This is a genomic window from Bradyrhizobium sp. LMTR 3, from assembly GCF_001693485.1.
Classification (GTDB): Bacteria; Pseudomonadota; Alphaproteobacteria; order Rhizobiales; family Xanthobacteraceae; genus Bradyrhizobium.
This window is the reverse complement of the sequence record NZ_MAXC01000003.1, coordinates 197,501-242,824: the sequence shown is the minus strand read 5'-3', so window position 1 is coordinate 242,824 and position 45,324 is coordinate 197,501. Positions and strand designations below refer to the sequence as shown.

37 protein-coding genes, 1 rRNA gene and 1 riboswitch are annotated in these 45,324 nt (G+C 63.1%); of the genes, 19 read left to right on the top strand and 19 right to left on the bottom strand.

The window, feature by feature from the left end; translation table 11 throughout:
* The first annotated feature begins 292 nt into the window (after positions 1–292).
* Positions 293–481 carry a putative motility protein gene (locus tag LMTR3_RS04260; protein WP_028348190.1) on the top strand — a complete coding sequence of 63 codons (189 nt, stop codon included), beginning with the start codon at positions 293–295 and terminating at the stop codon, positions 479–481.
* A 172-nt stretch (positions 482–653) separates the two neighbouring features.
* Here LMTR3_RS04260 and tlpA read toward each other — a convergent pair whose 3' ends face one another.
* Positions 654–1,331, bottom strand: coding sequence for a thiol:disulfide interchange protein TlpA (gene tlpA, locus LMTR3_RS04255; RefSeq protein ID WP_502686599.1), 678 nt, complete (start codon positions 1,329–1,331; stop codon positions 654–656).
* A gap of 123 nt (positions 1,332–1,454) precedes the next feature.
* On the opposite strand from tlpA, the gene argH reads away from it, so the two are divergent.
* The 3 genes from argH (at position 1,455) to lysA (ending at position 4,528) form a co-directional block, all read left to right on the top strand.
* Positions 1,455–2,852: an argininosuccinate lyase gene (argH, locus tag LMTR3_RS04250; protein ID WP_065743823.1), complete on the top strand. Its 1,398-nt coding sequence runs from the start codon at positions 1,455–1,457 to the stop codon at positions 2,850–2,852.
* Positions 2,853–2,985: 133 nt separating this feature from the next.
* Positions 2,986–3,249 (top strand): LPS translocon maturation chaperone LptM, encoded by a 264-nt coding sequence (gene lptM, locus LMTR3_RS04245; RefSeq protein WP_065743856.1) that lies wholly within the window; start codon positions 2,986–2,988, stop codon positions 3,247–3,249.
* A gap of 13 nt (positions 3,250–3,262) precedes the next feature.
* Positions 3,263–4,528 carry a diaminopimelate decarboxylase gene (gene lysA / locus LMTR3_RS04240; protein ID WP_065743822.1) on the top strand — a complete coding sequence of 422 codons (1,266 nt, stop codon included), beginning with the start codon at positions 3,263–3,265 and terminating at the stop codon, positions 4,526–4,528.
* Positions 4,529–4,610: 82 nt separating this feature from the next.
* Here lysA and LMTR3_RS04235 read toward each other — a convergent pair whose 3' ends face one another.
* Both LMTR3_RS04235 and LMTR3_RS04230 read right to left on the bottom strand, forming a co-directional pair.
* On the bottom strand, positions 4,611–5,513 hold the full coding sequence (locus tag LMTR3_RS04235) for an NAD(P)-dependent oxidoreductase (RefSeq protein ID WP_065743821.1): 903 nt from the start codon (positions 5,511–5,513) through the stop codon (positions 4,611–4,613).
* A 142-nt stretch (positions 5,514–5,655) separates the two neighbouring features.
* Positions 5,656–6,036 carry a carboxymuconolactone decarboxylase family protein gene (locus LMTR3_RS04230; protein WP_065743820.1) on the bottom strand — a complete coding sequence of 127 codons (381 nt, stop codon included), beginning with the start codon at positions 6,034–6,036 and terminating at the stop codon, positions 5,656–5,658.
* Positions 6,037–6,205: 169 nt separating this feature from the next.
* On the opposite strand from LMTR3_RS04230, the gene LMTR3_RS04225 reads away from it, so the two are divergent.
* A complete protein-coding gene (locus LMTR3_RS04225; RefSeq protein ID WP_065743819.1) occupies positions 6,206–8,842 on the top strand; it encodes a TIGR02302 family protein in 2,637 nt (878 codons plus the stop codon).
* A gap of 216 nt (positions 8,843–9,058) precedes the next feature.
* On the opposite strand, the gene LMTR3_RS04220 is transcribed toward LMTR3_RS04225, so the two are convergent.
* Both LMTR3_RS04220 and LMTR3_RS04215 read right to left on the bottom strand, forming a co-directional pair.
* On the bottom strand, positions 9,059–9,436 hold the full coding sequence (locus LMTR3_RS04220; protein ID WP_065743818.1) for a response regulator: 378 nt from the start codon (positions 9,434–9,436) through the stop codon (positions 9,059–9,061).
* Positions 9,437–9,475: 39 nt separating this feature from the next.
* Positions 9,476–10,375, bottom strand: coding sequence for an MJ0042-type zinc finger domain-containing protein (locus tag LMTR3_RS04215; protein ID WP_065743855.1), 900 nt, complete (start codon positions 10,373–10,375; stop codon positions 9,476–9,478).
* Positions 10,376–10,627: 252 nt separating this feature from the next.
* Between LMTR3_RS04215 and ftsE the strand changes: the two genes are divergently transcribed.
* From ftsE to LMTR3_RS04200, 3 genes are all read left to right on the top strand, one after another.
* On the top strand, positions 10,628–11,287 hold the full coding sequence (gene ftsE / locus LMTR3_RS04210) for a cell division ATP-binding protein FtsE (protein WP_065743817.1): 660 nt from the start codon (positions 10,628–10,630) through the stop codon (positions 11,285–11,287).
* Positions 11,280–12,251, top strand: coding sequence for a cell division protein FtsX (locus tag LMTR3_RS04205; RefSeq protein ID WP_065743816.1), 972 nt, complete (start codon positions 11,280–11,282; stop codon positions 12,249–12,251). Before ftsE ends, LMTR3_RS04205 begins: the two co-directional genes overlap by 8 nt.
* Positions 12,252–12,367: 116 nt before the next feature.
* On the top strand, positions 12,368–13,078 hold the full coding sequence (locus LMTR3_RS04200) for a YdcF family protein (protein ID WP_065743815.1): 711 nt from the start codon (positions 12,368–12,370) through the stop codon (positions 13,076–13,078).
* A 79-nt stretch (positions 13,079–13,157) separates the two neighbouring features.
* On the opposite strand, the gene LMTR3_RS04195 is transcribed toward LMTR3_RS04200, so the two are convergent.
* Both LMTR3_RS04195 and LMTR3_RS04190 read right to left on the bottom strand, forming a co-directional pair.
* Entirely contained in the window at positions 13,158–13,607 is a 450-nt protein-coding gene (locus LMTR3_RS04195; protein ID WP_065743814.1) for a c-type cytochrome, read from the bottom strand.
* 226 nt (positions 13,608–13,833) lie between these two features.
* Positions 13,834–14,433: a gamma-glutamylcyclotransferase gene (locus LMTR3_RS04190; protein ID WP_065743813.1), complete on the bottom strand. Its 600-nt coding sequence runs from the start codon at positions 14,431–14,433 to the stop codon at positions 13,834–13,836.
* Positions 14,434–14,560: 127 nt separating this feature from the next.
* Between LMTR3_RS04190 and LMTR3_RS04185 the strand changes: the two genes are divergently transcribed.
* Positions 14,561–15,748 carry a DUF2125 domain-containing protein gene (locus LMTR3_RS04185; protein WP_065743812.1) on the top strand — a complete coding sequence of 396 codons (1,188 nt, stop codon included), beginning with the start codon at positions 14,561–14,563 and terminating at the stop codon, positions 15,746–15,748.
* A 262-nt stretch (positions 15,749–16,010) separates the two neighbouring features.
* Here the strand turns inward: LMTR3_RS04185 and LMTR3_RS04180 are convergent, their stop codons facing one another.
* Genes LMTR3_RS04180 through LMTR3_RS04170 form a run of 3 tightly spaced genes read right to left on the bottom strand, consistent with a single transcriptional unit; the run spans position 16,011 to position 18,923 of the window.
* Entirely contained in the window at positions 16,011–16,952 is a 942-nt protein-coding gene (locus LMTR3_RS04180) for a prephenate/arogenate dehydrogenase family protein (protein ID WP_065743811.1), read from the bottom strand.
* Complete coding sequence (gene hisC, locus LMTR3_RS04175) at positions 16,949–18,046, bottom strand: histidinol-phosphate transaminase (protein WP_065743854.1); 1,098 nt, start codon at positions 18,044–18,046, stop codon at positions 16,949–16,951. The genes LMTR3_RS04180 and hisC overlap by 4 nt, the downstream gene beginning before the upstream one ends.
* A 28-nt stretch (positions 18,047–18,074) precedes the next feature.
* Positions 18,075–18,923: a chorismate mutase gene (locus LMTR3_RS04170; protein ID WP_065743810.1), complete on the bottom strand. Its 849-nt coding sequence runs from the start codon at positions 18,921–18,923 to the stop codon at positions 18,075–18,077.
* 211 nt (positions 18,924–19,134) lie between these two features.
* Positions 19,135–19,214, top strand: a riboswitch (SAM riboswitch).
* Between the two features lie 82 nt (positions 19,215–19,296).
* Between LMTR3_RS04170 and metX the strand changes: the two genes are divergently transcribed.
* Entirely contained in the window at positions 19,297–20,499 is a 1,203-nt protein-coding gene (metX, locus tag LMTR3_RS04165) for a homoserine O-acetyltransferase MetX (RefSeq protein WP_065743809.1), read from the top strand.
* 1 nt (position 20,500) lies between these two features.
* Positions 20,501–21,169, top strand: coding sequence for a methionine biosynthesis protein MetW (gene metW / locus LMTR3_RS04160; RefSeq protein WP_065743853.1), 669 nt, complete (start codon positions 20,501–20,503; stop codon positions 21,167–21,169).
* Positions 21,170–21,471: 302 nt separating this feature from the next.
* Here metW and LMTR3_RS04155 read toward each other — a convergent pair whose 3' ends face one another.
* Complete coding sequence (locus LMTR3_RS04155; RefSeq protein WP_065743808.1) at positions 21,472–22,344, bottom strand: alpha/beta fold hydrolase; 873 nt, start codon at positions 22,342–22,344, stop codon at positions 21,472–21,474.
* A gap of 253 nt (positions 22,345–22,597) precedes the next feature.
* Here LMTR3_RS04155 and LMTR3_RS36065 point away from each other — a divergent pair, with 253 nt between their 5' ends.
* Positions 22,598–23,479, top strand: coding sequence for a TIGR02594 family protein (locus LMTR3_RS36065; RefSeq protein ID WP_065743807.1), 882 nt, complete (start codon positions 22,598–22,600; stop codon positions 23,477–23,479).
* Positions 23,480–23,632: 153 nt separating this feature from the next.
* Here LMTR3_RS36065 and LMTR3_RS04145 read toward each other — a convergent pair whose 3' ends face one another.
* Positions 23,633–23,908: a hypothetical protein gene (locus LMTR3_RS04145; RefSeq protein WP_065743852.1), complete on the bottom strand. Its 276-nt coding sequence runs from the start codon at positions 23,906–23,908 to the stop codon at positions 23,633–23,635.
* Between the two features lie 1,217 nt (positions 23,909–25,125).
* On the opposite strand from LMTR3_RS04145, the gene LMTR3_RS04140 reads away from it, so the two are divergent.
* Both LMTR3_RS04140 and fsrB read left to right on the top strand, forming a co-directional pair.
* Complete coding sequence (locus LMTR3_RS04140; protein WP_141686462.1) at positions 25,126–27,381, top strand: TonB-dependent siderophore receptor; 2,256 nt, start codon at positions 25,126–25,128, stop codon at positions 27,379–27,381.
* 97 nt (positions 27,382–27,478) lie between these two features.
* The gene (gene fsrB / locus LMTR3_RS04135) at positions 27,479–28,771 is read left to right on the top strand and encodes a siderophore utilization protein FsrB (protein WP_065743806.1); all 1,293 of its coding nucleotides are present in this window, start codon (positions 27,479–27,481) and stop codon (positions 28,769–28,771) included.
* Between the two features lie 149 nt (positions 28,772–28,920).
* On the opposite strand, the gene LMTR3_RS04130 is transcribed toward fsrB, so the two are convergent.
* Positions 28,921–29,448, bottom strand: coding sequence for a universal stress protein (locus tag LMTR3_RS04130; protein WP_176721819.1), 528 nt, complete (start codon positions 29,446–29,448; stop codon positions 28,921–28,923).
* 18 nt (positions 29,449–29,466) lie between these two features.
* Positions 29,467–30,699, bottom strand: a complete 1,233-nt coding sequence (locus LMTR3_RS04125) for a putative Na+/H+ antiporter (protein ID WP_065743850.1) — start codon at positions 30,697–30,699, stop codon at positions 29,467–29,469.
* Between the two features lie 289 nt (positions 30,700–30,988).
* Between LMTR3_RS04125 and LMTR3_RS04120 the strand changes: the two genes are divergently transcribed.
* The gene (locus LMTR3_RS04120) at positions 30,989–32,530 is read left to right on the top strand and encodes an MASE1 domain-containing protein (protein ID WP_210184671.1); all 1,542 of its coding nucleotides are present in this window, start codon (positions 30,989–30,991) and stop codon (positions 32,528–32,530) included.
* Positions 32,527–33,129: a response regulator transcription factor gene (locus tag LMTR3_RS04115; RefSeq protein ID WP_065743803.1), complete on the top strand. Its 603-nt coding sequence runs from the start codon at positions 32,527–32,529 to the stop codon at positions 33,127–33,129. Before LMTR3_RS04120 ends, LMTR3_RS04115 begins: the two co-directional genes overlap by 4 nt.
* An 822-nt stretch (positions 33,130–33,951) precedes the next feature.
* Here the strand turns inward: LMTR3_RS04115 and LMTR3_RS04110 are convergent.
* Positions 33,952–34,737 (bottom strand): MOSC domain-containing protein, encoded by a 786-nt coding sequence (locus tag LMTR3_RS04110; RefSeq protein ID WP_065743802.1) that lies wholly within the window; start codon positions 34,735–34,737, stop codon positions 33,952–33,954.
* Between the two features lie 323 nt (positions 34,738–35,060).
* Here LMTR3_RS04110 and clpB point away from each other — a divergent pair, with 323 nt between their 5' ends.
* Positions 35,061–37,700, top strand: a complete 2,640-nt coding sequence (gene clpB, locus LMTR3_RS04105) for an ATP-dependent chaperone ClpB (RefSeq protein ID WP_065743801.1) — start codon at positions 35,061–35,063, stop codon at positions 37,698–37,700.
* Between the two features lie 72 nt (positions 37,701–37,772).
* Here the strand turns inward: clpB and LMTR3_RS04100 are convergent, their stop codons facing one another.
* The gene (locus LMTR3_RS04100; protein WP_065743800.1) at positions 37,773–38,036 is read right to left on the bottom strand and encodes a hypothetical protein; all 264 of its coding nucleotides are present in this window, start codon (positions 38,034–38,036) and stop codon (positions 37,773–37,775) included.
* A gap of 77 nt (positions 38,037–38,113) precedes the next feature.
* On the bottom strand, positions 38,114–38,473 hold the full coding sequence (locus LMTR3_RS04095; RefSeq protein WP_065743849.1) for an SPW repeat protein: 360 nt from the start codon (positions 38,471–38,473) through the stop codon (positions 38,114–38,116).
* Between the two features lie 188 nt (positions 38,474–38,661).
* On the opposite strand from LMTR3_RS04095, the gene LMTR3_RS04090 reads away from it, so the two are divergent.
* Positions 38,662–39,069 carry a hypothetical protein gene (locus LMTR3_RS04090; protein ID WP_065743799.1) on the top strand — a complete coding sequence of 136 codons (408 nt, stop codon included), beginning with the start codon at positions 38,662–38,664 and terminating at the stop codon, positions 39,067–39,069.
* A 42-nt stretch (positions 39,070–39,111) separates the two neighbouring features.
* Here the strand turns inward: LMTR3_RS04090 and LMTR3_RS04085 are convergent, their stop codons facing one another.
* Both LMTR3_RS04085 and LMTR3_RS04080 read right to left on the bottom strand, forming a co-directional pair.
* Positions 39,112–40,737 carry a Vgb family protein gene (locus tag LMTR3_RS04085; RefSeq protein ID WP_065743798.1) on the bottom strand — a complete coding sequence of 542 codons (1,626 nt, stop codon included), beginning with the start codon at positions 40,735–40,737 and terminating at the stop codon, positions 39,112–39,114.
* 159 nt (positions 40,738–40,896) lie between these two features.
* Complete coding sequence (locus tag LMTR3_RS04080; RefSeq protein ID WP_065743797.1) at positions 40,897–42,966, bottom strand: M23 family metallopeptidase; 2,070 nt, start codon at positions 42,964–42,966, stop codon at positions 40,897–40,899.
* A gap of 840 nt (positions 42,967–43,806) precedes the next feature.
* On the opposite strand from LMTR3_RS04080, the gene LMTR3_RS04075 reads away from it, so the two are divergent.
* Positions 43,807–45,295: ribosomal RNA gene (locus LMTR3_RS04075) — 16S ribosomal RNA — on the top strand.
* Positions 45,296–45,324 lie beyond the last annotated feature (29 nt).

The window sequence follows — 45,324 nt, the reverse complement described above, 5'->3', positions numbered from 1 at the left end:
GCATAATACTCCATGGTCGTCTCTCCCTGATGCTTGGAGCGAGGCTCATCCCTCTGACTCCGTAACACCATCAATGTGAGGGACGACCGCCCGCCTTCCAGGCAGGCCGCGCGAAGCGCGCCACCAATGGCGCCGTAGCAAGCGCGGCTTGCCTGGAAGGCAGACCGGGGCCCGTTACCCCATCTACAGATTCGTCGGTTGCACTCGGCTGACCTCTCCACCGCTCAGTTTCGCCAAGCATTCATTAACCGGTGCCGGGGTACGGTGCCCTCAGGTTTGAGGAGTGCTGCGTATGGATATGATGGCGATGGTTTCGAGCATGCTCGCGATGCAGGCGGCGGGCACGCAGCAGCAGATCCAGACCTCGATCATCAAGCAGAATGCGGATGCCGAGAAAGCCGCGGTTCAGACGCTGCTCGGCACGCCCTCGACCGCCAATCTCGCCCCCGGCGTCGGCGGCAACCTCAATATTGCGGCCTAAGCCAGCCCCCGACTAACCGTTAAACCCTCATGGTGAGCAGGCGCTTTAGCGCCGTCGCGAACCATGTGGCCCCGCTGGTGCCATTCATCCTTCGAGACGCCGCTAACGCGGCTCCTCAGGATGAGGTCTGACAGGGGAGACCGGGGGCAATGCCGCCGCCACTGCGTGGCCCCTAAGACCCCGCCTTCTTCGGCTGCATCGCGCCCGTGATCAGCTTGATCGCGTCCTCGCTGGCCCATTCGGCGGGGCCGGCAAGGGTGGCGATCTCGCAGCCCTGGGCGTCCACCAGCACCGAGGTGGGCATGCCCAGCGCCTTGCCTATGTTTTTAAGATCCTGAAAAACCTTGGCTTTCTGGTCGGCGAAATAGCCGAGCCGGGTCAGATTGGCCTCCTTGAGGAAGTTCTTCGGCTTCTCGGGGTCGCGGGTGTCGATGTTGATGGCGACCACCTCGAAATCCTTGCCGCCGAGCTTGGCCTGCAGGTTCTCCAGCGCCGGCATTTCCTTGCGACAAGGCACGCACCAGGTGGCCCACAGGTTCACCAGCACGGTCTTGCCGCGCCACTCCGACAGCTTCCTCGGCTTGCCCTCGGCATCCTCGAAGGCGAGGTCGGGCAGCCGCAACGGCGTCGTCGCCATGGTCAGCGCGGCCACCTCGCCATGCGCCAATGGCGATATCTTGCGGGCCAGTTCGACGGCTCCCGCACAGGACGGGTCGCCGCCCGTCCCGCGCTTGAAGCTGCCGAGCCCGTAAAACGCGCCCAATCCGACCACGCCCGCAGCCGCCACCGCACCGATGGTGATCGGGATCCGGCGCCGCGTGGTGGGGCGGGGCGGGGACATTTCGGGCATATCGTTTGTCATCCTGTGTCAGATATGGCTATGCAGGGCTCAAGACTACGGTCGAGTTACGGCCGAAACCGGCGCGGCGTTTCGTATGGGCTCGACGATATAGATGGCAGGGCTTGAGAAGTCATGAGCAACAAGATGTGGGGCGGCCGGTTCAGCGAGCGCCCCGATGCGATCATGGAGGAAATCAACGTCTCGATCGACGTCGATCGTCACCTCTATTCCCAGGACATCGCCGCGTCCAAGGCCCACGCTGCAATGCTGGCCGCGCAAGGCATTATCACCGCGAGTGATGCGAAAAATATCGGCAAGGGTCTAGACACGATTTTGTCAGAAATCGGCAAGGGCTCGTTCGACTTCAAGCGTGCGCTCGAAGACATCCATATGAATGTCGAGAGCAGGCTTTCCGAACTGATCGGGCCGGCCGCCGGGCGGCTGCACACCGCGCGCTCGCGCAACGACCAGGTGGCGACCGATTTCCGGCTCTATGTCCGCGACACGATCGACGAGGCGGACGCGGCGCTGGCTGCCTTCCAGCTCGCGCTGGCCGAGCGGGCCGTGGAGCATGCCGCAACTGTGATGCCGGGCTTCACCCATCTGCAGACCGCCCAGCCCGTCACCTTCGGGCATCATCTGCTCGCCTATGTCGAGATGGCGGCGCGCGACCGCGGCCGTTTTGCCGACGCGCGCAAGCGGCTGAACGAATCGCCGCTCGGCGCCGCGGCGCTCGCCGGAACCTCGTTTCCGATCGATCGCGCTGCCACCGCCAAGGCGCTCGGCTTCGACCGCCCGATGGCCAATTCGCTGGACGCGGTATCGGACCGCGACTTTGTGCTCGAAACCCTGTCGGCGGCGTCGATCGCGGCCGTGCACATGTCGCGCTTTGCCGAGGAAATCGTGATCTGGACTTCGCCGCTGGTGGGGCTGGTGCGGCTCTCCGACAAGTTCACCACCGGCTCCTCGATCATGCCGCAGAAGCGCAATCCGGACGCGGCCGAACTGGTGCGCGCCAAGACCGGCCGGGTGATCGGCGCGCTCAACGGGCTTTTGATCGTGATGAAGGGGCTGCCGCTCGCCTATCAAAAGGACATGCAGGAGGACAAGCAGGGTGCGATGGAGGCGTTTTCCGCGCTCTCGCTCGCGATTCGCGCCATGACCGGCATGGTCCTCGATCTCGTCCCCGACGAGGCGCGGATGAAGGCCGCGGCCGGCGAGGGCTACGCCACCGCTACCGATCTCGCCGACTGGCTGGTGCGGACGCTGAAGATGCCGTTCCGCGACGCCCATCATGTTACCGGGCGAATCGTGGCGCTCGCGTCGAAGCAGGGCATGGCGCTGCACGAATTGCCGCTCAAGGCGATGCAGGAGGTCGAGCCTGACATCACCGCGGACGCCCTGCGCGTGCTGTCGGTGGAGGCCTCGGTGAAAAGCCGGACCAGCTATGGCGGCACCGCGCCGAAGAACGTGCTTTCGCAGGCCAAAGCCTGGCTGAAGCGGCTGGAAAAAGAGCAAAAATCGGGCTGAGCGAAATTTTCGCTGCAATTTCTTGGGTTTTTCCTTGAGTTTCCTTGGGTTTTTCTTGGGTTTCCGTGGCCGATCGGCACTCGCCAGACTGCGGCAACCTTTGTATGGTGCGGCGCGCATTGGGGATTTCGTCGTGATCAATAACTACCGCCCGTCATCGTCGGGATGGGCCATTATCGTGCTGAGCGTGACCGCGCTCGCGCTCGGCGGCTGCGGACGCAAGGGCGGGCTCGATTTGCCGCCAAGCGCGCCGCCGCAGGCGCAGGCCACGTCGGATACCGAGGCCGAGCGCGCGGCACAGCCCGGCGTCTTCAATTCGACCAACGGATCCGAGGCGGGCCCCAGCGCCCCCAAGGGCGGCAAGAAGAAATTCGTTCTCGATCCGCTGCTGGACTGAGACTGAGCACGCCATGAATCACTTCGACTATCGCAACGGCGTGCTGCACGCCGAGGCCGTGAATCTGTCCGAGCTCGCGGATGCCGTCGGCACGCCGTTCTATTGCTATTCGACGGCGACGCTGGAGCGTCACTACCGCGTTTTCACCGAGGCCTTTGCCGGCGAGAAGACGCTGGTCTGCTACGCCATGAAGGCCAATTCCAACCAGGCGGTGCTGCGCACCCTGGCGAAACTTGGTGCCGGCGCCGACGTCGTCTCCGGCGGCGAGTTGAAGCGGGCGCTGGCGGCGGGGATTCCGCCCGGCAAGATTCTGTTTTCCGGCGTCGGCAAGACCGAGACGGAGCTGCGCGCGGCGCTCGCGGCCGACATCCTCTGCATCAACGTCGAGTCCGAACCCGAACTGGAACTGCTGTCCAGGCTCGCGGTCGAGACCGGCAAGACCGCGCGGATTTCGTTGCGGGTCAATCCGGACGTCGACGCCGGCACGCATGCCAAGATCGCCACCGGCAAGTCCGAGAACAAGTTCGGCATTCCCATTGCACGCGCACGCGAGGTCTATGCCCGTGCGGCCAGCTTACCGGGGATCGAGGTGACCGGCACCGATATGCACATCGGCAGCCAGATCACTGACCTCTCCAAGATGGAGACCGCGTTCCGGATTCTTTCCGATTTCGTGCAGACGCTGCGCGCCGACGGCCACAAGATCGAGCATATCGATTTCGGCGGCGGGCTCGGCATACCCTATCACGCCGACCGCGAGGCGCCGCCATTGCCGTCGGCCTATGCCGCGATGGTCAAGCGGGTGACGCACAATCTCGGCTGCACGCTGATGTTCGAGCCCGGGCGGATGATCGTCGGCAATGCCGGCATCCTCGTCTCCCGCGTCATCTATGTGAAGCCGGGCGAAGCCAAGAACTTCGTCATCATCGACGCCGCGATGAACGATCTGATCCGCCCGACGCTTTACGAAGCCCACCACGACATCCTCCCGGTTCGCGAGCCGGCCAAGGATGTGCGGACGATCACGGCCGACGTGGTCGGACCCGTCTGCGAGACCGGCGACTATCTCGCGCTCGATCGCAATTTGCCCGAGCCCAAGCCCGGCGATCTCCTGGCGATCATGACCGCCGGCGCCTATGGCGCGGTGCAGTCCGGCTTCTACAATACGCGGCCTTTGGTGCCGGAAGTCCTGGTCAAGGACGACCGGTACGCCGTGGTCCGCCCCCGCATCGAGGTCGAGGAATTGATCGCGATGGACAAGCCTGCGCCGTGGTTGTGATTTCGTAGGATGGGTGGAGCGAAGCGATACCCATCACGTTTCCGCACCGGGATTGATGGGTATCGCTTTCGCTCCACCCATCCTACGCACTACCTCCCTTCGCGCCGCCGACCACCACCCCCGCTGCCTTTTCGATCGGCTTGATCGCCGCGGTGAAATCCGACTCCGCGCCCTCGTCGCGGATGATGACTTCCCACAAGCGCCCGACCGCTTCGGCGACTTCCATCGACAGCCCCAGAGATTTCATCTCTTCCAGCGCGAGCCGCACGTCCTTCACCATCAGTCCGGTGGCAAAGCCGAAATCGAAACTGCGCGGCAGCACCGAGCGCGGAAACTTGTCACGGCTCGCCGTGTTGAGCCCGGAACCTGCATTGATGACGTCGATCATCACGGCCGGATCGAGCCCCGCCTTGACGCCCATCACAACCGCCTCCGACGTCGCCACCATCGCGGTCGCCGACAGGAAGTTGTTCGCCAGCTTCATCGTTTGCGCCGAGCCGGGCTTTTCGCCGATGAAAAACACTTTTCCGATCACGTCGAGCGCGGGTTTTGTCAGCTCGTAATCGGCGCGCGGGCCGGAGACCATCACGGCCAGCGTTCCCTTCTCGGCGCCGCCGACGCCGCCGCTGACGGGGCTGTCGATCTGCACGATGTTGTTCTTCGCTAGAAGACCGTGAATCTTGGCCGCCATTTGCGAGCCGACGGTAGAGAGATCGACGAAGCGTTTGACGCGGCTCCCCTCGATCACGCCGCCCGCGCCGGTCGCAACCTCGAGCGAAGCCTGCAGCGACGGCAGGCTCGCCAGCACCGTCTCGCAGCGATCGGCGATATCCTTTGGCGACGATCCGGCCTGCGCGCCGAGCGCGACGAGCTTGTCGATGGCTTCCCGCCGCGTATCGAACACGGTGAGTTGATGCCTGGCCTCGATCAGGCGGCGCGCCATCGGGAAACCCATTTTCCCGAGGCCGATGAATCCGATTTCCATGGTGATGTTTCCTGAATTGTCGGGAGGCGGTCCTCATCCTGAGGAGCCGCGTGAGCGGCGTCTCGAAGGATGAATGGCACTAGCGGGGCCACATGGTTCGAGACGGCGCTTGCGCGCCTCCTCACCATGAGGGGCGAGAGCCTCAACCCTTGTCCAACTCCGCGAACACCTCGCGCGCGATGCGAAAGCTGTCGACGCCGGCGGGGATGCCGGCATAGATCGAAACCTGCATGAAGATCTCGCGGATCTCGTCGCGACTGACGCCGTTGGTCAGCGCGCCCTTGATGTGTGCTTTCAGTTCATGTGGGCGGTTCAGGATCGAGATCATGGCCAGATTGAGCATGCTGCGGGTCTTGCGCGGCAGTTCCTCGCGGCCCCACACCGCGCCCCAGCAATATTCGGTGACGAGTTCCTGGAACGGCTTGTTAAAACTGTCGGCGCTCTTCAGCGCGTTGTCGACATAGGCCTCGCCGAGCACCGCTTTGCGAATTTCCAGTCCCTTGTCGTGTGTCTTCTGGTCCATGTCGCTTCCTCGTAGTTTTACGGTTCGGCGCGGACGTTACGGGGAGGGACGCCCGCAGTCACGCCTTCGTGTTATGTTATGCGTATTTCCGGGTATGGGTTACCCCGGGAACGGGTGCCTCATTGCCGCCGTTGTGCTAGGCTGACTTACCGACAACCCGGAGAGATTGTTGAGCGGCGCTTCCCCCGACCCCACAAAGCCAGCGCGCGAGCCGGATGCCGTCGCGCGGCTTCAACTGACGCAGGCTCTGCAACGGGCCCAGTACGCGATTGCGTGGGAACGTACCTGGCCAGGGCTCGTCCGGTTTCTGAGCGTCATTGGGCTGTTCCTGGTGGTGTCCTGGGCCGGATTATGGCTGGCGCTGCCGTTCCTTGCACGCGCGATCTGCCTCGGCCTGTTCGCCCTCGCGGCGCTGGCCGCATTGTTCCCGCTCGCGCGATTTCGCTGGCCGAGCCGCGAAGAGGCGTTGAGCCGGCTCGACCGCGGCACCGGCATTCGCCATCGCCCGGCGACCGCGCTGACCGATACACTCTCGACCAGGGATCCGATCGCGCAGGCGCTGTGGCGGGAGCAGCGCGAGCGCACGCTGGCCTCGATCAAACGGATCCGCGCCGGGCTGCCTTCGCCGCGGCTGGCGATCCACGATCCCTGGGCGCTGCGCGCGCTGGTCATGGTGATGCTGGCGGCTGCCTATGTCGCCGCCGGCGACGAGCGCCGGCTACGAATTGCCGCGGCGTTCGACTGGAACGGCGTGCTGGCGCCGGCCAACGTCCGGGTCGATGCCTGGGTGACCCCGCCGCTCTATACCGGCAAGCCGCCGGTCATTCTGTCTGCCGCCAACAGGGATGCAGCTTCTCCCGAGAGCGGGGCACCATTGCCGGTGCCTGCAGGCAGCACGCTGCTGGTGCGCTCCAGCGGCGGCAATATCGACGTCGTGGTCGGCGGCGGCGTGACCGAGGTCGCGCCCAGCGAGCAGGCGCCGAAGGGCACCAACGAACGGCATTTCAAGATCACGGGTGACGGCACCGCGCATGTCCGCGCGCCCTCCGGCCAGCCGCTGTGGCGCTTCGCGGCGACGCCCGACCGTGCCCCGACCATCTCGCTGGCGAAGGATCCGGAGCGCCAGGCCCGCGGCTCGCTGCAGACGTCCTACAAGCTCGAGGATGATTACGGCGTCACCGAAGCGCGCGCGCAATTCGCCGTCCGTGTTCCCGATTCCGGCAAGGATGGGAATAAGGAAGGCAACAAGGAAGACAAGAGCAAGGAGGCCGACAAGGCCGAGCCACGGCCGCTGTTCGAGCCGCCGCAGTTTGCGCTGGTGCTGCCGAATGCGCGCACCCGCAACGGCGTCGGCCAGACCGTGAAGGATCTCAGCGAGGATCCCTATGCCGGCGCCGACGTGACGCTGACGCTCACGGCCAAGGACGAGGCCGGCAATGAGGGCAAGAGTGCGCCGTTCAACATGCGGCTGCCGGAACGGCTGTTCGCCAAGCCCCTCGCGCGCGCCCTGATCGAACAGCGCCGCATTCTGGCGCTCGATGCCAATCAGAATTCGCAAGTCTTTACCGCCCTCGATGCGCTGATGATCGCGCCGGAATTGTTCACACCCGAAGCCGGTCACTATCTCGGTCTCTTCAGTGTCAAGCACCAACTGGAGGAGGCGCGAACCGATGCCGCGCTGCGCGATGTCGTCGCCAGCATGTGGGCGCTTGCCGTCACCATCGAGGACGGCAACATCACCGATGTCGAGAAGGCGCTGCGTGCCGCGCAGGACGCGCTCAAGCAGGCGCTGGAGCGTGGCGCCACCGACGAGGAGATCAAGAAGCTGACGGATAATCTGCGCGCTGCGCTGGATAATTTCCTGCGCCAGCTCGCCGAGCAGTTCCGCAACAACCCGCAGCAACAGGCGCGCCCGCTCGATCCCAATACCAAAATGCTGAGCCAGCAGGATCTCAAGAACATGCTCGACCGGCTGGAGCGGATGTCGCGTTCGGGCGACAAGGATGCCGCCAAGCAGCTATTGGAACAGCTACAGCAGATGCTGGAAAACCTGCAGATGGCGCAGCCCGGCCAGGGCGGCGACAACGAGATGGAGCAGGCGCTGAACGAACTCGGCGACATGATCCGCAAGCAGCAGCAGTTGCGCGACAAGACCTACAAGCAGGGCCAGGATTCGCGGCGCGACCGCAATCGCGGCAAGCAGGGCGACCAGAGCATGGGCGACCTGCAGCAGGACCAGCAGGGCCTGCGCGACCGCCTGAAGAAGTTGCAGGAAGAGCTCGCCAAGCGCGGCATGGGCCCGGGCCAGCGCGGCCAGCAGGGCCAGCGTGGCGACCAGCAGGGGCAGCAGGGCCAACAGGGGCAGGGCCAGCAGGGTCAAGGTGGCGAGCAAGGCGACGGCGAGGACGGGCTCGATCAGGCCGATTCGGCCATGGGCGATGCCACCGGCCGGCTCGGCGAAGGCAATGCCGAGGGCGCGGTGGACTCGCAGGGCCGCGCGCTCGACGCGCTGCGCAAGGGCGCCCAGAGCCTTGCGGAAGCCATGCAGCAGGGCGACGGCGATCAGGCCGGCGACGGGCCCGGCAATCCCAGGGGCCGCCAGCAGGGCGCCGCGAACTCGACCGATCCGCTCGGACGGCCGATGCGCCATAACGAATTCACCGACGACTATACGGTGAAGATCCCCGGCGAGATCGACGTGCAACGGGTCCGCCGGATTTTGGAAGAACTGCGCCGCCGTCTCGGCGATCCGGCCCGGCCCCAGATCGAACTCGATTACATCGAGCGGCTGTTGAAGGATTATTGAGGGGCTCGGCTCAACCGGCGGTCATCACCCCAACTGTCGTCACCCGCGAAGGCGGGTGACCCAGTATTCCAGAGACGCCAGCGAGAGAGTTGAGAAGCTGCGGCGTACTGGATCCCCGCCGGAGCCTGTCATCGGGCGCGCTTCGCGCGACCCGTTGGCGGGGATGACGAGTTGAGGGCGCGCGGTGCTTACCGCTGGGCCTCACTCGCTTTGCAACTACCCAGCCTTCCGCGCCGCCAGCGCGTCCGCCACCGCGGTACGGATGTCGTGCACCGAAAACGGTTTCGTCACCACGTCGTGCACGATCGCATTGAGGCCGGAGGCGCGTTCGCGCTGGTCGGCGAAGCCCGTCATCAGCAGGATCTTCAGGTTGGGAAAATCGCGCGCCGCCGTCAGCGCCAGCGCGATGCCGTCCATGACCGGCATCTGGATGTCGGTCAAGAGCAGGTCGAACAGGCCTTGCTCGCGCGTCAGGATATCGAGCGCGTCGGCGCCGTCCTCGGCGGTGACGGTCTCGTGGCCATCCATGGCGATGGCGCGTGCCACCAGCGAGCGCATGGAGTCTTCGTCATCGGCAATCAGCACGCGTGGCATGAAGTCTTGATCTCTCGACTTGCGGAAGCGCGGCCAGGTTCAGGCGTGGCCGGCCAGATCCCGCTTGTTGAAAAAGCGTACGTCAATATTACGGCCTTCGGGCGGCGGCGAAGCCAGCCGCGACTTGAAATGGGCGCGCTCGCCGGGCTTGAGCACCGGCTGTTCCAGCACCGCGTTCCAGGCGTAGATCTCGGCGCCCTGCGCGTCGCGGACGGAGAAGCGCAGCCGCGGCAATTCGACCGGCTTCTTGGTCTCGCCGACGATCACGCCCTCGATGACCAGGACCGGCTTGCCGTCCACGGTCTCGTTGGTGATCTTGATGTCCTTGAACGCCAGCCCGCGCAGGTTCACTTCCAGCCCGACCATCTTGTAGAACGTCGCGGTTTGCGGTAGCAGCCGCACGATTTCGGCGCGCCAGATCATCAGCGCCAGTATCAGCGCGCCCATCGCGGCGCAGGCGGTCGGCAGGCCGACGGAGGCGATGAACGGAATACGGGGCAGGGAGGGCAGCCGGAAAAGACGGGCCAGCCGCTCGCGGTGCGTGGTGATCGGGATATCCCCATGGTCTTCCGCATCCCGCCGGGCAACCGATGGCCAGTCGCCGCCCCTGTCGCCACCTTGGCTCGACCCTTCGCCCTCGGCCGGCCAGCCTGCCGAAATCGAGGGACTGTCGACCACCGGGGTGTCCTGTTCCTCTTCCTCGCGCGCCATCGCCTCCCATTCGGCCGCGGCATCGTTTGCGGCCGGTTGGCTCGATTGCGCCGAAGCTGGCGGAGCGCTTGGCATGGCTGCCGGCATGGCGGCCAGTTCGATCGCGTCCTCGGGCCGCGCCAGCCAGGTTTCCTTGCAGCGGGAGCAGCGGACGGTGCGCCCGCCGGCGCCCAGGGTGGCCGGATTGATGGCGTAAGATGTTGTACAATGGGGACAAACGATATGCATGGAGCCCATCTCACCAGTGTCTTCGCCCGGATGCTACATACCGACCGTTAACGAATCGGAAACCATAACGGCCGCAAAACCGTTTTGTCCGGTTGGCGCCCAAACCAGCGGGCCACGAGCCCAAAGTTCAGGTTCGGGTCCAGGTTCAGGTTCACGTCCGGGGTTTCCGGCCACGGTCCACGCCGAGCGGAACTCGGCTACCGTCCATGCCGAGCGGAGCTCGGCCATGGTACATGTCGAGCGGAGCTGAGCTTGGTTCGGTTCGAAAATGTCGGTTTGCGGTACGGGCTCGGCCCGGAGATTTTGCGCGACCTCTCCTTCCTGATTCCGGCCCACTCCTTCCAGTTTCTCACCGGGCCCTCGGGCGCGGGCAAGACCTCGCTGCTGCGGCTGTTGTTTCTGTCGCTGCGGCCGACCCGCGGCCTCGTCAACCTGTTCGGCCAGGATGTCTCGCTGCTCGGCAAGGACCAGATCGCCGACATGCGCCAGAAGATCGGTATCGTGCTGCAGGATTTTCGTCTGCTCGACCACATGACGACCTACGAGAACGTGGCGCTGCCGTTCCGCGTGATGGGCCGTGACGAATCCAGCTATCGCCGTGAGGTGATCGATCTCCTGAAGTGGGTCGGTCTCGGCGAGCGCATGGACGCGCTGCCGCCGATCCTGTCGGGCGGAGAGAAGCAGCGCGCGGCGATCGCGCGCGCGGTGATCTCGCGGCCGCAATTGCTGTTGGCGGACGAGCCGACCGGCAGCGTCGATCCGACGCTCGGCCGGCGCTTGCTACGCTTGTTTATCGAATTGAACAGGCTGGGCACCGCGGTGATCATCGCGACCCACGACATCACGCTGATGGACCAGTACGAGGCGCGGCGGATGGTGCTGCACCAGGGACGGCTGCACATCTATGAGTAGGGCCGGTGACGAGCATGGGCCGCTGGTGGACCTCGGCAACGAACGTCCGCAGGTGCCGGCGCGGGCGCGCAACATGTCGCCGATCGTGCCGCGGGCGTCGATCTCCGGCCGAGCGCTGGTCGCCGTCGTCGCGATCATGACGTTCCTCGCTTCCATCACCACCGGCACCGTGCTGCTCGTCAGCGCGTCGGCAGCGGAATGGCAGTCCGAAGTCGCCAGCGAAATCACCGTTCAGGTGCGACCGCAGGCAGGGCGTGATCTCGAGCGCGATGCGGCCGCGGTGGTGGAGGCGATGCGGACGCAGCCCGGCATCGTCCAGGTCAAACCGTTCAGCAAGGATGAATCGGCCAGTTTGCTGGAGCCGTGGCTCGGCAGCGGGCTGTCGATCGAGCAATTGCCGGTGCCGCGCGTCGTCGTGGCGCGGGTCCAGCCCGGCACCACGCTCGACCTCGCGGCATTGCGCTCCAGGGTGACGCAAGTGGCGCCGTCGGCGAGCGTCGACGATCACCGCGCCTGGATCGAGCGCATGCGCTCGATGACTGGCGCCACCGTGTTTGCCGGCGTCGGCATTCTCGCACTGGTGATCGTGGCGACGATCATTTCGGTGTCGTTCGCGACCCGCGGCGCGATGGCGGCGAATCGCCCGATCGTCGAGGTGCTGCACTTCGTCGGCGCCGGCGACCGCTATATCGCCAACCACTTCCTGCGGCATTTTCTCCGGCTCGGGCTGGAGGGCGGGGTGATCGGCGGCGGCGCCGCGATGCTGGGTTTCGGCTTCTCCGAATCGATCGCCGGCTGGTTCTCGGGCACCCCCGTCGGCGATCAGTTCGCAGCGCTGCTCGGGACATTTTCGCTGCCGCCATCCGGCTATCTGGCGCTGGCGGTACAGGCCGTGGCGATTGCCGCCATTACCGCCTGGGCGTCGCGGCGGACGCTGTTTGCGACGCTGGACGATATCGATTGATTTGGGCCATTGGTATTTTCAAGTGAAGCAAGTCACGGACTTGACCCGCGGACCGGGACTCCACTTCGCCTGAAAACGTTCTAGAATTATCCGTGGGACGAGGATTGCCGGACGATATGGATTTGCAGCACGACGATAGCACGCCGAGGGCGGGTGCGGCGCGGCCGCGCGGATGGCTGCGTGCGGCCATCGTCGGTTCCATGGCGATCCTGTTCGTCGGCGCGGCGGTAGGCTTCATCGCCTTTCTCTCGCAATTGCGCGGCGCCGAAATCAAGCCGGCGCGCAGCGCCGACGGGATCGTGGTCTTCACCGGCGGCTCGTCGCGGGTGTCGGATGCGATGGAATTGCTGGCCGGGGGCTACGGCAAGCGGCTGTTGATTTCGGGCGTGCATCCGACCAACGCCGCGCGCGACATTTCGCGCTCGCTGCCCGACAACCAGTCGCTGCTCGGCTGCTGCGTCGATCTCGACCGCTCCGCGGTCAACACGCGCAGCAATGCCGCCGAGACGCGGCGCTGGGCGCGGGAGCGCGGCTTCAAGTCGCTGATCGTGGTGACGTCGAACTACCACATGCCGCGGGCCATTCTGGAACTGTCGCATGCGATGCCTGATGTCACGCTGATTCCGTTCGCGGTGATCGGCGACAAATGGCGCGACGAGCCGTGGTGGACCAGCGGCGCGACGCTGCGTCTGTTGCTGTCGGAATATGTGAAATATGTCGCCGCCGAAGTGCGCGTGCGGCTGGCCGATGTCGGCATCGAGGTGATACCGGAAGCCGATCAGCCTACGCCGGCGCCGCGCCCGCCGGCGACCGCGCAAGCCAACTAGGCGCGTAGCTTCCGGCCTCTGTTGTCGAGCGAACGAGGCCCTCCGGCCGGGGGACAAGTAATCTGATGCGCGTCGGTGGCTACTTTCGCTGAATACGATTCAGATAATCGATAACAGCGAGGATGCGCGCTCGCACGACAACTTCCGGGCTTTTCTCCGGTCCGGCCATCCTCCAGTAAAATGGATCAACAGCGTGAGGCAAGTTGATAATGGGGTTGAATCGTTCTCCCCAAATTGGCATTTCACGCGTGCCGTGAGCGGGAATTGTTTTCGATCCATATATGGTTTCATAAACAGCATTCGTGGGAAAGACCCCGTTGTTGTTTTTGGCCAACATCGTCAAATCGGAAGGCGGTACCTTGAGCTGCTCGCTGACAGGTCCTTTGCCCTTTCCATCCGTGCCATGGCAGCTCGCGCACGAAGACTGAAATTCTGACTTACCGATGTCGACGTCTTCGGCCTGAGCCGCACCAGCAAACCCGGCAGTAAGGCCGGCAATCATCAACCGCTTCAGGCAACTGGTGATCATATCATGCCCTCGCCCGCAGTTTTCGGATAAATCTTACTAGCAGTCTTGGGTTTGGTTCAGTTTGACGCAGGTCAATACGACCTACATCCCGGATCACCACGACGCGCGTCAAAGAAGGGCTTCAAAGACGTCCGGTCGGAACAGCGATACCTTCGAAAATCGCCATACATGATCGTCCAACCGCACGTCAGACATTTCAGTCGGCTTTATGAGTACACACCCCAGTTCAACGGTCGCTGTCCTCTGTGGGAAGCGGCAGCGGATGCTGGTCGTGCAGCATCGCCGCGAGCCGGTGCAGTTGGGAATCGCGAAAGCCTTCCGCCTCGATCGCCTTGACTGTTGCGATAACATAGTCGCGGTTGACGCCGGACTGGCCGTGTCCCTGCAGTACATGGCGCAACTGCTCGGCGAGCGACAGCCGCCCGGCATATTGCACGTGGCCGCGATCGACCACGTAGACAAGCGCGCTGACGCGCTGGCGCGCCTCGTTCTCCAGCCACAATGAGCGCTTCACCTCGCGATAGACCGAGGTGACCTGCTCGCGCTCGCGCAAATAGGCGATGGTCGCTTCGCTGTTCTTTTCCGCGACCCGGAACGCAATGCCGCGGCAGGCGCCGCCGCGGTCGAGCCCAAGCACGAGGCCGGGCTTTTCCGGCGTGCCGCGGTGGACGAAGGAGTAGACGCAGAGCGCGCGGTGCTCGCCGATCAGCCGCGCCGGAACCCGTTCGATGAATTCGAAGCCCGGGCGCCACATCAGGGAGCCGTAGCCGAACACCCAGAGGTCGCCTTTCGAGAATTCCGTATCGTTGAACTCAATTGCGGACATGCCGGGTGCACCGCTATCAGAACGGCGCGACAAAGCGAAGTGGATTCAATGCCTTTTGTTGCGACGAGCGGATACTTACATTCGCCAAAATCGTTAGCCACCAAAATCGTTAGCCAAAGGACGCCGCATGCCCGACATGACCCCTGCGCCGCGCCGGCGCCCGCTGTGGCGCCTGTTCATCGCGCCTGCACTGCTCCTTGTTGTTGCCGCGGCATGGAGCGCATTCTGGTTCTATGCCGCTTCGGAAGTCGGCGTGCGCGCCGATGCGTGGGCGCTGCAGGAGGCAAAGGCCGGCCGGGTCTATGCGTGCGGCAAGCGTTCGGTGGCCGGCTTCCCGTTCCGCTTCGAAGTCCGCTGCGACGACGCCAGCGTTTCGCTGGTCTCGCAGACCGCCGGCGCGCAGATGCCGTTTACCGCGCGACTCGGCGAGATCATGGTGATCGCGCAGATCTACCAGCCGAGACTCTTGATCGCCGAATTCAAGGCGCCGGCTACGCTCGCCGATCGCGGCCAGCCGCCGTCGATGAAGGTGAACTGGACCTTGGGCCGCAGCAGCGTGAGCGGATTGCCCGATGTGCCGCAGCGCGCTTCCATCGTGTTCGACAATCCCTCGATCGACCGCGTCAACGGACCGGTCGAGACGCCGCTGGCGCGCGCCCGCCATGTCGAGCTGCACGGCCGTCTTGCCGAAGGCTCGACCAGGGATCAGCCCGTGATCGAGGCCGTGCTGCAGATATCGGGCGGCAACCTGCAGGAAGTGCACCCGGTGCTGGCGCAACCGTTCGACGCCGACATCCAGACCAAGCTCACCGGTTTGAAGGATTTTACGCCGAAGCCGTGGCCCGAACGTTTCAGGGAATTGCAGGCGGCGGGCGGTCATGTCGAGATCGTCCGCTCGCGGATTCAGCAGGGCGATCTGATCTCGCTGGCTGCCGGTACGCTGCGCCTCAATGCGCAGGGGCGGATCGACGGCGAATTGCAGATGACGGTGACAGGACTGGAGCGCGTGATTCCGGCGCTCGGAATCGAGAAGATGCTGGAAGAGGGCGTGCCGCAGGCAACGCTCGATCGCGTCGCGCCCGGCGTCAAGAGCCAGGACCTCAACAATCTATTCGGCGCGCTCGACAGGGCGATCCCGGGGCTCGGCAAGGTCGTCAAGCAGAACGCCAATGCCGGCGTCACCGCCAGCATCAACGCGCTTGGCAAGGAGGCGGAGCTGGAGGGGCGGAAAGCGCGCGCCTTCCCGCTGCGTTTTGTCGATGGCGCGGTGTTTCTGGGCCCGATAAAAGTAGGGCAGGTGCCGCCGCTGTTTTAAAGCGCAGGCTACCTGTAGGATGGGTAGAGCGAAGCGAAACCCATCAATCCTTGCGCGGAGCCATGATGGGTATCGCTTCGCTCCACCCATCCTACGGGACTGTCATCGTCCGCGGCGGACGATCCAGCATTCCAGAGACGGTCGTGATTGAAACGATAGGCCGCGGCGTACTGGATACCCCGCATGCGCGGGGTATGACGAGGTGGTGTGGAGCGGCACCTCGACTCCATCGCGAGGTCCGAATTGAACGATGACGTACTCCTCACTCAGCCTTCTTTTCCAGCGGCGGATGCGGCCGGCCGAAATCCGGTGCTGCCGAATCCTGGCCGATCTCGACGATGCCGCGGCGGATGGCGCGGGTGCGGGTGAAATGCTCGAACAGCGCTTCGCCGTCGTTGCGGCGGATGGCGCGGGTGAGTTTCGAGAGGTCCTCGTTGAAGGTGCCGAGCATTTCCAGCACGGCCTCCTTGTTGTTCAAGAACACGTCGCGCCACATCGTAGGATCCGACGCTGCGATGCGGGTGAAGTCGCGAAAGCCGCCGGCCGAGAATTTGATCACTTCCGACGACGTCACCTCTTCGAGTTCGTCCGCGGTGCCGACGATGGTGTAGGCGATCAGATGCGGCAGATGGCTGGTGATCGCCAGCACCAGGTCGTGATGATCAGGCGTCATGGTCTCGACCTTGGCGCCCATGCCGGCCCAGAACGCGCGCAGCGTTTCTACCGCCATGGGGTCGGTGCCCTCGGGCGGGGTGAGAATGCACCAGCGGTTGATGAACAGTTCGGCGAAGCCGGAATCAGGACCCGAATGCTCGGTGCCGGCGACCGGATGGGCCGGAACGAAGTGAACATTATCAGGCAAATGCGGCGCCATTTCGCGGACGATGGCGCCCTTCACCGAGCCGACGTCGGAAACGATCGCGCCCGCTTTCAGGAACGGCGCGATCTCCTGCGCCACCAGCCCGCAGGCGCCGACGGGGACGCAGAGGATCACGAGGTCGGCGTCGCTGACGGCCTCCGCGTTGGTCTCCAGCACGCGATCGACGATGCCGAGCTCGGTAACCCGCGCACGGGTTTTCGCCGAGCGCGCGGTGGTGACGATTTCGCTGGCGAGCCCCTGAGCCCGCACCGCGCGCGCGATCGAGCCGCCGATCAGGCCAAAGCCGATCAGCGCGACGCGTCGGAAGATCGGCACCGTACTCACTTGGCCGCCATGAAGTCGCGTAGGGCGTCGACGACGAGGCGGTTGGCCTCCTCGGTGCCGATGGTCATGCGTAGTGCGTGCGGCAGGCCGTAATTGTTCAGCGCCCGCAGCACCAGGCCGCGTTTGGTGAGGAACGCGTCCGCATCCGCCGAGGTCCTGCCCTTCTCGGTCGGGAAGTGGATCAGCACGAAATTGGCGACGCTCGGCGTCACCTTCAGTCCGAGTTTGCCGATCTCCTCCGTCAGCCAGTTGCGCCACTCCTCGGTGAACGCCTTCGACTTCTGGATATGCGCGGTGTCTTCGATCGCGGCGACCGCCGCCAGCATCGCCGGCGTCGAGACGTTGAAGGGACCTCGGATGCGGTTGACCGCATCGATGATGTGCGCCGGGCCGAACATCCAGCCGATGCGCAGCGCCGCCAGCCCGTGAATCTTGGAGAAGGTGTGCGTCATCACGGTGTTTTCTGTGGTGGCCACCAGCTCCAGGCCGAGCTCGTAATCGTTGCGCGACACGTAGTCGGAGTACGCAGCGTCGAGCACCAGCAGCACATGCGGCGGCAGGCCGGCGCGCAACCGCTTGACCTCGTCGAACGGCACGTAGGTGCCGGTCGGGTTGTTCGGGTTGGCGAGCCACACCAGTTTCGTGCGCGGCGTCACGCGCGCGAGAATGGCGTCGACGTCGGCGGTAAAATTGGTCTCGGGCGCGACAACGTTCTTGGCGCCGTTTGCCATCGTCGCGATCGGATAGACCAGGAAGCCATGGGCGGTCGAGATCGCCTCATCGCCCTGGCTGAGATAGGTGTGCGCCAAGAGATTGAGGATTTCGTCCGAGCCGGCGCCGCAGATGATGCGGTTGGGATCGAGCCCGTAGGCGCGGCCGATCGCTTCGCGCAGCACGCGCGAGGTTCCTTCCGGATAGTCCTCCAGATGATCAGCCACGTCTTTGTAGACTTCGATTGCCTTCGGCGACGGCCCGAACGGGGTCTCGTTGGCCGACAGCTTGAACACCTTGCGGCCCGGCTCCGGCACCGGGGTCTTGCCGGGCGTGTAGGGCGCAATATCGAGAATGCCGGGATTCGGCACGGGGCGGTTCATCTTCAACTCCGGAATTTCGGGCGGCGTTTTAAGGCTTCGCCGACCCGTTCGGGGGCACCGTATAGCGTGTTGCGTGGCTGCCGACGAGAGCCGACGAGCGCACCGAGGCGCCGGCCTGGATCAGGGCGGTCTTGATCTTTTCGAACCCGGTGCCGGCATCCGATACCAAAAGCGCTGCGCCGTCGAAAGCGGTATCGGGCACGGCGACGATTTCGGCGAGCGGGGCGAGCGCGCGGGCGATATCGGCGTTCCACCCGGAGACGCGGACGCTCCACATCTGCACCTCCGTCACCATGGCATCATCGGCCACGCGCGAGATCACGAATACCGGCAGCGCGGCCGGATGATCGGCGCGTTCGAGGAACGGCAGCCGGGCAATGATTTTTGGCGCGCCTTCGGCTTCCAGCGCACTCCACCACGGCGTGCGGCTCGAGACCGCCGAGACCAGCGCCAGATCGCCCTTCGATTTCGCCACGGCTTCAACCGCGGCCTGTGCGCTGAAATGGCCGACATAGGGCACGACAAAGCCGAAGTGAAACCGCGCCGAATCCCGCATCGCGGGCTCGCCGATCGAGACGTCCGCATGCACCGAGAACGGCGCCTGGACGTAAGTAAAGGTCGAGATGATGACGCGCCAGATGCTCTCGATGGTATCGAGCGGCAGGATGCCACGATGGCGCTCGACCAGGCTGCGCATCATGCTGGCCTCGCGCGCGGGCCGGAACGCCGAGCCCACCTCCTGGGTCTGCTTCACCTGGATCAGCCGGTCGATGATGTCGCCGCGCGCCATCAGCAGGCGATGGACCTGCTCGTCGATCGCGTCGATCTCCTTGCGCAATTCCTGCAGCGAGGGCGGAGCCGGGGGAGCCTTGGACATTTGGCATAACCTGATGAGAGCTTTACCTCATCCCTGCATAACGGCTTCGCCGTTATTGCTGGAGGAGCGGCGCCTCCGCCGCGTCTCGAAGGATGAAGCCCGTTCTCCCTCATGGTTCGCGACGGCGCAAGGGCGCCTGCTCGCCATGAGGCCTGCGAGCCCGGTTAACCATGCGGCTGCCTTGACGGGGGACCTGCTTCGGACTAGCTTTGTTCCATTCCGTGGTCATTTGAGCCGGCCGGCTTGCAGCCACGTTAAACAACTCGCTAAACAGGCCGGGGACAGATTGATCCCGGCCGAACCTTTCGTTCAGGCCGGGTTTTTTACGGCCTGATTTCTGTCCTTAAGGACCTCCGCGAGGAGGAAGGTCGGGATGACACAATTGCAGTCGGTATCCAGTCCGTCGATTCACAGCGAGGACCGCGCCCACGAGGCCGATCATCCGACCTCGCCGGTGGCCAAATTCGGCATCGAGCAGCCCTTGAAGCTCGATTGCGGCGTCGATCTCGCGCCGTTCCAGATCGCGTACCAGACCTATGGCGAGTTGAACGCCGACCGCTCCAACGCGATCCTGATCTGCCACGCGCTGACGCTGGATCAGCATGTCGCCAACATGCATCCTCTGACCGGCAAGGCCGGCTGGTGGGAAATCATGGTCGGTCCAGGCCGCCCGCTCGATACCGACAGATATTTCATCATCTGTTCTAACGTGATCGGCGGTTGCATGGGATCGACCGGCCCGGCCTCGACCAACCCGGCGACCGGCAAGGCGTGGGGACTGGATTTTCCGATCATCACGATCCCCGACATGGTCCGCGCCCAGGCCATGTTGCTCGACCGGCTGGGCATCCAAACATTGTTATGCGTCATCGGCGGCTCGATGGGCGGCATGCAGGTGCTGCAATGGACGGCCGCCTATCCGGAACGGGTGTTTTCGGCGCTGCCGGTCGCCTGCTCGACGCGCCATTCGGCGCAAAACATTGCGTTTCACGAACTCGGCCGGCAGGCCGTGATGGCCGATCCGGACTGGCACCACGGGCGCTATTTCGAACGCGGCACGCATCCGCATCGCGGGCTGGCGGTGGCGCGGATGGCAGGGCACATCACCTATCTTTCCGACGCCGCGCTGCATCGCAAGTTCGGGCGGCGGATGCAGGATCGCGAACTGCCGACGTTTTCGTTCGACGCGGATTTCCAGGTCGAAAGCTATCTGCGCTATCAGGGCTCGTCCTTTGTCGAGCGCTTCGATGCCAACAGCTATCTCTATCTGACGCGCGCGATGGACTATTTCGATATCGCCGCCGACCATGACGGCGTGCTGGCGGAAGCGTTTCGCGGCATCAAGACCCGCTTTTGCGTGGTGTCGTTCACCTCCGACTGGCTGTTTCCGACCTCGGAATCGCGCGCGCTGGTGCATGCCCTGAACGCCTCCAGCGCGCGGGTGTCGTTCGCCGAGATCGAGACCGATCGCGGCCACGATGCCTTCCTGCTCGACGTGCCCGAGTTCTTCGACATTTCCCGCGCCTTCCTGGAATCCGCGGGCAAGGCGCGCGGCCTCGATGGTACAGGCGGTTGATATGGCCCGTCAGGAACAAGCCTTGCCGCTCGGCGGTATAGCGCCCGATCGCACGGGCAAGTATCGCACCGATCATCTCCTGGTCGCCGAGATGATTTCGGCCGGCTCCAAAGTGCTCGACGTCGGCTGCGGCGACGGCGAATTGCTGCAACTCCTGGAGAGCCGGGGCATCGATGGTCGCGGCATCGAGCTGTCGCGCGAGGGCGTCAACCGCTGCGTCGCCAAGGGCCTCGCCGTGGTGCAGGGCGACGCCGACACCGACCTCGTCAACTATCCCGACGACGCTTTCGATTACGTCATCCTGTCGCAGACGCTCCAGGCGACGCGGCAGCCGAAGCCGGTCCTGGAGAACCTGCTGCGCATCGGCCAGCGCGCGATCGTGTCGTTCCCGAATTTCGGCTTCTGGAAGATGCGGCTGCAACTGCTCGTCGGAGGCCACATGCCGCGTACCGAAAATCTCCCGGCGACCTGGTACGACACCCCGAACATCCATTTCTGCACGATCAAGGATTTCGTGCAGCTCTGCGACGAGATCAACGTCAAGATGGAGCGCGCGGTGGCGCTCGATCTCTACGGCCGCCCCGTGCCGCTGAACCTGCCCTGGTGGGTCTGGAACATGTTCGGCGAGCAGGGCGTGTTCTTGCTGAGCAGGGGCGGGAAGGGGAAGTGACACCGTCATTGCCAACGCACGTGAGGTGAGCACGCCGTTAGGGCTCCCTCCCCCCTTGCGGGGGAGGGTTGGGGAGAGGGGTAGCCCCGGGCTCCTGCCGAAGAGATACGGAGAGCTCGCGCAACACACGATCCGTTGCCATAGAAAGCTTTCGCGGAGGCTTATTCCTGTCCGTCCAACGACGGAGCAAGCGGCCCCCCTCTCCCTAACCCTCTCCCGCAAGGGGAGAGGGAGCCCATCCGCCGGTACGTCCCTCACACGTGGTTGTCACGCTGAGGCGCAACTTGCAGTGACCGTGACAGCTAGACGTGAACCGCCACCATCGACCTCGGATCGCGTGCCGGCCATCGCCCGGCCTCCGCCAGCGCGATGAACCGCTCCACCATCTCGTTGAATAGCGCCGGCTCTTCCAGATTGAGCACGTGGCCCGATTTCGGAAAGAACGAAAGCCCGGCGGCCGGCAAATGCCGCTTCAGGAACAGGCTCGGTTCAATACAATTGTCGTCCTCGTCGCCGCACAGGATCAGCGCCGGCGTCGGCACGCGTCGGATCGCATCCGTCATGGTGTAGATCGACGGTCGCTTGCCCTGAAAGCTGCGCATGGTGTTGGCCGAGCCCCTGGCATCGTGCCGCGCCAGCGCGGCGTAAAAATCGGCGTGGCCGCGCGGGTCTTTCAGCAAAAATGGAATCCGGCTCGGCGCCTCACGCGTCTCCTTGGCGACTTCAACCGATCCGATCGCCTCATACTGCCCGGCATTGGCGGCGCATTGCGCGCGGAAGGCGTTGAGATGTTCGAGTGACGAGCCGGCACCGACCGCGGCGAGCGTCATCGACAGCGCGCGGTCGGCTGCGTTGAGGCCAACCTGCAGCGAGGAATAGGAGCCCATCGAGAGGCCGACGAAATGCGCTTTCGCAATGCCGAGGTGATCGAGCACCGCGAGCGCGTCGGTGTAGAAATACTCGTAGGTGTAGACCTCGGCCGTATCAGGCACGTCGGATGGCGTATAGCCGCGCGCCGAATAGGCGATGCAACGATGGCCGCGCGAGAAGTAGCGCATCTGCGGCTCCCAATTGGTGTGGTCGGCCGCAAATTCGTGCAGGAAGATGATCGGCGTCCCGATTCCGGCCTCTTCGAAATAGAGACGGACGCGATCCTTGGCGGCGGCATAAGGCATTTCGTTTTCCTCTCGATTTTCTTGCTTTTGCGTAACTTCCTTGCGCAGCTAACCCACAAAATTGCAATTAATTCTCGGGGCTGCAATGCGGCAGGTAAGGCTCATTTTCGCCATCGAATCGCCGCGGAATTACCCCGAAATTGTTTCCTCTCCGCCACATAAAATCTTCCTCTCGTCACACCCCGCAACGCAAAACGCCGGCCGCGTTCGTTCGTAGACGAACGCAAAGTGTGGGAGTGTTAGAGGACCAAGTATGAGTCAGTTGTTTGCGTTTCGCCAGTCGCTTCGTTTCGTCGCGCTGGCACTGTGTTCGGCTTCCATTTTCGTATTTGTCTCTCCGGCTTTAGCAAAACCAAATCACGGCGCAGGGCGACACGCTCGCGCTCACGCCGGCCATCACGTCAAGCATCATTACGCCTACCGCCACCATCGCCATGCTCTCAGGATGTCGCGCTGGGAGCGCAGGGCTGCACGCATGCAGGCGGGCGGCTTTGTCGAGAACAACCCGAGCTTCATGGGAACGAGCTTCATGGGAAACCGCGCCGAGATGGCGACACCCGGCGGCTTCGTCTCGTCCAGCACAGCAAAGGCAGCGCGCGCCGATCGCGCCGGCCGTCGTGCCCGGCTCCGGCACGCCGCGCACACATCGCGCTGGGAGCGCGCGGTCACGCAGATGCACGCGCGGGGCCTTGCCGATGCCAACGCCAGCGTCGCGCCGGGAACGAGTGTCGAATCCAATTCAACGGTACCGCCGACCAGCGGCGCGATGGCCTCAGGCTACACCTCATCGAACGTCGTCGCCGAAGCACGGAAATATCTCGGCGGCAACCCCACGGGACGCGGCAGCCTGTGGTGTGCGCGGTTCATGAACATGGTTCTGCAGCATTCCGGCTATCGCGGCACCGGCTCGGACATGGCGAGCTCGTTCGCGAAGTACGGCCAGCGCATTTCCGGTCCGCAGGTCGGCGCGATTGCGGTGATGTCGCGCGGCCGCCGCGGCGGCCATGTCGGCATCATCACCGGCATCGACGCCAAGGGCAATCCGATCATGATCTCCGGCAACAGCGGCAACCGCGTCCGCGAGTTGCCAGTCTCGCGCGGCCGTATCTACGCCTACGTGATGCCGACGAACTGATCGGACAGCATCCAGGACTCGTAGGGTGGGCAAAGCCACCGGGGCGCGCATTCGCGCGACCCGGTGGCTTGCCCACCCTACGCCGCTGACGAGGAGAGATAGCCGCGATCGGAGGATATCCGACGGCGCCCGTTTTGATCGAAGATCATTCGCTTACCGGAGCACTTCGACCTTCGCCGCCATGTCGGGAGCGCGTGTGACGCGGTATGTCGCGTTGCTACATTTGAGGACCCAGACGGCGCGGTCCGGCTGTGAGCGCTTCCTGTCCCTGGCGGCGCCGAGCGCCTTGTCGCAGGTAAACCCCTGCGTACGAATCTGAGCCGACAGCATGGTCTGCGGCGTTTCGGCAGGAGCCTGCTGCGCCTCTACTGGTGGGCTGAAAAGGACAGCAGCGATAGTCAGGAGTAACGATCCCCGTGTTTTGCGCATCACCTCAATCCTCCGAACAGACATCCCGCTCGTCTGAGTGCTGAACTATATGGCAAGAAAGCCGGCGTTGTCTGCCTTGAGTTAATGGGCACCACGTGGGTGAGGGCCACGAACACGGCGCGGACCAGCAGGAACAGCGCTGCGGCCTTCAGTGCGAATGGCAGCCGGTTCGGCCGCCAGGCCAGCAGTCCTGCTGTGAACGTCCCGTAAAATGAACAGGAAGCGTACGTTGAAAGGCCGGACCGGCTCAGCACAAAATCAGTGACGTAGTTGCTGGGATGGACGGTCGCGTAAGTGACGGCAGCGTGGATAGCAATGGAGCTGGCGGCGAGGAAAAATGCGCTCTCGGATAGCGAGCGCAGATCCGCGCGATGCCCAACAGCGTTCGGTAGAGCCGGATGGTATCTTCCATTGCCACTGCCCTCCGTTCGCCAATGCGTAATGCGGGGCGCGCGGCAGCGGCGTATGAACTACGCCACATCTCGGAAACCCGGCCCTTGTTGCGTGGAGTTAAGGTCGGCGCGGCCTATCCCTATGCCGCACTGGCTTCTCAGTTTCGTGAGGACGTTTCGTGGGAACTCTGGGACGTAACAGCAGGGACTGCCGACGAAGTCGTTTTCTCAGTCCGACGAAGACACCTTGAAACAAACCCATGGTTTGATGGATCTCCCCAAACAACCGGAGGCTATCCGAGACTGCCAGGGGCGAGGTTCAGGCTCACGCGAGATTTGCCTGAGGCGGTAGGTGTCGTCATGCGCGAAGATTTTGCTTCATCCAGTTTTCTTGCTGTTATCGTCGTCAGTTTGATTGTGGTTTGTACTGGCCTCATCGCGCTTGGGATCTGAAATCCAGTTCGAGGCGACCTGTGCGTCGGCGCGACGCTGATGTGCGTCACGATTGAAGGCGACGCGATCGCAAGTCTCCCTAGCTGTTGCCATCGGCAGACCGGCGCTTCTCTCCAGTCCCATTGACGTCGATGATGAGAACACCGTCGCACGCGGTGGCTGTCTGCAAGACGACGTGCGCGTATTGAACGATCTCAGGGATATTCCGCAGTCTGGAGCAATTCTAGCAACAGCCCATCGAACTCCGAAGATGCCTGCGCTAGAGCGGGGCATCAAAAATCCTACCGGCCAAGCCGGCAGACTTCGGGGTATCTAAGGGTGACACTGACGGCATTTCATTCGTTTTCCGCCACACGACTTCAACTGACGCGAATGATCTGCCTTGGGGCAGTCAGCAGTTTCACGCTCTCCCTGCCGACAGGCGCTGCGCTGGCGCAGTCGTCACTGCCGCCGGTCACCGTGGACGCGCCGCAACAGCGCGCGCGTCCGGCCGCGGCCCAACCATCCCGCCGTGCTGCGACCACGCGCGCGGCGCGCGTTACTCGCGCCGCCAACCCGCAGGCGGCACCGGCTGCGCTCGTATCGGGCCTAGGTGCCGGCGAGCGCGCCAACGGCCCCGTCCGCGGCTTCGTCGCAACCCGCACCGGCACCGCGACCAAGACCGACACGCCGATCATCGAAACCCCGCAGTCGATCTCCGTCGTCACCACCGACCAGATCAAAAACCAGGGAGCCGAATCGGTCGGCGCGGCGCTCCGCTATACCGCGGGCGTCAGCGGCGACGTCAACGGCGGTTCCGACACCCGCTTCGGCGGGTTGCAGATCCGCGGTTTCGACATGACCATGCCGGGCCTCTATCTCGACGGCCTGCGGGTGCCCAGCAGCCGCTATGTGCACTTCCTCGGTCTGGAGCCCTACGGCGCCGAGCGTCTGGAAGTGCTGAAGGGTCCATCCTCGGTGATGTATGGTGGCAGCGGCACCGGCGGCATTCTCAACTATGTCAGCAAGCTGCCCACGGCCTATCAGTTCGGCGAGATCTCCGTCTCGGGCGGCAGCTTCAATCGCTACCAGGGCCAGTTTGACGTTGGCGGCTCCGCCAACAAGGAAGGCACCGTGTTGTGGCGCCTTACCGGCGTCGTCCGCGACGGCGAAACCCAGGTCGATTTCACCAAGGACAACCGCGTCTTCATCGCGCCCTCGGTGACGATCAAGCCTAACGAAGACACCACCATCACGCTGCTGGCCAACTATCAAAAGGACACCGCCGGCTGGGGCCTGCAATTCCTGCCGCCGTCGGGCACGGTGTGGCCCAACAACGGCCGCATCATCCCGAACACGTTTTTCGGCGGGGAGCCCAATTTCAACCGGTTTGATACCGAACTGGCCACGGCGGGCTACCTGCTATCGCACGACATCAACGAAGCCCTCACGTTCCGGCAGAACCTGCGCTATGCATGGATGCACAACGAACAGCAGAGCTTCTACGGCCTGGGCTACGCCTCGGCGGCTGACGAAGCCGCAGGCCTGATGTCACGCGCCGGTTCTGGCGGTGCAACGACCATCAACTCCTTCGCAGTCGATAACCAGCTCCAGGGCAAGTTCGTCACCGGCATTTTGAGCCACACCACCTTGTTCGGCATCGACTACCGCAATACCTCGTTCCGGGACGTCGCTTCAGGGTACAGCACCGGCAAGATCAACGTGTTCGCGCCTGTCTACACCAACACATGGACCAACACCGGCCCTGCCGACGACCAGAACATCAAGCAGTCGCAGATCGGAATCTACGCGCAGGACCAGATCAAGCTCGGCCGGCTCTCGTTCCTGCTCGGCGCCCGGCAGGACTTCGCCACGACCGATCTCGACGATTTTCTCGCCGCGTCTTTCGCGAGACCCGGGTCTTCCGCGAGAACGAATGACTCGGCATTCACCCGTCGCGCCGCAGTGATGTACAATTTCGACAACGGGATCGCGCCGTATTTCAGTTACGCCGAATCATTCCTGCCGGTGCTCAACACCAACGCCGCGGGCGAGTTGCTGAAGCCGGAAACCGGCGTTCAGTATGAAGTCGGCGTGAAATATCAGCCGGTCGGAATCAATGCGCTGATCACTCTGGCGGCGTTCGATCTGACGCGGTCCAATGTCGTCACCTTCGCCCCTCCGTCGTACACCGCCGAGCAGAGGGGGCAGGTGAACTCGCGCGGCATCGAGCTCGAAGGCACGGCCACGCTGACGGAAGGCTTCAACGTCCGCGGCGCCTACTCCTATATCGACGCCGTGGTCACGGAGGACCCCGTAAACGTCGGCAAGGCGCCGACCACCGTGCCGCTCAACCGGTTCGCGCTGTGGACCGACTACACGCTGCAGAGCGGGCCGCTCGCCGGCGTCCAGGTCGGTGGCGGCGTCCGTTATGTCGGCTCGACCTTCGGCGACGATGCCAACACCTTCAAGGTGCCGGCCTCCACCGCGGTCGACGCGCTGCTGGCCTACACCAAGGACAACTATCGCCTGGCGCTGAACGTCACCAACATCGCCGACACCCGCTATGTCGCGGCCTGCTACGGCTACACGAGCTGCTTCTATGCCGAGGGCCGCAAGGCGATCGCCAAGCTGACCTATCGATGGTAGGTCGGCCGCGAAATGCGACCGATACATCACCGCCGGTCAAATCGACCGGCGGTGATGATGTTTGCTAATTGAGGCACCAACAGCACGGGCGAAAGCCATGAAATCGATCTTCGGGCGACTGCATCGCTGGGCCGGCCTTCTCACCGCCGGCTTTCTGTTTTTTTCCGGCATCACCGGCGCGATCATCTCGTGGGATCACGAGATCGACGACCTCTTGAACAAGCACCTGTTCGACGTCACCAGCAGCGGTCCTGCGATTCCTTCCGTCGAGCTGGTCAAGCTGATCGAGCAGCGCGATCCGCGCGCGCGCGTCGTCCACATGTTCATGACCCCGGAAAAAGGCGAATCGCTGTGGTTCTTCGTGCTGCCGCGGATCGATCCCGCCACCGGCAAGCGATTTAGCCTGGATTACAACCAGATCTTCCTCGATCCCAACACCGGCGCCGAGCTCGGGCGGCGTTACTGGGGCGCGGTATGGCCGGTGACGCGCGCCAACTTCGTCTCGTTTCTCTACAAGCTGCACTACACCATGCACATTCCGGAGTTCTGGGGCAGCGATCGCTGGGGGATGCGGGTGCTTGGCGTCATCGCCATCATCTGGACCATCGATTGCTTCGTCGGTTTCTATCTGACGCTGCCGTCCCGTCGCCGCGCCAGGGCAGAACGGGCGCCTGCCGTTGCGCGCGAACTCGGCCGTGGCTTCTGGGCGCGCTGGGCGCCGGCCTGGAAGATCAAGACCTCGGGCAGTGCCTACCGAATCAATTTCGATATCCACCGCGCTTTCAGCCTGTGGACCTGGGCGCTGCTGTTCGTCATCGCCTTCACGGCGTTCTCGCTCAATTTGTATTTCGAGGTGTTCTCGCCGCTGATGAAGACGGTATCGGACTATACTCCGACGCCGTATGAGCAGCGTCCCTATCGGCATCTCGACGATCCGATCGAACCCAAGGTCACGTATGCCGATATCGCCGCGCGCGCCGCGGCCGACGGCAAGAGCAGGGGATGGACCACGCCTGTCGGTTCGATCAACTACGGCCCGGCCCACGGCGTGTATGCTGCGGCCTTCTTCCACCCCGGCGACGATCATGGCGCCGGCGGTGTCGGTCCGGCGCAGCTTTATTACGACAGCGAGGACGGACGGCCGATCGGCGAGCGACTGCCGTGGGTCGGCACCGCCGCTGATATCTTCGTGCAGGCGCAATTCCCGCTGCATTCCGGACGGATCGTCGGGCTGCCCGGCCGCATCCTGATCTCGGTGATGGGGCTGGTCGTTGCGGCGCTATCGGTGACCGGCGTCGTGATCTGGTGGCGCAAGCGCCGTGCCCGTGTCCGGGTGCGCGAGACCGCTGCAGCACGCCCGAGCAGGGGCCAGCTTGCGCCGGCGGAATAGCTCCATCGAGGTTGTCGGGGCCGCCGAATCCGGCTTCGGGCTATCGAGTTTCGATGCGGCGCGCGACTGTTGCAGAACAGCTTGATCGCGTAGTTGGGGCACATTAGTGAAGTCGCGGTGAGCCCTGTTAATCCGGCAAGTGTGGCGTTCTACTTCACAATGACGACCGGAACCAAGGCGGCCGCGATGACGCGCGATATCAGGGAAGATACAAGCGGCAAGCCCATGGCCCGTATCCAGCGCCGCATGTATTGCGGTTGCGGATCTGCCAGGACGATAACGTCGCATCTGTCTTCGGCCGCGCAACGCAGGATTATCGGCAGCGGATCGCCAATTTTGACCTTCGACAAGCAAACAACGCCCACCTTGCCCAGTCGTTTGGCCACGCCATTGACGATGGGCAATCCGACATCGTTGATCAGACGGTCCTCAATTTCGTCCTTCTTGAAACTCTGATAGCCGCGCAAGCGAGCCTCATAATGTCGATCCTGCACGTTCAGAATGGTGGCCTCCACATTGTCCTTGCCTTGGGCTATGGCGGCCACGAAGTCGACAATGCGATTGGTGCGTTCGCTGCCATCGACGACGGCGAGAAAGCGCATGCCTCTTGTTGCCGAACCGGCGACCTCATGCCCGATGCCGCCGGGGGCAGTTGTTGTTATGGCCGGGTTTGTCATGCACATCTCCGTCTAGATTCACGGGAGCAACAGAAACGCCGCAGCGGCGACGAGGGTTGGAGCGAGCGCAGCCAAGGCAAGGCCGCCTGCGCTGATCGTCCCGTCTTCGAAGCTGTTCTTCAGGATCGCGAATCCTGCCGGATTCGGTGCGTTTGCAATTACCGTGAGCCCACCGCCCGTCACCGCTCCTGCGACCAGGGAGTATTTGAATTCGTCGGAGACGCCGTCCACGAGCGAACCAAGATATGTCAGGGCTGCGTTGTCAGTTATTGCAGTCAACAGGGTGGCGCCTGTGAACAGCATGGTGGGCCCCATGTCACTGAGAAGCGGTTGCAGCCACCATTTCTGCTGGCCGCCGATTACCACCAAGCCGGCCAGGAAAAACGCAACTAGCAGGCCCTCCCGCAGGATGAGTGGCGACTGATAGCGCTTGTACGCCTCGGCAAAGCCGAGAAAGAACATGAAGAGCGCAAGAAACACGATCGGGTGATGATTGAAGGCGACCACCGCGCCGAGAAAGCCGAGATGAACTCCGGAACTCCAGGCCGGGACATCCAGCTTTGCTGGCGACACCGCGAGCTTCCGCAGATGGTTTCGGAACAGAAACGTGACGCCTGCAGCATTGACTGCCACGGCGAGTGCTGCCTTCCATCCGAACGTCTTCAACATGAACGGAAGGTCAAAGCCCCACTGCTCTGCAACCATGAGCACGGGAGGCGCGGCGTAGGGCGTCAGCGTGCCGCCGATGGACACATTGACAAACAGGACCCCGACCGTGGCGTACATGAACTTCCTCGGCGCTCCGCCAGCAAAATACTGGTCGCGGAGCAGGAGCGCCGTCAGCGTCATTGCCGCAGGTTCCGTGATGAAGGAGCCGAGCAATGGACCTACCGAGAGCAGCGAGAGGTAGTACGCGGTGGGTTGCGACAGGGGAATCAGGTGCGAGACGAGGCGAAGCAGGGCCGCCGCCATCTGGATGACCGGTCGGCTCGCGGCAATGACCATAACCACGAAGACAAACGCCGGCTCTGTAAAATTGCGGCTTTCAAGATAGGCGAGCGCGCTGGTGCTGCCCATCTTCACCACCATGAAGGCAATCAGAACTGCCGCCCAGAATCCGAATACCACCTCGACTTCCGCGAGCAGATGCCAAAGCCCGGCATGGCGTGGTTGAATATGCGCCATGCGTTCGAACGAGCGCGTCGAGAAGGTATGCAGCACAGCTATGGCAAAGATTGCCGCCGCCACCATCGCGACTTCGAAGGGCGTTTCATCCGGCACCGAGTCTCGCCTTTTGTGCGCTTCTGATCGGGCTAGACTGACGGCCAAGCCGCCGCCGGACAATTCGGTGCGAAACCGTCGGGGCTTTTGCGGTGTGGTTGTTCCCGGAGTAAAACTACCTAATCGCGCACATCATGCGCCGCGGAGTAATGTGATCATGCGGCAACTGGGCTTCGAAAACATGGACTCAGGCGGGCCGCTGGTGCTTCGGATGTCGCGCTGGTATCTTGCGGTCGGCTTGGGCTATCTTGTCAGTTACGTGCTGCTCGACTGGATCAGCTACGTCCATCCGTTCGCCACGTTCGGCATCACACCCTGGAATCCGCAAACCGGCCTCAGCTTCGCATTGATCCTGCTGTTCGGCGGCGCGTACATGCCTTGGCTGTTTGCGGCGCCACTGATTGCCGATCTGATTGTTCGCGACCTGCCTCTTCCGCTCGGCGTCGAGCTGCTTGTCGTGGCGATTACCGGCCTCGGATATGGTTCGGCTGCGCTTCTGCTGCTGGACCGTCGCTTCGGCTTCGATCGTTCATTGTCGTCCCGCAGCTCCCTGCTGTGGCTCGTGACGATAGCTGCCGCCAGCATTGCGCTCGTGTCGATTGGACACGCACTTGTTCTTGTGCTGCATGGGATCATTGCATCACATGATTTCGTACAGGTATCGCTGCGAGCTTTCATCGGCGACTTGATCGGCGTGATCGTTTTCACGCCGTTTGTTCTCATCGTGTTCACGCGGCGGAGGTTTCCCGTGGTCTCGTGGGAAGCCGCGGCCATTCTTCTCCTAGTCCTTGTCGGGCTCTGGGGCGTATTCGGTTTCACCGAGGCGCTCCGTTTCCAGCTTTTCTATGTGTTTTTCGTTCCCGTGGTCTGGATCGCGGTGCGCTTCGGTCTGGAAGGCGTGACGCTCGGCCTCGCCGTCATTCAGATTGGATTGATCGCTGCGATCGAGCTATCGCATGAAAGCGGAACTGATGTCGTTGCCTATCAGGCGCTGATGACTGTTCTATCGGCGACCGGCCTTGCCATAGGAGTGCTGGTTTCGGAGCAGCGGCGCACACAACATCAGCTCCGAATACACCAGGACGCCCTTCATCGAGCGTGGCGGCTCGCAACCATGGGAGAATTTGCTGCCGCAGTCGCGCACGAGATCAACCAGCCGCTCACCGCGATCGGCAACTATGTCCGGCTTGCCAAGCGGGCCGTCGAGAAAACGCCACCTGATACTGCAGCCGCAGCAACAGCATCAGCGGAGGCGATCGTGCAAGTCGATAGAGCGGGAGCCGTCGTGAATCGCTTGCGCGATTTCATCCGGCTTGGGAGCATCGAGACGAGCGCCGTCGGTGTCACAACGCTCGTAGCAGAGGCCGTCGCGGTGTTTGGTCCCGAGCTGGAGCGGCGCGGCATCGGGTGTCAAACGTCGGTTGCACGGGATGTCCCACCGGTGCTTGCGGATGGCTTGCAGATTGAGCAGGTCATTTTGAATCTTGTCCGCAATGCCGCCGAAGCGCTGGCCGGCGCGGGCCGGTATGATGGCAAGATCGTTATCGAGGGTGTGACAGGACCGAATGGAAAGGTCACGATCCGGGTGAGTGACAATGGTCCCGGAATTGACCCCGATCTCGGGGACGACGCAATCTCTGCTTTTGCGACGACGAAGCCGGATGGATTGGGATTAGGTCTCTCGCTTTCACGATCGGTGATCGAAGCTCATGGCGGCGAGCTTCGGATTGAAAGCACAAAGCACGGCACTACAGCATCGTTTACGCTGCCAGCCGTGCACAGTTCGGACGCGGCTGCATGACGATAGCTCTGATCGACGACGACAACGCAATTCTGCATTCTTTGAGCATGCTCCTTGAGGGACGGGGGATTCCCGTGCGCGCGTATTCGTCAGCGGAGAGCTTTTTGAACGCGCTGGCCACCGAACCGCCCCAATGCGTCGTTTCGGACATTCGCATGCCAGGGATGTCAGGTATCGAGCTGCAACAGAAGCTGAAGGAGCATGCAGGAGCGATACCGCTCATTTTCATTACCGGGCACGGTGATGTCACGATGGCTGTGCAGGCGATCAAGCAAGGCGCTTTCGATTTCATCGAGAAGCCGTTGGACGATGAACGGCTGATCGCCAGCATCTCGCAGGCGATCGAAAGCGGAAACCGCCTTAGAAGCGAGCACAGAGAACGCGCGGCCCTTCAAGCGCGTGTGGCCGAGCTGTCACCGCGCCAGGTCGAAGTCATGCAGCTTGTGGCGGAGGGTTTGTCAAATAAGGAAATCGCGCACAAGCTGGGGATCAGTACTCGGACTGTGGAGAATTATCGCGCATGGGTGATGGAAAGGATGGGCGCCAACGGCCTCGCCGATCTCGTTCGAAAGGTAATTGCCCTGACATCCCGAGCCTGAATCTGATCGATAAGCGCGCCGCTTACCGCTCCTCGTCTCTGCTCTTACGGACCGGAAAATCCGCTGCGCGTAAAACTCGATTTGCACAAGCATTTCAAGGCGATTTGGGTCGTCCAGCCGCCGACGAGAAAATAATTCCCTTCTCCGCCGACCCAAATCAGTACTAGGAATCCCGCCGTCTCATCCCTCACGAGGGGCGGATCGCGATCGTCACGGACGCGGGATGGGATGCGGTGGACGCGCAGCGTCGGCGCGAGAGGTGTTCGCAGGGCGATTTTTCGTGAGCGAGCACGGCGCGCAGGACGTACGGCGCTTGTTGCGTACGGCAAAACCGTGTGGTCCCGACACCCGTGGCTGGTGCCAAGCTGCCGGTGGCGACTTCGATCCAACCGGATCGGAGCGCCATCAAGCCGGCAGCGATGGAGGCAAGAGGAATTCGTCTCCAGGGAGAGCGCGGCATAAGCCGTAAAACCATTGCGCAGGGAAGGCCGGGATGCTCCCGCTGTACCTGTATGCTCGTGTGCGTGTTCTTCTGCGCACTTTGCACACGAGACCGCGGGTGCGGCGCGCACCCGGTCTTCCCTGCTCCCTCCGATTGGGGGGAAAGGAATTCAGCAAACCTCGGGCGCAATGCGTCGCGAGAAGGCGGACCGCATACTCAGTTGTCATCGCCCGGCCTTGTGCGCAATTGCGCACTGGGACCGGGCGCCCAGTATCCCAGAGACGTCAACGATTGAAACGAGAAGCTGCGGCGTACTGGATCCCCGCCTTCGCGGGGATGACGATCACGTGTGCGCCGTATTCGCAATGACGGCAGAAACGCTACAACAACTCGGCCTGCTCCGCCGCGATCGCGTCGCCGGTGCTGATGCTGCCGCCGGTGATCACCTCGGCATAGATCCCGCAATCGCCGTGGCCGAGTTGGCGCTGCAGCGCCGGGGGAATCGCGAGATCGCGCTCGGCCGTATCGGGATCGACATTGACGGCGGCGCAGCGGACGATGCGCTTCACCACCTTCAGCCTGATATCGCCGATCGCAAGCGTGCGGTCGAGCAGGTCGAATTCGTGCCAGGCCGGCCAGCCCTCGACATAGAGATTGGCGCGGAAGCGAAGCGGATGAACGGGGGCGCCGACGATGTCCTCGATGGCGCGGACGCTGGCGAGGTTGATGATCGAAACGACCTTGCGGGCGACATCCGAAAAGCTGTGGCCGGGGCTTTCCAGCACCTTTGGCGGGCCCTTGATCTGGCCGGCAAAGGCGGTGGCAAAGAAGTTCTCGATTGTCCGCCGGCCCTCGGCGGTCGTGAGGTCGCCCTGGGCTGCAATCTCGCCGTTCCGGCGGATCGAGAGGACGTTGCTCGCGTCGTCGAAATGGGTGTGCAGGCCGGCCAGCCACTCATCCCGCATCAGCATCAGGAAGTGCGGCTTCGGCAGCCATTTCGGTTCCGCCGGATCGAAACCGGAGGGGCCGTTCTCGATGGCGTAGCGGCGGTCAGCCAAAAGGGTTTGCCCGGGCTTGAGCTCGGTGCGGTCGAGCTGCTCCGGGGTCAGGCCTTTGACGGGGTAACGGTAAATCCCGGCGATCCGGGCGGGGGAGGTCGCGTCCATGCGGCTTATTAAGAGATTCCTTTGGCTCGCGCCACAACTCCGAATTTATGGCTGCGGCTCTTCCGTTTCGCCCGGCAGTGCCCACATTTGCGTCAAGCCTGAAAACAGGGCGACGACCCGCGGCCGGTTGAGGAATATCAACGCGGTCCGCGGATACCCAATGAAGATGCCGCAATCATGCCACGCGTGACCCGCGAAAGTGTGTGCGGTTTCGCGTCAAGGTCACGCGCCAAACATAAATGGGGCGCGATCGGACGCAAAACCGGTGCCCACTTTTGCTGATCGCGCCCCGGGTGGGCGCGGCATGCCGAGGGAAGCAAAAGATGAATATTGAAAAATACACCGAGCGGGCGCGCGGCTTCATCCAGGCTGCGCAATCGCTCGCCATGCGCGATGGGCACCAGCAGTTCTCGACGCTGCATGTGCTGAAAGTGTTGCTGGACGACAGCGAGGGACTGGCCGGCGGGCTGATCGACCGCGCTGGCGGTAATTCCCGTGCCATCCTCAAGGCCACCGAGGACGCGCTGAAGAAGCTGCCGAAGGTTTCGGGCAGCGGCGCCGGGCAGATCTATCTTGCCCCGGATATGGCGCGCGCCTTCGACGCGGCGGAAAAAGCGGCCGAGAAGGCCGGCGACAGCTTTGTCACGGTCGAGCGGCTGCTGCTGGGGCTGACGCTCGAGAAGAGCGGCGAGGCCGGTACCATTCTGAGCAAGGGCGGCGTCACGCCGCAAAACCTCAATGCGGCAATCGAATCGCTGCGCAAGGGCCGTACAGCCGATAGCGCATCGGCCGAAAACGCCTATGACGCGCTGAAGAAATATGCCCGCGACCTCACGCAAGCCGCGCGCGACGGCAAGCTCGACCCGGTCATCGGCCGGGACGAGGAAATCCGTCGCACCATCCAGGTGCTTTCCCGCCGCACCAAGAACAATCCGGTGCTGATCGGCGAACCCGGCGTCGGCAAGACCGCGATCGTCGAGGGCTTGGCGCTGCGCATCCTCAACGGCGACGTGCCCGAGAGCCTGAAAGACAAGAAACTGCTCTCGCTCGACATGGGCGCGCTGATTGCAGGTGCCAAGTACCGCGGCGAGTTCGAGGAGCGGCTGAAGGCGGTGCTGCAGGAAGTTACCTCAGCCGAAGGCTCGATCATCCTGTTCATCGACGAGATGCATACGCTGGTCGGCGCCGGCAAGGCGGACGGTGCGATGGACGCGTCCAATCTGTTGAAGCCGGCATTGGCGCGCGGCGAGCTGCACTGCATCGGCGCGACGACGCTCGACGAATATCGCAAGCATGTCGAAAAGGACGCCGCGCTGGCACGGCGTTTCCAGCCGATCTTCGTCTCCGAGCCGACGGTCGAGGACACGATCTCGATCCTGCGTGGGCTGAAGGACAAATACGAGCAGCACCACGGCGTTCGCATCACCGATTCCGCGCTTGTCGCCGCGACCACCCTGTCGAACCGCTACATCACTGATCGTTTCCTGCCCGACAAGGCCATCGACCTCGTGGATGAGGCCTCGGCGCGGCTGAAGATGCAGGTCGATTCCAAGCCGGAAGAGCTCGATTTGATGGACCGGGAAATCATCCGGCTGAAGATCGAGCAGGAGGCCCTGAAGAAGGAAACCGATCTCGGCTCGAAAACCCGCTTGCAGACGCTGGAAAAAGAACTGGCCGAACTCGAGAAGCAGTCGGCCGACCTGACTTCGCGCTGGAGCGCGGAGAAGAACAAGCTGTCGAACGCGCAGAAGCTGAAGAGCGAACTCGACACCTTGCGCATCGAACTCGCCAATGCCCAGCGCCGCGGCGAATTCCAGCGTGCGGGTGAGCTCGCCTATGGCCGAATTCCCGAACTCGAAAAGAAGCTCGCCGAACTCGAAGCCAAGGAAGACGTGGGCGAGATGATGGAGGAGGCGGTAACCGCCAACCACATCGCACAGGTGGTGTCGCGCTGGACCGGCGTTCCCGTCGACAAGATGCTGGAAGGCGAAAAGGACAAGCTCCTGAAGATGGAGGATAGCCTCGGCAAGCGCGTGGTCGGCCAGGCCGAAGCCGTGCGTGCGGTGGCAACCGCCGTGCGCCGTTCGCGCGCTGGGCTACAGGACCCGAACCGCCCGATGGGCTCGTTCATGTTCTTGGGCCCCACCGGCGTCGGCAAGACCGAACTGACGAAGGCGCTGGCGGAATACCTGTTCAACGACGAGACCGCGATGGTCCGCCTCGACATGTCCGAGTTTATGGAAAAGCACTCGGTGTCGCGGCTGATCGGAGCGCCTCCCGGCTATGTCGGCTATGACGAGGGCGGCGCGCTCACCGAAGCGGTGCGGCGGCGGCCCTATCAGGTGGTGCTGTTCGACGAGATCGAAAAGGCGCACCCAGACGTCTTCAACGTGCTGCTGCAGGTGCTCGACGACGGCCGGCTGACCGACGGCCAGGGCCGCACCGTCGACTTCCGCAATACGCTGATCATCATGACCTCGAACCTCGGCTCGGAGTTTTTGGTGAACCAGCCGGAAGGCGAGGACACAATGGCGGTGCGCGAACAGGTGATGGCGATGGTGCGGGCGCATTTCCGGCCCGAATTCCTCAACCGCGTCGACGAGATCATCCTGTTCCACCGCTTGCAGAAGAGCGAGATGGGCCGGATCGTCGAGATCCAGTTCGCTCGCCTGCAGAGGCTGCTGGAGGATCGCAAGATCACGCTGACGCTGGATGCCGCGGCGCGCGACTGGCTGGCCGCCAAGGGTTGGGATCCGGCCTACGGCGCGCGGCCCCTGAAGCGGGTGATCCAGCGCAACCTGCAGGACCCGCTGGCCGAGATGATCCTCGCCGGCGAGATTGCCGACGGCGACGGCGTCGTGATTTCGAGCGAAGGCAACGTACTGACCTTCAACGGCAAGGCCGCGCAGACCGCGGAGATCGCCCAATTCGAAGCGCCGGTGCCGAAGCGCAAGCTGAATTGAGGCGCCCCCCCAACGCAAAAGCCCCGAACACGCAATGTTCGGGGCTTTTGGCCAAGGGGCCCGTGGCTTGTGTCATTCCGTTGAACTGACGGCAGGCCCCGGCTCACCGGGATCATCGTCCTCGGGCTCGAGCTCCGTCAGTATATCCACGAGTTCGCGGACCCGGCCGGTCGCCAGCGGCCGGCCCGCATTCAGCATCGGCTCGTCATTGGACATCCAGGCTTGAGCTTCCGCCAGCTCATCTACTGTGGCGCCGGTTCCGATGATCTGGGCGATCGTGACTTCGTCAGCCCCGCTGACTGCCTTGATGATGTCGTCCCGGGTAATGCGGTTCATTGCTGCTCATCCCCTTCACGTCGCACCAACAATCGCCCGCCGCCAGCATGCGGCGGGCGGTGCGCAGGCAAGGCGCCTCAGCGGCCCGTAGTAAGCCGCGGCGGGTTTTGCGTCATGATCCAGATTTCGATCGCCGCCAGCACCGCCACGGCAGCGCCGATCAACACGTGCACCGTCATCGCCGTGGTCCCCTGGAAGCCCAGTACCCAAGGCGATACCAGTGCCCATAGTCCGACGATCAGGTTCAGCCACTCCTCCCACACCGCGAACGCTGCCAGCGCCGCTATCGCAATGATCGCGATTACGAGACCAGTGAGATAGGCATTGGTGGAGACCGTTCCGGCCTCAAAGCCGAACATCCAGGGCGAAAAGAACAGTATCGCGCCGAGGACCAGGTTCGCGACGTCGCACAATTTTGCGTTGCTCCAGTTCTCCATGGCATCCTCCATTGAAGATTTTGCCAGTTAGTCAACGGGATAACGGCCGTTCAGGTTCCATCGGGGCCGCGACTGAACGTAAATTAATGAAACCGCCGGACGACGGTGCAATTGCCCTTGCAGGTAGTGTGCGTCGGCTACTGCCGGGAGCAGCGGCCCAGAGCAACCCAGAGACAGGGTTCCCTCCGATGACGAAAGAAATAGTCCTACGCAACAGACGCGTCTTCGATCAGATCCACCCCAGTATCTATGGGGCCGCCGTCGGGCTTGTGGCGTGGTTTGCAGCAGCGGCCTGGATATTGTTCGACCGCCAGAGTGACATCGGACTTCTGCTGGCCATGGTCAGCGTATTGCTGCTGGTTGCCGTCCTGCTTCCGTGGTCGCTGTCGCTGGTCTGGAAGCGGCACGCGAAGCCACATCAACCGCACTCCGACGAGACCTCCTTCCACGATTGGAGACACGGCGATTTCGCAGTCTGGGGCAGCAGGCTTCACGGCACGGATGCGGCCATCGACATGCTGTTGCCGCTGGCCGCCGTTGCCTTCGGACTTACGGCGATCGGAATTGTCTTCCTGATCGCAAGCGCGGCGTCGTAACCGCAAGCCGATCCGGCAAGGCCGAACCGGCCGCGGTTGCAGCTATTTTTTCGTGATCCTATAGATCGCGTTCTCCAGATCCGACGAGAAGTAGATCACCCCCGTCGCTCCGACGCCGACGCCGGTCGGGATGTTGCTCGGCAGGCCGCCGGGCGCGGCCGGCAATCCGATCGGCAGGTTGGCGGCGATCTCGGTGACGGTGCCGTCCTTCGGGTCGATCTGAACAATCCGCCTGGCGCCGACTTCGGCTACGATCAGCTTGCCGTCGGGCGCGACTGCGATGCCCTCGGGGCCCTTCAGATCCTTGGTGACCACGGATTTCTCGCCGTTGGCTTCGACCTTCGAGACCAGTCCGGCAAACGCTTCGGTCAGATAGACCGTGTCGCCCGATCCGACGGCGAGGCCGACCGGGCCTTCGAGGTTGCCGATCACCACGGTGCGGTCCTTGCCGTGCTCGCCGCTGGCCCGGACCAGCGATTTGCTGCCGAGCTCGTTGACGAGGATAGAGCCGTCACCGAGCTTGACGGCGTCGTGCGGCGCCTTGAAGCCGTGCAGCATCTCCTTGGTCTTGCCGGTCTTGCGGTCGATCAGTTGCACCGTGCCGGTGAACCAGCTCGACAACAGCACGTCGTCGCCCTTGGCGGTGGCGCTCATCGGATATTCCAGCGTCACGCCGTCGGCATGCATGCGCGCCGGTTCGGAGACCTCGCCGGTCGCGCCGTCCACGGTGCGGTAGGCGAATACGTCGGCGATGTAGATCGTATCCTTCGTCCCGTCGGAGACGACGCCGATGCCGCCGGGCAGCGCCAGCTTGCCTGATATGACCTGCTTCGCCGCGCCGGTCTCCGGATCGACTTCCTGGATGCTGTTGTCGGCCATGTTGGAGACGAAGATGCGGTCCTTGCCATCGATCGCGAGGTTGTCCAGCGAGGGCTTGAGCTGGGCTACCATCTTCTTTGCGCCGGTCGTCGGATCGACCCGCACCAATTGGCCGAGCGCGGTATCGACCACCCAGAGATTGCCCTTGGAATCGAAGTTGACCGCGGCCGGAATCTTGAAGCCGTCGGCGACCACGGAGAGTTCGGCCTTGTCTACATCGACCCTGGCGACCTGGCCCTTGAACCACAGAGGACCATACAGTCTGTCGTCCGGTCCGAATTCAAAACCGTTGAGACCGCCCATCTTCTCCATGATCTTGCGCGGCGGTTTTGCGCCCTCGACATCGATTTCATAGAGCGCATCGCCGAGAAACACCTGCGTCGCGTACAGCCGCCCGTCCTTGCGGAAGGCGAGCGAGTTGATGCCGGGCAGGCCAGAGGCGAGCTTCTTCACCGGGCCATCGCCCTTGCGCGAATAGAGATCGCCGGTGAGAAAGGCTGTCCATGCCATGGTGCCGTCGGGCGCAAACGCGATATCGTCGGACATGCCTTCGGGGGAGGGGACCGCGATCTTAGCCGCGCCGCTCGCGCGATCGATCTCATAGAGCGCGGCGCCCGCGACACTGCCGGCGAACAGGCGGCCGGACTTGTCGATCCCGAGCCCGTGTACGCCATGAAACGCCGAGCCCGGAACCAGCTTGGTGACCTCATAGGTCTGCGCCGATGCGCCGGCCGCGTATCCAAAAACGATCGCCGCAACACTCGCTGCGAGTGCAAGCCAGCTCGTCATGACGCTACCTCCCACGGTTTTTTTATGGAGGCAGTATTTGTCGCGGCGGGAAGTTTGGCAAACGAAACCGTCGGGCGCGGCCGCTGCCATAGATCCGGTACGCGGCGTGAGAAGCCCTGCCGGCCTTGCAGATAGATTATCGAGTGGATTATCGAGGGCTCAGCGGCTGACCTGGCGCGTCTGCGGCGTGGTGCCGGTGGCTTCGGAAACCCGGGCCGAGTTGCCGCGGTTGCTCATCTGGGCGTCGAGGCGATCGCGCTCCTTTTCGAAGCTCGCCAGTATTGAGCCTTCGAGCGAACGGCCGCGCGGCAGCTTGACGCGCATCGGGTCGACGAAGCGGCCGTTGACCAGGATTTCGTAGTGGACATGGGCGCCGGTCGACATGCCCGTCGATCCGACGAAGCCGATCACCTGGCCCTGGCGCACGCGCTTGCCGGGCTCCATGCCCTTGGCGAACGCCGACATGTGGCCGTAGGCGGTCTCGTAGCCGTTGTTGTGTTTCAGGCGAACGTATTTGCCGTAGCCGCCTTCCCAGCCGACCTTCTCGACCACGCCGTTGCCGGAGGCGAAGATCGGCGTGCCATAGGGTGTCGCCCAGTCCACGCCGGTGTGCATCTTCGTAAAACCCAGGATCGGGTGGCGGCGGCCGCCGAAGCCCGACCGCATGATGGCGTTGTTGACCGGCTTGCGGACCAGGAACTTCTTCGCGCTCTTGCCGGTCTCGTCGTAAAAGTCGACGACGGAATCGTCCGGGGTCTGGAAGCGATAGTATTTTTTGGTCTCGCCGCCGACGGTGAGGGAAGCGAACTGCACCTCGGTCTTTTCGGTGCTGGGGGTGGCTTCGTCGTCGCCGGCGAAGAACACGTCGAAGGAGTCGCCCGGTTGCACCTTGCGCTGGAAATCGACGTCGTAGGAATAGATGCGGACCATGTCCTCGATCACCGCGGCCGGCACCTTGTTGCGCATGGCGGTCTCGTAGATGCTCTGGTAGAGCCGGACGCCGCTGCCGTCATCCTCGTCGTCATCGTCGTCATCTTTGCCGGCGGGGGCCTCGGCGACGGTATTCATGCTCTGCACGTCGACCGCGACATATTTGCCGACGTCCGACAGCGCGGCCACGGCTTCGACGGTGGTGTCGTTGGCGACGATCACGCGATAGGGCTGCAGCCGGGCGGCGGGGCCGAGGCCCGAGGGCGCCATCAGGATGCGCAGCTTCTGGCCTTCCTTCAGACCGCCGTCGCGGCCGCGGGCGCCAAGGGTCAACGCGATCGCCCTGGCTTCATCCGGCGTCGCGCCCTGGTCGCGTAGGATCGAAGCGACGCTGTCGCCTTTCTTCACGATGTGAACGCGTTCGCCGGTTGGGTTGCCGCCGGTGATCTGCTCCTTGGTCTTCGGCAGCAGGGTGACATTTTCCGGCACGATGCGGGTTTCAAAGCCGGCATAGGGATCGGAGACGTTGCCTTCGGTGGCATAGGCGAGCTTGAGATCGGACTGGACGCCGCTGGCGTCGGCGGTGGCATTGGCAAGCGCCGTGTAGCGGACGCCGCCCGAACCGCGCCAGTTCGCGGCATCCCGCACCCGCATCAGGACTTCGTCCAGCGCGACCACGGCGGAGACTTTTGCTTTCGGCAGCACCGTTGCGAGATCCTTGGTCACGAAGGAAACCTCAGCGTCGGGTTCGACCGCCTCGGGATTGTTCGGATCCTCGGAAGCCGGCTGAGTCGCGGTGCCGACATCGGTGAGCATGCGCTGCGCATTGAACGGCGGGATCTTGGCGGCGAGATCGCTCGTCGTCATCGATAGATTGCCGGAGATGCGAACGAATGGCCGCACGCGCATCACGTCGCGGTTCCCGACGCGGGTAACCGTCGATACCCTCATCACATTGCGCGAGGCGGTGGATTCGCCGGGCGGCGGCAGGCGGTCGCTCTTGTGCAGGGCGGCGGTACGGTCATTGGCGCCGAATGCCCCGCGCAACGCGCCTTCGACGCGCTCCGGCACCTTGGCAAAGGTCATTTCACCGTCGAGGGACGCAAAAACGGCGCCGCCGATGAGGGCCGCGCCGCACAGACCGGTCAGGATAGTGCCGCTGAACCATTGTACAGAGACACGGCGGCGATCGATCACCGCGGCTTCGGAGCCATCCACGGAAAGTGGCGGCTCGTGACCGAGATCAATGATCCCGATCTCGCGTCCATAGCCGCTTCCGCGTGGCGCCTTCTGGCTCAACCCTGTGTCCCCCCAAATTCCATCGACATCCGACAAGACCTCGCCCGATCCAGACCCCACGTTTCCGCCCTTTTGAGGGAGCGATTCCGGAGCATGGCGTTGCCGCACGCATGGAAATTCGGGAATCAGAGGCCAGAAGAAGACCGGCCGCAGCCTCGAACGTCAATGGTCAGCAGATCTCTCGAAGTTTCCTGGCCGCGTGGGAAAGGCAACGGGTTCCTCGAGATCGCCTGTCCCGGGTAGATGAACACCGGGCAGCCCCCACTGGCATCCGGTGATTCAATGCTTACCTTATAGTCAGAACGTCGCAGGATTGTGGCTCAAGTGCGGCCAAAGGCCCGAAACATAGGGACTTCTTGGCGTCCCAAAATTCTTCGACGCGATGCGACAATTTGTTGACGAAGGGCGTTGACAACCCCGATCGGGCGGGCCTATAACCCGGCCACTGAGCGCGGCGATGCATTGGCCCCGAGGCCAAGGCATCTCTTCGCGCCCCGTAAGCTCCTCATTACGATGAGTGACTCAACAGCCGATAGCAATCGGTTGTTATTTGTCGTCGGATGGGTGGCTACGGAACCTTCCAGAGATGGAAGGGTGGGACCCCAGCGGTCCCGGGCTGTTTGACAAGTGAAGATGAAGAAAGAGAAACGTGGACGGCGGAGTCCTTGCGAGTCTCGATCGCTTGAATACGCAAGTATTGAAGCATTGAGGCTGGACGAAAGACTTCGGCGGTACACGTTTTAAAGGTTACACCATCGTCGTCAGCGATGTGAATCGCGGGCGATAAATATGGTGGGACCTCGTCAAACGTTGTGATCAGCCGGTTCAAGGTTTCAAGTCCAACTTGAGAGTTTGATCCTGGCTCAGAGCGAACGCTGGCGGCAGGCTTAACACATGCAAGTCGAGCGGGCGTAGCAATACGTCAGCGGCAGACGGGTGAGTAACGCGTGGGAACGTACCTTTTGGTTCGGAACAACCCAGGGAAACTTGGGCTAATACCGGATAAGCCCTTACGGGGAAAGATTTATCGCCGAAAGATCGGCCCGCGTCTGATTAGCTAGTTGGTGAGGTAATGGCTCACCAAGGCGACGATCAGTAGCTGGTCTGAGAGGATGATCAGCCACATTGGGACTGAGACACGGCCCAAACTCCTACGGGAGGCAGCAGTGGGGAATATTGGACAATGGGCGCAAGCCTGATCCAGCCATGCCGCGTGAGTGATGAAGGCCCTAGGGTTGTAAAGCTCTTTTGTGCGGGAAGATAATGACGGTACCGCAAGAATAAGCCCCGGCTAACTTCGTGCCAGCAGCCGCGGTAATACGAAGGGGGCTAGCGTTGCTCGGAATCACTGGGCGTAAAGGGTGCGTAGGCGGGTCTTTAAGTCAGGGGTGAAATCCTGGAGCTCAACTCCAGAACTGCCTTTGATACTGAAGATCTTGAGTTCGGGAGAGGTGAGTGGAACTGCGAGTGTAGAGGTGAAATTCGTAGATATTCGCAAGAACACCAGTGGCGAAGGCGGCTCACTGGCCCGATACTGACGCTGAGGCACGAAAGCGTGGGGAGCAAACAGGATTAGATACCCTGGTAGTCCACGCCGTAAACGATGAATGCCAGCCGTTAGTGGGTTTACTCACTAGTGGCGCAGCTAACGCTTTAAGCATTCCGCCTGGGGAGTACGGTCGCAAGATTAAAACTCAAAGGAATTGACGGGGGCCCGCACAAGCGGTGGAGCATGTGGTTTAATTCGACGCAACGCGCAGAACCTTACCAGCCCTTGACATCCCGGTCGCGGACTCCAGAGACGGAGTTCTTCAGTTCGGCTGGACCGGAGACAGGTGCTGCATGGCTGTCGTCAGCTCGTGTCGTGAGATGTTGGGTTAAGTCCCGCAACGAGCGCAACCCCCGTCCTTAGTTGCTACCATTTAGTTGAGCACTCTAAGGAGACTGCCGGTGATAAGCCGCGAGGAAGGTGGGGATGACGTCAAGTCCTCATGGCCCTTACGGGCTGGGCTACACACGTGCTACAATGGCGGTGACAATGGGATGCTAAGGGGCGACCCTTCGCAAATCTCAAAAAGCCGTCTCAGTTCGGATTGGGCTCTGCAACTCGAGCCCATGAAGTTGGAATCGCTAGTAATCGTGGATCAGCACGCCACGGTGAATACGTTCCCGGGCCTTGTACACACCGCCCGTCACACCATGGGAGTTGGTTTTACCTGAAGACGGTGCGCTAACCGAAAGGGGGCAGCCGGCCACGGTAGGGTCAGCGACTGGGGTGAAGTCGTAACAAGGTAGCCGTAGGGGAACCTGCGGCTGGATCACCTCCTTTCTAAGGATGATCCTTCAGATAGCTTGCTA

Excerpts from the sequence above, each read along its gene's own strand:
- argH (WP_065743823.1), top strand. The coding sequence starts at position 1,455 with ATGAGCAACAAGATGTGGGGCGGCCGGTTCAGCGAGCGCCCCGATGCG.
- LMTR3_RS04100 (WP_065743800.1), bottom strand. The coding sequence starts at position 38,036 with ATGAACCGCATTACCCGGGACGACATCATCAAGGCAGTCAGCGGGGCT.
- LMTR3_RS04155 (WP_065743808.1), bottom strand. The coding sequence starts at position 22,344 with ATGCCTTATGCCGCCGCCAAGGATCGCGTCCGTCTCTATTTCGAAGAG.
- LMTR3_RS04090 (WP_065743799.1), top strand. The coding sequence starts at position 38,662 with ATGACGAAAGAAATAGTCCTACGCAACAGACGCGTCTTCGATCAGATC.
- fsrB (WP_065743806.1), top strand. The coding sequence starts at position 27,479 with ATGAAATCGATCTTCGGGCGACTGCATCGCTGGGCCGGCCTTCTCACC.
- LMTR3_RS36065 (WP_065743807.1), top strand. The coding sequence starts at position 22,598 with ATGAGTCAGTTGTTTGCGTTTCGCCAGTCGCTTCGTTTCGTCGCGCTG.
- metX (WP_065743809.1), top strand. The coding sequence starts at position 19,297 with ATGACACAATTGCAGTCGGTATCCAGTCCGTCGATTCACAGCGAGGAC.
- LMTR3_RS04195 (WP_065743814.1), bottom strand. The coding sequence starts at position 13,607 with ATGATCACCAGTTGCCTGAAGCGGTTGATGATTGCCGGCCTTACTGCC.
- LMTR3_RS04110 (WP_065743802.1), bottom strand. The coding sequence starts at position 34,737 with ATGGACGCGACCTCCCCCGCCCGGATCGCCGGGATTTACCGTTACCCC.
- tlpA (WP_502686599.1), bottom strand. The coding sequence starts at position 1,331 with ATGCCCGAAATGTCCCCGCCCCGCCCCACCACGCGGCGCCGGATCCCG.
- hisC (WP_065743854.1), bottom strand. The coding sequence starts at position 18,046 with ATGAACCGCCCCGTGCCGAATCCCGGCATTCTCGATATTGCGCCCTAC.
- LMTR3_RS04230 (WP_065743820.1), bottom strand. The coding sequence starts at position 6,036 with ATGGACCAGAAGACACACGACAAGGGACTGGAAATTCGCAAAGCGGTG.
- LMTR3_RS04235 (WP_065743821.1), bottom strand. The coding sequence starts at position 5,513 with ATGGAAATCGGATTCATCGGCCTCGGGAAAATGGGTTTCCCGATGGCG.
- lysA (WP_065743822.1), top strand. The coding sequence starts at position 3,263 with ATGAATCACTTCGACTATCGCAACGGCGTGCTGCACGCCGAGGCCGTG.
- LMTR3_RS04185 (WP_065743812.1), top strand. The coding sequence starts at position 14,561 with ATGCCCGACATGACCCCTGCGCCGCGCCGGCGCCCGCTGTGGCGCCTG.
- LMTR3_RS04205 (WP_065743816.1), top strand. The coding sequence starts at position 11,280 with ATGAGTAGGGCCGGTGACGAGCATGGGCCGCTGGTGGACCTCGGCAAC.
- LMTR3_RS04115 (WP_065743803.1), top strand. The coding sequence starts at position 32,527 with ATGACGATAGCTCTGATCGACGACGACAACGCAATTCTGCATTCTTTG.
- LMTR3_RS04260 (WP_028348190.1), top strand. The coding sequence starts at position 293 with ATGGATATGATGGCGATGGTTTCGAGCATGCTCGCGATGCAGGCGGCG.
- LMTR3_RS04145 (WP_065743852.1), bottom strand. The coding sequence starts at position 23,908 with ATGCGCAAAACACGGGGATCGTTACTCCTGACTATCGCTGCTGTCCTT.
- LMTR3_RS04200 (WP_065743815.1), top strand. The coding sequence starts at position 12,368 with ATGGATTTGCAGCACGACGATAGCACGCCGAGGGCGGGTGCGGCGCGG.
- LMTR3_RS04130 (WP_176721819.1), bottom strand. The coding sequence starts at position 29,448 with ATGACAAACCCGGCCATAACAACAACTGCCCCCGGCGGCATCGGGCAT.
- LMTR3_RS04215 (WP_065743855.1), bottom strand. The coding sequence starts at position 10,375 with ATGCATATCGTTTGTCCCCATTGTACAACATCTTACGCCATCAATCCG.
- LMTR3_RS04140 (WP_141686462.1), top strand. The coding sequence starts at position 25,126 with ATGATCTGCCTTGGGGCAGTCAGCAGTTTCACGCTCTCCCTGCCGACA.
- metW (WP_065743853.1), top strand. The coding sequence starts at position 20,501 with ATGGCCCGTCAGGAACAAGCCTTGCCGCTCGGCGGTATAGCGCCCGAT.
- LMTR3_RS04170 (WP_065743810.1), bottom strand. The coding sequence starts at position 18,923 with ATGTCCAAGGCTCCCCCGGCTCCGCCCTCGCTGCAGGAATTGCGCAAG.
- LMTR3_RS04095 (WP_065743849.1), bottom strand. The coding sequence starts at position 38,473 with ATGGAGAACTGGAGCAACGCAAAATTGTGCGACGTCGCGAACCTGGTC.
- LMTR3_RS04190 (WP_065743813.1), bottom strand. The coding sequence starts at position 14,433 with ATGTCCGCAATTGAGTTCAACGATACGGAATTCTCGAAAGGCGACCTC.
- LMTR3_RS04125 (WP_065743850.1), bottom strand. The coding sequence starts at position 30,699 with ATGGTGGCGGCGGCAATCTTTGCCATAGCTGTGCTGCATACCTTCTCG.
- LMTR3_RS04220 (WP_065743818.1), bottom strand. The coding sequence starts at position 9,436 with ATGCCACGCGTGCTGATTGCCGATGACGAAGACTCCATGCGCTCGCTG.
- LMTR3_RS04085 (WP_065743798.1), bottom strand. The coding sequence starts at position 40,737 with ATGACGAGCTGGCTTGCACTCGCAGCGAGTGTTGCGGCGATCGTTTTT.
- clpB (WP_065743801.1), top strand. The coding sequence starts at position 35,061 with ATGAATATTGAAAAATACACCGAGCGGGCGCGCGGCTTCATCCAGGCT.